Below are 55,555 nucleotides of genomic sequence, written 5' to 3'. Positions count from 1 at the left end.
AATTACTTTAATTAAAAAAGATAAAATCAATGAAGTAATTATATGAAATATAAAATGAATGAATCATAAATAAAGTTCAGGAATGAACTCAATATTTCACTGAGAGGTGTCAAATGAACAGCACACTTTTTCTTACAGGCTTCGGCGTGTACGTATTATTTTTAATTTGGTTAGGCTGGTTTGTCTCGCGTAATCAAAAATCTGGCGAAGATTTCTTATTAGGTGGCCGTGGCCTACCTATGTTCTTAGTACTTGGTACAACAGTAGCGACGATGGTCGGTACGGGTTCAAGTATGGGTGCGGTTGGCTTCGGCTACGCAAATGGCTGGGCAGGTGCTCTGTACGGCATTGGTGGTGCGATAGGCATCCTATTACTTGCACTTTGGTTTGCTCCGGTTCGTAAATTGAACTTCATGACCATGAGTGAAGAGCTGGCTTATTATGTTGGCGCTAACCGCATCGTGAAAAACGTTGTAGGTGTACTGATCTTTGTTGCTTCAATTGGTTGGTTAGGCGCCCACATTCTAGGTGGCGGCATGTACTTAGCGTGGATTGCAGACATCGATCTCAACCTAGCGAAAATCATTATTGCTGCAGCATTCACTATTTACGTGGTGATCGGTGGTTACACTGCGGTTGTGTGGACCGATACCATTCAAGCTATCATCCTTTTTGCTGGCTTCATCTTGATGGCGGTAATGTCAGTTGATTACATCGGCGGCATGGATAACCTTTACGCTGCGATGGACCCTGCTGCTACAAGCTTTTTAGCAATCGATAAACTGGGTCTTCTGCCTGCTGTTTCTCTGGCTGTGGTTATTGGTGTAGGTGTACTGGCGACGCCTTCATTCCGTCAACGTATCTACTCGGGTAAAGACGTATCAACGGTTCGCCGCTCATTTGTTGCATCGGGTGTGTTGTACCTTTTCTTCTCAATCATCCCTGCAATCATCGGTATGGCAGCACATGCCATTGACCCATCATTGGATAACGCGAACTACTCGTTCCCTTATGTTGCTGCAACGGTTCTTCCGGTTGGCGTTGGCATGATTGTTCTTATCGCGGGTCTTTCTGCAACCATGTCGAGCGCAAGTTCAGATGCGATAGCTGGTGTTTCTATCCTACTGCGTGATGTTTACGTGATGTTTACTGGCCGCGTACCAAACAAAGAGTCAATGGTGAACTATTCTCGCTTGGCACTGATTGTGGTGATTGGTTTTGCACTGTTGTTCGCACTAACGTCAAACGACATCATTGGCTACATCACGAAAATGATTTCAACCGTAATGTCGGGCATGTTTGTGTGCGGTATGTTGGGTCGATTCTGGAAACGTTACAACTGGCAGGGTGCGCTTGCTACGCTAGCGGGTGCATCTGTGGCTTCATTTGTCGTAATGCTAAATGCAGACTATACGGCTTTCTGGGGCAACCCTGTGATTCCTTCTTGTCTAGTGGCTCTAACGGCGGGTGTGCTGGTAAGCCTATGTACTCCGGCTAATCAAGTAACACCAGAAATGGCGAAAGCAATCCTTGATGACGAGCGTGCTCTGATGGAAATGGAATTGTCAGACTCAGGTGTGCTTGAAGAAGACGCGTCTTCTCAACGTCCTGCAAATCAAACAAGCTAATCTAAAACGCTCCACAGCTAGTTAGTACAACAAATTCAGTACAACAAGTTGTGGAGTGGTTTAGCTAGCTCAGGCTCTGCTTCTCGGTAGGGCCTTCTTCCCCATTTATCTCTCTATTTTAGGATCTGCTATGCCTGCATCTTCTAACTTCAATATTGCTTTCTTTGGCGAGTGCATGGTCGAAATCAGCGGCTCTCCATTAACCAAAAAATTCGGTGGTGACACACTCAATACCGCACTTTACCTTTCTCGCTTAACTCAACATCAAAACCTCTCTGTTCATTACGCGACAGGTCTTGGCAGTGATGAGCTGTCTCAAAATATGATTGATCGCTGGCAGCTCGAAGGTATTCAAACCAATTTCGTTGAACGCATTGCGAACAAGCTGCCTGGACTCTACATGGTCGAAACCGATGAAACGGGTGAGAGACACTTTCACTACTGGCGCAACGATGCGGCAGTAAAATCTTACTTTCAAATTGATAACTTAAACAAGCAAACCGACAACCTGAATAAGCTTGAAATCGCTCTGACAGAGAAACAAGTCGACGCGGTTTATATTAGCGGTATCAGTATCGCGATTTTAGATGACGCCTCTCGTGAGCGCCTATTCAAAGCCATTAGCGTGTTCTCAAACCAAGGCGGAAAGGTGATTTTTGATAACAACTATCGCCCGCAACTTTGGAGCACCGAGCAAGCTCAACACTGGTACGCCAAGTTACTGCCGCTGGTGGACATTGCCTTGATTACCGAAGACGACGATCTGCTTGTATGGGGTAACTCAGAGAGCGTTCAACAACGCTGCCTGCGTTTGGGGTGCCAAGAGGTCGTCATCAAACGTGGCTGTGAGCCATGCAAGATTGTTCAAGTTGAACAGGGCAACATTGTTGAGAATTATGTCTTAGCGACTCGTGTTTCTAACGTGGTCGACACCTGCGCGGCGGGCGATTCATTCGCCGCGGGTTATTTAGCTGCGCGTCTTACTGGCGAGAGCGCCACCGACGCAGCCGAACTTGGCCACCAACTGGCTTCCATCGTTATTCAATACTCTGGCGCGATCATCCCCGTGAGCGCTATGAGCCAACTGATTAAAAAATAAAATAAAAAGCGGAATTATTATGTCTCAAGAAATGATCAACAAACTTAAGCAATTCAAAGTTATCCCTGTTATCCAAATCAACAAGGTTGAACACGCGATTCCACTGGCAAAAGTGTTGGTAGAAAACGGCCTACCAGTTGCTGAAGTAACATTCCGAACTGAAGCGGCAGCAGACGCGATTCGTGCGATGCGCGATGCGTATCCAGAGATGTGTATCGGTGCCGGCACAGTATTGACGCCAGCGCAGATTGACCTAGCGAAAGAGTCGGGCAGCGAATTCATCGTGGCTCCGGGCCTGAATCCAAACACCGTAAAACGCTGCCAAGAGATCGGCATGCCAATCGTTCCGGGCGTAAACAACCCAAGCCAAGTAGAGCAAGCGCTAGAGCTTGGCCTTAACTTCTTGAAGTTCTTCCCTGCAGAAGCGTCTGGCGGCATCAACATGGTGAAGTCTCTGCTAGCGCCATACGTTGATGTGTCTTTAATGCCAACGGGCGGTATCGGTAAACACAACGTCAATGACTACCTAGCAGTCGATCGCGTGGTGTGCTGTGGTGGTACTTGGATGGTGTCGCCAAAAATGATCGAGAACGAGCAATGGGATGAGATTGCAGTATTGGTTCGTGAAGCGGTCGCTCTTGTTAACGAGCAATAAGCTTTTGAACTAGCGATAACAAGCTTTCGAATCAGAGATAACGAGCAACAGCAGTGGCTGATGGTTCTGTTTTGTGAATCGCCTCCGATAAACAAAACAGAACCATATTTATATAGGAAAACTAATAATGAAAAAAACTATATTATCCCTATTGATTTCAGGTTCAGTAGTGTCCCCAATGGCGTTAGCAATGGCTCCAAATACCGATCTAAATTTAATGCCGTACCCACAAACGGTCGAGCTGCAAGCTGGGCAAGTTAAGGTCGACGGTAACTTCAAGGTTTACATCAAAGGCTTTAATTCTGATCGCGTTGAGTACACGGCGAAACGCTTTATTGATCGCCTTGAGCGTCAGACGGGTGTACCGGTTCTAAATTGGCAGGCGAATAGTGCAGACGAAGCGAACCTGATCATTGATATCGATGCGGCGCCAAAGTCTGAAGTACAGAACATCGACTCTGTAGAGTCCTACAAAATTACCACTCAGGGTGAACAAATCACGCTGAGCTCTCCAAGCCCATACGGCACAATTCACGGCATCGAAACCCTTTTACAGCTCGTTGAAACCACAGCGACTGGCTACCATATTCCTGCCGTCACGATTGTCGATGAGCCTCGTTTCCGCTGGCGTGGTGTTTCTTACGATACTTCACGTCACTTCATTGAATTCGATGTGCTGATTCGTCAGTTAGATGCGATGGCGTCGGCGAAGATGAACGTATTCCATTGGCACTTCTGGGACGACCAAGGTATCCGCATTCAAACCGAATCTTGGCCGCGTTTATGGTCTGAAACCGCTGATGGTAATTACTACACCAAAGACCAAGTTCGCTACTTAGTTGAATACGCGCGTAATCTTGGTATTCGTGTGATTCCTGAGGTCTCTCTTCCGGGTCACTCTTCTGCGGTTGCTCACGCTTACCCGCGTTTGATGTCGGGCGGTGAAGGGCAAAACTACGAGCAAGAAAGAGGGTGGGGCGTGTTTGAACCACTGATGGATCCACTTAACCCTGAAGTCTATGAGATGCTTGGTGATGTGTTTGATGAAGTGACCGAGCTGTTCCCTGATGAGTACTTCCACATTGGTGGCGATGAGCCGAATTATGCACAGTGGAAAAACAGCGAAAAGCACCAACAGTTCATTGAAGAAAACAATATCGATGGCGAGCGTGGTCTGCAGTCTTACCTCAATGTAAAAGTTGAGAAGATGCTCGAAGAGCGCGGTAAGAAGATGACCGGTTGGGATGAGATTTGGCATAAAGATCTGCCAACTTCTATCGTGATTCAAAGCTGGCAAGGGCACGACAGTATTGGTCGTGCGGCGAAAGAGGGCTACCCAGGTATTCTTTCTACGGGTTATTACCTAGATCAACCTCAGCCGACTAGCTACCACTATCGCAATGACCCAATGCCAAGTGGCATCACAGTTGACGATAAGCTGCACAGTGGCGAAAAGTTCGTGACGTATCAATGGGATAAGCCACGTTCAAAAGGCGGCCCACGTAAGGGAACACTGACTATCATTGAAGCGAAAGACGGGACTTTCCGCGCATTCAGTGATTACAACGGCAAGTCTCGCGAAGAGATCTTCATCCTTGACTATGTGCCGGGCAAAACCTTTGTTGGCCACTTCGATAACTTCATGTCGTACACCGAATTCAACCTAAACCTGAATCCAAAGGGTTTTGCTGAAGGCAGCTACCAACTGGTCGGCAATGTACGTTGGCCAACCACAGGTGAAGTGATTGCGAGCAGTGATGTTGAAGGCAGCGTGATTCCTGAACCAGATGGTGGTTACCCTGCAGAATTAACCGACAAAGAAAAAGAGCTGATCTTAGGTGGTGAGATCACCATGTGGCTAGAGAACAAAGATAGCCTCACAGTAGAAAACTACCTATGGCCGCGTAGTTATGCCATTGCAGAGCGTTTCTGGTCTGATGCGGAATTGACGGACGAACGCAGCATGTACAAGCGTATGAAAGCGATGGATACATGGTCTGAAGTGTCGGTTGGACTTCGTCATCATGCGGACGCTGACATGTTGTTGAAGCGTATTGCAAAAGGCCAAGATATCCACGACCTACGCGTGCTTGCCAAGTACACCGAGCCAGCACAGTACTACGCGCGCAACTGGGAGAAGTGGAATTCTACTGAACCTAAGGGCACTTTATACAGCCAATACGAGCGTCTAAATCGCTTTGTTGATGCACTGCCAGTGGAAAGCTACGCTGTGTATGAGATGCAAGATTTGGTCAACGACGTTTCGACGGGTAATCAACAAGCGCTTGAGCAACTCGCTCAGCATTATCAGCAGGCAAAAGCGGCTGCACTCGCGGCTAAAACTGTCTTCGCAGGTAATGTGTCTTCGGTAGAGACTGTGGTAGTCGCAGAGAAAACGGCGGAAGTCGCAGACTTGGCGTTGACCTTGATTGCTAAAGCACAAGCGGGCGAAAAAGTTCGAGCATCAGATGCGAACGCCTACCAAGCGATACTGTTTGAATCAGCGAAGATCTACGACGAATCGATCATCGCGATTGTTCGCCCGACAGAGCTCTTGTTGAAGCAGTTAGCTGAGTAAGCCGTTAACGGATTAGCGAACAAGTTACACGCCAATCAGTGAATAAAAACCGCCCTCTGTGGGCGGTTTTTTAGTTTTAGCTTCTCAATAGAGTGTGAATTCTAAACTCTATGTAAGCGACTGCTTACTATCAATATTCTGTAGCGTTAACGTGAATGTCAGGTAGAAGCTTCCAAGACCAAACGTTTGGTGTCGTCAGTTGGTTCGTGGACAAATAACGACGAGTTAAGCTTTGCAGTAAACGCGTGCTTCTCGTGGTGTATAAATACCAAAAGTTACGGCTGCTAGTAAACCATTCACGAATGTCTCTTGAACTTCAACTTTAGCAACGTTGTCGATACCGTTACATACTTTAGCTGCATCAATTTGCTTTTTCTGCGCTAGACCGTTAATGAAAAAGTGGTGTGACTTTTCAGTTGTTGGTGCTGTTGCTTCGCTCTCTTGAGGGGCCATTACGAAAGTTTGTTGAGCGCAACCTGTTGCTACAAGTGATAGTGCCGCGATGATCATTAATTTTTTCATGTGTATCTCCAGAGATAAAATTCAGCTCACGTTAGTAAGGGTGAACGAGTGTTGTTTGTTTTGAAGGGGGATATCTAGCCTCCTTCGGTTGATGTTGAACATTATTCCAGAGATGATTGGTCGTTACTGTATGGGTTTGTCAGTCGAATCGTTACACAGTGGAAAGGCTATAGTGAATACGGCGCCCTTTAAAGTATTGCTTTGTGCGACTTGTACTGTTGCACCGTGTTGAACACAGATCTTCTTGACGATAGAAAGCCCTAGACCATGGCCACTCTTGGCTTTGTTACGCGCTTTATCTCCAACATAAAAAGGTTCGAATAGGCGAGAACGGTGCTCTTTTGCTACGCCGTCACCGTCGTCATGCACGGCGATTTGTAGCATATCGTGGTGCACGCTTGCTTCTATCGAAATTTGTGAGCGTGCGAATTTCATCGCGTTACGTACTAGGTTATCTAACGCGCGATTGAGCAGCGTATCATCTGCTAATATCAAATGAGGTTGTTCTGGTAGTGATAGATCAATGTTAAACTCAGTCTCTTTGTTCCAACGGCTCATTGCATGATCGAGAAAGTCTCTTATCTCTAATGGCTGTTGCAAGTTCTCTAGATCACAACTGTCGAGTTTTGCGTAATATAGTAACTCATCGACCATTTTTTCCATCTCTTCTGTGTCTTCAACAATGCTCTCGATAGTATCTTGCTGCCCCTCGTTGAGTGGCGTGTCTTTGAGCATTTCAGCCTGCCATTGAATTCTAAATATTGGAGTTCGCAGTTCATGAGCTACCGCATTGGTAAGTGAACGATTACTCTCGATTAAGCTATGGATTCGGTCGGCCATCAGATTAAAGGATTTATTCAGAGTTCCAATTGCACTGCCGCCTGATGTTTCAGCTCGCGAAGAGAGGTCGCCTTCAGAGAAGCGTAATGTGGCATTTTCAAGCTTCTTAACTCTGCGGAAAATAATCAACAGATGACCCAGGCCATATACGATGAAGCTCGCGATAAAGAATACCCAAATGAGGTCATCTTCGAGCTCTATTTTTTGTCGAACGAGCGTGTCGTCGTTGGGCAGGTAATGATAGATGTTTTTACTGTTAGCTAAGCGAAACCATAACTCCCGATAGTCGTCGTGAAAAATAAATACGTTGGGGTTAGCAGTAAAGAACTCAGAAACTGGAGTCGGTACTTCATCATTCGATTTGAATGTGACGAGGGTATAGCGGGAGGTGTCAACAAACTGATTTATGGCTTGATGAGCGGCTTCGAGGCCCTGATTATTCGCTATGTTTTCTAGGAGATGTTGGTGGGCCGTTGCTTCGTAATCTTGCAATATATATTCATAGTCGGTATTGAGCTGATAGACACAAATTTCGTAGGCGAGAAGACCAACAATAAAGCAAGTTAACAGCCCTAGTAGGGACTCCAAATAGATACGTCGCATAATCGCTCTCTTTCATTGCGCCCGTACTGAGCGCGGTTAATGCCAGGCGGTCGAAACAAATAAGTAACCTTTTCCGCGAATGGTTTGAATTTTCTCTGCTGGTGCTTTGTCGTCACCAAGTATTTTTCGCAAACGTACTACTTTGTTGTCAATCGTCCGGTCGATCCCGTCGTACTCGATCCCACGCAGCGTTTGAGTTAAGTAATCACGTGACAGCGGGGTATCAGGGTTGGATGCTAACAGCCAAAGTAAATCAAACTCACTGTCTGTCAGTGATAAAACCGCGCCTGAAAGCTCACACTTTTTATAGGTGTTTTTCAGAATGAGTTGATCAAATTGAAGGGTGCCTGAGTCATCGACTGATGACGTATTGGTTTCCTGTCGGCGCAATAGTGACCGGACTCTTGCTAGCAGAACTCGTGGTTTTATTGGCTTAGTGACATAATCATCGGCCCCTGTCTCTAAACCAGCAACGTGATCAAAATCGTCATCGCTGGCGGTGAGCATTAAGATTCTACCTTTGAAGTGTGTACGTGTCTGTCGGCAGATTGTAAGCCCATCGGTTACAGGAAGCATTAAATCCAACAGCACGATATCAGGTTGGTCGTCAAGGATGGTTTGCACTGCATCACTGCCATCGTCTAACGCGGTGACCTCAAAGTCTTGTGCTACAAAGTAATCCTTTAGCATTTGCTGAAGTTTTAAATCGTCTTCAACGATGATCATTTTAGGTTTTGTCATTCCGTTATCAGCCTTGTTGTGCGTTTAATTTTTTGAAATTACGTGAGTGCGTTTAATTTTGGCGGCTCCTGCTGTTGCATATTAATCACAAATGCGTCAAGAAGAAATTCCTGATGCGAATGATTAAACACTTTCCATGCTAGTTCAATGCCGATTTGTAATTTTTGCAGGGTTTTTCAGCAGGTTAAAAGTGGTGTTTTAGTCTGTTGGCGAAGAAGGCCGGAAATGAGAGCTCTTAATGTCGAGTTTTTAGTTTAATAACAGAAGAGGCAGCCATGAAGCATCTTTTTAAAGAGGTTTCATGGCTGGTTGGAACTTAATTGGATTTTAAGTCAAAAATTAAGGCCTACGGTTTGAACCTAAGCATGCGTATTTATGAGTTCCGAGTTATGATTTTTGGCAAACAGAACAAAATCGTCTAGTGGCATTGGTTTTGCGAAATAGAAGCCTTGTACTTCGTGACACCCTGCGTGGCCTAAAAATTCAAGTTGCTCTTTTTCTTCAATGCCTTCAGCAAGTACATTGAGTGAGAGTTCGGTTGCTAGCTTACAAATCATGCTCAAGATAGCTTGGTCATCGGTGTTGTTAAGTAAGTCCTTTACAAACTCTCGATCTATTTTCAGTCGATCTATAGGGAGTAGCTTCAAATAGCTAAGAGATGAATAACCAGTACCGAAATCATCTAACGCTATTTCAATGTTTAACTTCTTTAAGTCATTCAATACAGCCACGACCTTCGACACATCACCCAACATGGCACTTTCTGTTACTTCTAATTCCAGTAAACTCGGAGAAAGGCCAGTTTTTTCTAAGGTTAGTTGTGTCAGATCTAAAATGTTCTGTTCCGAAAACTGAATGCTCGAAATATTAACGGCAACCTTTACACCTGCAAGCGCTTTATGATTCTGCCACTGTTGGCAATCAGTGGTAGCTTGTTCGAAAATATGAGCCCCCATTGGAATGATTAAATGGGATTGCTCTGCCAGTTCTATAAAAAGGTCAGGCCTTACGAGGTCTCCATTTGGTTTTTTCCAACGCATGAGCGCTTCGGCACCAATGATACGATTGGTCTTTAAGCAAAATTGAGGTTGGTAATAAGGAATAAATTCTCTGTTTTCAATCGCATTGTTTATCTCTTTGATTAACGTTATACGTCTCAACGCAGCATTCGACAGTTCAGGTTGATGCTTAACCGTAATGTCATCGCCTTTTTCCTTGGATACATATAGAGCGATGTTCGCTTGAATGAGCATTTCAGAACTGCTTTGTGCGCCATTTGAACTGCAGGTTGCACCAAGGTTAGCCACTAGTTTTATCTTGTTCTCATCAATGATAATTTCATTTGAAACCACATCAATCAACATAGCAAAAAAAGCATCCGAACCTTGATCGCCATTGTGTTCTTTCGCAGGCACTGCGATACAGAACTTATTTTCATCCAATCGAGCTAGGTTAAAATCAACCATGGTTGTGCATGCGGATAAGCTGTTGGCTAGATGAAGCAAGATTGTGTCCCCAGCTTTATAGCCGAGTGTATTGTTGATATCTCTAAAACGTTTAATATCAATGATTAACACGGTGATGCGTTCATTTTTTTCTTTGTGTTTATTAAGCAACTCATCAAGCGAACGCAAAAACCCAAGACGGTTCGGCAACTTAGTGAGCGAATCATAGTAAGCCAGTGTTTCGATTTCTTTTGTTAATGCTCTGCGTTGCTGCTCTTTATCATAAAGGCTAGAAAAAGCACTTTGTAGTTCCGTTATCTCGTAATATTTTGCTGGTGGTAAAGACGCACTTTCTTCTTTGCCTTGTGCCAATAAACTAAGAGAGCGAGTGATGTTTTTTAACGGAGTCGATACTCGACGAGCGATGGCAAAGTTAATAAACATCACCGTCATAAAGCTGATTATGCTAATAGACATCAAAGATTGATTGATCATCTTTCCATATGTTAGCCATTCATCTACAACTGTATTTACCTCGAGAATCCCTCGTACATCGTTGAGTTCCCAATCGTGTTTAGGCGAGTCGGGGTGGCTATTGTGGCAGTTTACACAAGTTTGGTCATTGAGGCGGTCTGCCCGAGCGACGCGTACTCGGGTTCTGTCTTGCTCTTGTACAAACTCGACGTAGAACTCATCTGGTTTCTTGTTAATCGCTACCCACGCCCGTTGTTGAAATTCGTCAAAAAGCCTACCTTGACGGTTTTTAAAAGGATAAGGGCTGGTAAACGAGGTCGTGATGGTGAGATCTTTATCAGATTTATCAAGCATTTCGATTAAGAAGGTAGCAGGAACCGGAATAGTGTTCTCTAAGGATTGGTGCTGGGTTGTTGCCACGAGTTCTTGACTATCAACAACTTTCTGTATGACATTTGATGAGTAATAGTTACGAATACTATGAAATGTAGTCACGTAGTTCTTTGCATTTTCAACCGACACTTTTTGAACGAAATCTTCAAGGATAACGGTCGATATTAAAGAGAATAGTAAAATACAAGCAAGTGCTATTCCTATGATTGGATAAATAATGGTCCAAGATAGTGAACGCTTCATTGTCTACCTTTATTGATATTTTTAATTGCCTGACACTACGAAGTGGCTTTCCATGTGGCTTGTTGATGATTTGTTAGCATTATATATAATTTTAGAGTGGCTGAATGTAAGCTCGTGTAACTGGTCTTATGAGTTGGTTTGCACTCTGAAGTGAGTGTTTTTAGCAAGGAAAGGGGGCGAGGATATAGATGAAATACATTCCATTACATAGTTACGACAGATAATTTAATTGTTAACCAATAGAATTTCTCCAATCAAAATTTTGGGGAATAATGGTATGAAGTACTATCGAAATACGTTGCTAGCGTTACCTTTGGCTCTCTTGGCTGGCTGTAATTCAAGTTCAAACACGGGACAATCAACCACCATTTCGCAAAAGGAACCGAAGGCTGACTACGTATTTTCTTCAGCTAAACTTGGTGAGTTGTATCAAGAGAGGCAAGAGCTCCAAGAAGAGGCTATGAAGCTCTCTTACGATGGTATTTTGTATGAAAAAATTCAGTTTGCTGAAGACATTAGTGATAAGCAAAAAGTGATTAGGCTTTTGGATGGCTTAGGTCAAAGTGTTGATCTGTACTTTCCTGAAGCTGGGTTTGATAGTTGTGGTATTTATACAGAGAGCAAGGGCTTGGATCTATTTGATTGTGATGCAGCACAACGCTTTACTTCTAGTGATACTACGTCAATAAAAGCAATGACGAAGGATAAAAAAGTCTCCGTTAATCTTGAATACCAAAACGAGTTGTCGCAATACGTGACGAGCCTAGGTTCGACGATTCTGAGTAAATCCAAAAATGGTAATAAAGTCACCATTACCACATCGTTTGCCTTCAACGCTTTTTACCGCGATGTGCTCAACGAGACTGGCGCTGTTGAACGGATTACTTCCACTCTAGGCGCATCAACCTATTCTCAGCTTTTTGATATCGTGAAGTTATACCGAGGCAGTGAGATGACGTTGAAGTTCACTAACCATATCGGTGGCAGTGCTGATGATGAAATCAACATGTACACCGGGCGCATGATCAATAACAACAAGATGACGACGGTTGTGACTCCAACGGGTTCGGTTTTCTCGGGTGGTACGGATCTATTCGCTGCTGGCAACCCACGTATTTTGCAACGCGCTGATACTACTAAGGCCATTGAGCTGAATAAGCAGGTGGGTGTGCATAGTTGGGCTGAAGGGGATAAAACGGCCAAAGAATTCCCATACACCGACGTGGGTCATCGTAGACAAGCGACCTATTTTCAAAAGGTGATGGGAGAGAAAGGGATCGATTTCTATATCTTCACTTTAGATTCTGCACCTGCTGCTGGTGAGCACTGGATGACCAAAGCAGACTCTGATAAGTACGGTTTCATTACACGTATTGAGTAGTCAAAGAAAGTAGCAATAACGACTCCGCAAAGGTTGATGATGGCTCTGTCATTATCGGCCTTTTTTTGTGCCTATTGTTTCTGCATTGGCTCCGGGTTGTTAGGCTAGTGGTTCCATCGCTCGAATTGGACTTTTTGCTATCGGTAGAATTCATTGGTTAGGTTGCCACATCGGAATGGTGAATAAATTCTTCATTTAACACTCATGTAACAATTAATTCCCGCAGATCGCGTGATAAGAATGTGTAATCACGGCACTTTTTTGTCGATAGAATTTATTATCCGCAGCCTTACTCGCCGATAGGTTTCTATAATCTAACGATGTAAGGAGCATGTGAATGACTAATAAGGACGATCATTTATGCAGTTACTGGCAGGCACTCTGACACACTACGCTAACCCTCAAGCACGCCCTGAATTGGAATACTCGAGTGAGCAGCGTGACATTTTAAGTGTCGCGAACTCTCAACAAGCGATTAAAGATATTTCTCAATGGCCTGGCTACTCTGTTACTCCTTTGCATGAGCTGAATGCAATCTCTGCTGAGATCGGCGTAAACAAGTTTTGGTACAAAGATGAATCGCAGCGTTTTGGCCTGAAGAGTTTTAAAGCACTGGGTGGCGCTTATGCTGTTGCTCGTCAGCTTCAGATTGAGATTGCCAATCGCTATGGGAAGAACCCGACCATCAGTGAGTTGCTCAACGGGGAGTGGAAATCAGAAGTGGCTGAAATCGTTGTCAGCTGTGCGACAGACGGAAACCATGGTCGCTCCGTCGCATGGGGTGCACAAATGTTTGGTTGTGGTTGTGTTATTTACATTCACCGTGACGTATCGGAAGTCCGCAAGCAAGCGATGGAAGCGTTCGGTGCAGAAGTGGTACGCATTACCGGTAACTACGATGAATCTGTTCGTTTGGCCGACTCAGAAGCTAAAGCGCAAAATCGCGTGATTGTTTCGGACACCTCTTACGAAGGTTATATGGAAATCCCTAAAGACGTTGCTTTGGGCTACACCGTGATGTTGGCTGAAATTGTCGAGCAACTTGATGGTGAAATCCCAACCCATGTCTTTGTACAAGGGGGAGTGGGTGGTCTAGCTTCAGCTGTTTGCGGCTACTTCTGGGATCTGTGGGGCGCCGATCGCCCACGCTTTGTAATTGTCGAACCTGAGCAGGCTAACTGCTTACAGAAGAGTGCTCAAGCGGGAAAACCTATCGTGGTTACGGGCGACCTAGAGACGCTGATGGCCGGTTTGGCATGTGGTGAAGTTTCAAGCTTAGCGTGGACGATTCTACAAAATGGCGCTGATGACTTTATGACGTTGAGTGAAGAAGCTATTCCGCAATCGATGCGCATGTTGGCGAGTGGTGAAAAAACGGAAGTAGCGATAGAGGGCGGGGAATCTGCAGTCCCAGGTTTTGCCGCAGCGATCATCGCCAAGCAAGCTCCGAACTTCGCTGAAAAATTGAATTTGACTCAAGACAGTCGAGTGTTGGTTATTGGTACTGAAGGGGCAACCGACCCGGATCTCTACCAACAGATCATCGACAATAAAATCTAATAGCGAAAAGTAAATAGCTAATAGCTAATAGCTAATCGCGAACAACGAATAATAAAGTAAGCCCCAAGGTTGGCGGTATGTAAGGTTTCTTCATACCGTCTTTTTTTCCTCTCTTTTTTGACTTCATTTCACGACACGCCTTGCTTTCTAATCGCACTGGTCATCAATCGATCTGGTTAATCAATCGCGCTGCTCATCAATTGGAATCGTCAGCCCCACCTTGACGTTATCCATCACCACATTGGTTTGAAAGCTCTTGATATTGGCATTGTCGAAGAAGGCTTCACGAGTAAAGTTGTCGTAACCTTCCATATCCGCTGCAGTAACAATCATGATGAAATCTGAACTGCCGGTTACGTAATAGCATTGCTGTACTGAGCGGTTCGAACTCATCTCTTTTTTGAAGTTGTGCATCAAATCCACACGTTCACGCTCTAGCGTTACCTGAACGATAAACGTCATTCCATGGCCGACTGCTTTTGGGTTGATCACGGAGACATCAGCTTGAATGACACCTTGCGCTCTCATGCGTTTTAAACGGCGCTGAACAGCAGCAGGAGAGAGCCCGACCTTTTCTGCAATCTTGTCAGAGGTAGCTCTGTTTGAGTCTTGTACGATGTTGAGGATCTTCTTGTCGAAACTGTCGACCACCAATGCAGGTTGCTGTGTCATACCCATACTTCCCAATATCTGTTTGTAAATTAATTGTTTCTTTTGAACCAGTGTGTGATCGAGTTAAAGGTATTTAGCCTTAACATTTAGACCTCAATGAGCGAGAACAAAAAACCACTATAACGCAGAAAAAATGCGGAATTTCTGCACAACAAGGTCATCATTTAATGATAATCCTTAAAGTTATCGGTGCATTATTAATCTTGTGAACGAAATGTAAAGATCAAATCGACAGAGTTTGAAAATTATATGAAACATGTTGTTAACATCCTTTGGGCGATGTTAACTCTCGCTCAAGGAGTTGGAAAGTATGAAATCTGCAACCGCTACTTTACAGTTTGAATTAGAAAAATTGGCACCAGCAGGACGCGTCGGTGTGATTGCGTTAGCGACAGATTTCAATATTGAGCGTGATTTAAACGCGTTGTATCCAAACGATGTGCAATCGTTCACCAGCCGCCTGAGAAACTACAATCCATTGACGATAGAGAACCTGCGTAAGATGGAGCCGGGAATCGCTGCTTGCGCCGATACCATCTTACCGGGTACTGAATTAGATGTGGTGATCTACGCTTGTACCTCTGGCACTGTAGCGATTGGCAGCGAACGCATTACGCAGCTTATTCATCAGTCTCGCCCAAACGCTGCGGTAACGAATCCGGTGACCGCTGCCTTAGCGGCTTTCGACAGCTTTAAAGCGAAGCGTATCTCGGTACTAACGCCTTATACCGAAGCCGTAAATAAAGACGTGGCGGCATTTTTTGAATCACAAGGCATTGAGGTGTTGAGCATCGCAGGCTTTGGTTTTGAAGATGACACCGCGATGACGTTCATTTCTCCAATGGACATCAAACACGCCGCACTACAAGTCTGTGACCCTGATGCTGACCTTCTGTTTATCTCTTGCACTGCGTTGCGAGCTGCATCCGTTGTTGAATCCATTGAAGCGCAACTAGATAAGCCCGTCGTGAGCAGTAATCAGGTATTGGCTTGGCACTCGCTTCAGTTGATGAACTACCCCATACCCATTAAAGGCTTTGGTGCACTGCTAGCGCACCATCTCCAGCCATCCTCAGATAATTGCCAAAGGTCGCAGTCGTTGTAACGACCTTTGATTGAGGCTGCTCGCTTTGCGTCTACATTCAGCAGCCAAGCTAACTCCATATTTAACGTTAATACAAAGAATGACACTTTGGGAACACTACTATGCCGTCTACTTTTTCGATAAAACCAGACCAACTGTCTTCACAGCTTATCCAGAACATGACGGAATGGCGTCAACATTTACACCGCTTTCCTGAGTGTGGCTTTGACGTGAATCTGACCTCTGATTTCATCGCCAGTAAGCTTGAGATCTTTGGTATTGAAGTGGTACGTAACATCGGTAAAACAGGATTAGTAGGGATACTTCGTTCTGGATCAAGTGACGCGAGTATTGGCCTAAGAGCTGACATGGATGCTTTACATATTCATGAACAAAACAGCTTTTCGCATTGCTCACAACACGATGGAAAGATGCACGCCTGTGGACACGATGGACACTCTGCAATGTTGCTTGGCGCAGCAAGCTATTTGGCCGAAAACTTATTGTCAGGGAACTCAACCTTCGATGGCACGGTGTATTTCATTTTTCAACCCGATGAGGAGCATGGTTGTGGCGCGCAAGCGATGATTGATGATGGCTTGTTTGAGCGATTCTCGATTGATGAAGTATACGGCGTTCACAACTTCCCCGGTCTAGCGGAAGGTGAATTGATGGTTCGCCCCGGATCATTAATGGCCAGTGAGAGTAGCTTTGAGATCACCATCAATGGTGTGGGTGGACATGCTGCTCTGCCGCATCAAGGGGTCGATCCTCTCGTCGTTGGCTCGCAAGTCATTCTTGGTCTGCAAACCATCGTGTCTCGTAATCTCAGTGCGATTCACGACACGGCTGTAGTCTCTGCCACCGAATTTATTACCGATGGCACGGTCAACGTCATCCCGACTCAAGTAGTCATTAAAGGCGATTGTCGCTGCTTCACTGAATCTTCCCTCGATCGAATCAAGCAAAGCATGGAGCGAATCGTGGCGGGCATTTGTCAGGCAGCAGGCGCGACTTACGACTTCGAGTTTATCAATACCTTCTACCCAACCATCAACAGCGAGCAACAAACCCAATATTCGGTTGCCGCCGCGCAGAAGGTGCTTGGTGTAGAGAACGTTAATGAGGCCTGTGACCCACTGACAATTTCGGAAGATTTCTCAAGCATGTTGCGCGTTAAACCGGGCTGCTATGTGCTGTTGGGTAATGGCACGGAATCGGTCGGTGGTTGCGCACTGCATAACCCGAAATACGACTTTAATGACGGCATCTTAAATCTCGGTGCGAGTTACTGGATTCAGTTGGTGAACGATCGTTTAGCAAGGTCAATTTAGAAATTCTTATTTAGAAACAATGAATTAGAAGTAAATCAATGAGAAGTAACAACTCAATTAGAAGCAATAAGTCAATTTGAAGTAACAAGTATAGAAACAGATTCAGCAGTGACGTATTTGGCACTGCAAGATGGCTGACTTTAAACGGAGTTTATTGTCGACACAGCCAAAACTGAAGCGCGTGAAGTGACCAAGGTCATCAGCGTGTAATTAGGATAATAAAAGGAAAGACAGGATGAAACGATTAGGCGTAGCACTGCTAAGTTTGAGCATGGTTTTTGGCGTTCATGCCGAAACATGGAAGTTTGCTTCAGAAGAGGACAAAACAGACGTTCAAGACATCTATGCGCAAAAATTTGCGGAAGTAATCAAGAAGGAATCTGATGGCGACATCCGTGTTCGCATCTATTACTACGGCCAACTGGGTACAGAAAACGACATCGTAGAGCTGGCTGCTAAGGGCACGATTCAATTTGTGTCGGTAGGCGCGGGTCACTTAGGGTCTTACGTACCTGAAGTTCAAGCGGTGAGCTTACCGTATGTTCTTGGTACTAACGAAGCGATCACGCATAAGGTCTTAACGGAAAGTCCAACCATCTACAACAAGCTGGCACCTAAGTTTGAGAGCGTAAACTTAAAGCTGTTGTCGATGATGTCTGAAGGTGAAATGGTTTGGGGCGGCAATAAACCTATCCGTACACCTGAAGATTTTGCGAACCAGAAAATCCGAACTTTCACTTCAACCATTCCTGTTGAAACCTACAAAGCGTTTGGTGCAACACCTACTCCTCTTTCTTGGGGTGAAGTGTACGGTTCATTACAACTTAAGACCATCGATAGCATGGTTAACCCGATTTACTTCATCTACAACGCGAAGTGGCATGAGGTTCAAGACTACCTAATGTTCCCAGGTCAGCAACCCTATGTGAGCACGGTTTCGACCAATAGCAAGTGGTACAACGGCCTGTCGAAAGAGAAGCAAGCGATGGTCGACAAAGCAATTACAGCGGCAGACCAAGCGGCTTACGACTATCAGGTACGCATCAACAAAGAGAACATGGACAAGATCTTAAAAGAGCGTCCAGACATGCAAGTGGTTGTGTTAACTGAGGAAGAGCGTGAACGCTTCAAGGTCCTCAGTCAAAAGCTGCACACGACTTACTATGACGTGGTAGCAAATGCCTACCCTGCCGGTGAGCAAAGTGAAGCGCGTGAGGGTGCGAAAACCATTCTCGAAGAAATCCTAGATGAAGTGAAGGCTGCTTCAGCGACGCAATAGAAAGCGTTGTCAGGATGAATGCTATCCGCTGTTTATTGGCAGCGGTTAGCTTATCCCCACCTTCTCCAAATTGTGGCAATGGACCCCTGTCACTGAACGAAGTATGGAGCACTGCCTGTTATGAAAGAACTGCTACATAAAATAAGCGTCGCGACAGAAAAGCTAGAACGCTTTTTGATCACAGCCGCTATTCTCGCGATGATGATCAACTCCACCGCCAATGCGATTGGGCGATATGCCTTCAATAAAAGCCTGTTCTTCTCAGAAGAGCTTAACCAATTTCTTATTGTCTCAGTGACCTTTATTGGCTTCGCCTATGCCGTCCGCCAAGGTCGAAATATCCGCATGACTGCGGTGTACGATTCACTGAGTTTCAAAGCCCAGAAGGTGCTCACCACCGTGATTGCATTGTTGACTGGGATGTTGATGTTTTACCTCGCTTATCACGCCTTCCTGTATGTCCAAGAGTTGAAGTCAATCAACCGACTTAGCCCAGCGCTGCAGTTTCCGGTGTATTGGGTCTACTCCATTATTCCAATCGGCTTTGCCATAGCAGGGCTGCAATACAGCATGAGTTTTTTGATGAACTTGCTGCATAAAGAAATCTACGTGTCATTCGATGTCATAGAGAATAAACATAACAACGTGGGTGAATTCGAATGAGTGATATTGCACAATTTTTCTCGGACATTATTGCCGGCGAATTAGATATTTATGTCATCACATTTACTCTTGTTTCTGTGATGGTGATTTTGCTGTTTTTGAGCTTCCCAATGATCGTTCCGTTAGCGGTTGGAGCTTTAATTGGCTTGATTCATTTCTCTCAGGTAGAGCCGGGAGTACTGATTCAGCAGATGGTTACGGGCATCTCGCCTAACGCATTGATTGCGGTACCCATGTTTATCTTGGCGGCTGATATCATGACGCGTGGACACACGGCCTATAACTTACTTGGTTTAATCCAAGCGTTTGTCGGGCATCTGCGTGGTGGGTTACCGATTACGACGTGTATCAGCTGTACTTTATTTGGTTCTGTTTCCGGTTCGACCCAAGCGACCGTGGTGTCGGTTGGCCAAATCATGCGTCCGAAACTACTCCAAGCAGGCTACAAAGACAGCTTTGTGATGGCGCTGATCATCAATGCCAGTGATATCGCGTTTCTTATCCCACCGAGTATCGGTTTGATTCTTTACGGAACCTTAGCCAACGCCAGTGTAGGGGAGTTGTTTATTGCTGGTATTGGCCCAGGTTTAGTACTCGCGAGCCTGTTCTCTTTGTACAGCTATGCCTACAGCGTGAAACACAGCGACACCATCACTTTGGTTGAAAAAGCCAACACAGCAGAACGTATTGAAGCGATTAAGAAAGCGATTCTTCCTCTTGGTTTCCCTGCTTTGATTATCGGTGGTATATATTCGGGCATTGTCACGCCAACCGAAGCGGCTTCATTCGCTGTGTTGTATGCGATCATCGTTGAGTGCATTTTCTATCGCAAACTTGGCGTAAAAGACATCTGCGATGCGGCGTTAAATACCGGCTTGATTACCGCGGTTGTCTTTGTGCTGGTGGGTGTTGGTCAGGCGTTCTCTTGGTACATCTCGTTTGAACAAATCCCTCAAGAGTTGTTGGCTCCTCTCAATCTAGAAGATGCTTCTCCCGAGTTCATCCTGTTTGTTATCGCACTGACTTTCTTTGTTGGTTGCATGTTCGTAGATTCATTGGTGGTGCTGCTTATCTTGACGCCCATCTTCATGCCGATTGTTGATGCAGCAGGCATCGATCCAATCTTGGTCGGAGTGATGGTCACGCTACAAATGGCGATTGGGTCGGCAACGCCTCCATTCGGTTGTGACATCTTTACCGCAATTGCGATTTTCGAGCGTCCTTATATGGAAGTCATCCGCGGAACATTGCCGTTTTTCCTCATCTTGATATTGATGTCTGCTTTGTTGATTTTCTTCCCAAGCATCGCTCTGTTGCCAAGAGACATCTTATTCAATTAATCCGTCGAGTTACCCTTATTCAATCAAGGATAGAGATATGAGTATATTGCCGTTAACACCTCCGCAGAGAGGGTTTGTATCAGCAGAACTAGAACCGCGTACTGTAGAGTTGCAACAACGTTTGCGTGCGCAAAACATCGATGCTGCGTTTTTCACGACCGAGCCTGAATTCCGCTATTTCAGCGGTTTTAAATCGCAGTTTTGGGAAAGCCCAACTCGACCTTGGTTTTTGGTGGTGCCAGCGGTTGGTAAGCCGATCGCTGTTGTACCAGAGATCGGTGTGGCTGGTTTTGACGATACATGGATTGAAGATGTGCGCAGTTGGCCGTCACCAAGACCAGAAGACGATGGCGTCTCTTTATTAGTATCTACATTATCTGAGGTCTCCAAGGGTTCTCGCAGAATCGGTTCGATGATTGGGCCGGAAACACATCTGCGCATGCCTGCCACTAACTATGCGTTGTTACAGCAGAAGCTGAGCCAACACAGTGTGGTTGATGTGTCGCTGATGGTTCGCGATTTGCGTAGTGTTAAATCTCAAGCGGAGATCGATAAAGTACGCTTCGCTTGCCAAGTCACGGCTGCGGGCTTTGAGTATCTTCGTCATCATCTCGCGATAGGGATGACAGAGCGACAGGCGTGCAAAGCCATGCATTTGGAGATGTTGCGTTTGGGTGCCGATGCGTGTCCTTATCTGATTTCGGCATCCGGCCAAGGTGGCTATGACAATATCATCATGGGGCCAACGGATCGTGTGCTCTCTGAAGGAGATGTACTGATCATCGACACGGGGGCTAACTTTGATGGCTACTTCAGCGACTTTGACCGCAATTATGCGTTTGGGCATGCGCAGCCAGATACCATAGCGGCTTATGACGCCGTTTATCAATCGACAGAAGCTGGGCTCGCGATTGCAGAGCCGGGCCGAACAACCGGAGACGTGTGGCAAGCCATGTGGTCGGTGCTCGAAAAGAACGGTGCACTCGGCAACGATGTGGGTCGCATGGGGCATGGTCTGGGTATGCAGCTGACTGAGTGGCCATCACATGTCCCTAACGGTGATGTGATCTTAAAACCCGGTATGGTGTTAACGCTTGAGCCGGGTATGGCATTTGCGAAGAACCGCATGATGGTGCACGAGGAAAACATCGTTATCACAGAGTCTGGCTGCGAGATGCTTCATCAAAGAGCATGGCAATCTATGCCGATTATTGGCTAGTCAATCATTGAACCTAGTTTCTAGATCTAGTCCTAGCTTTATTATCTGGCTCTGAAATTGAGCCGTCACCAAGTAGAGCATCCATTCGTTACAAGATGCTCTGCTTTTCATTCTATGTTCCCCATTCTGCTACTCCGATTATTACGTTTAAGTTTTCTCAAATGACGTTTGACTCTTCTTATGCGATTCTCTTCCTTTGTTTAAATCTTGTGCTTATTGACTAAAAACTTTTGACCCGTAACCATCACACCTCAAATCTTTAATGATTTCATTTAGCGGTCTAAATGATATTTAACTGATTGTTTTAAAATAATTTATTGTACTTTGAATGCTGTATTGTTACGAGTTTGTTTTAAATAATCATTTGAACCCTAATCAAATTTCTGTCATTTTATACTTAACTGAACGTTCAATATAAAATAGAAGGACTAAGAAATGCCCAAGGTTGGGATGCCTGACATACGTAAACCACAGCTTGTCCAAGCCACCATGACGGTGATTGATAGAGTAGGTTTACATGCCGCGAGTATTGCGTTGATCAGCAAAGAAGCGGGAGTCTCCACTGGCATTATTAATCACTATTTTGGTGGAAAACATGGGCTGCTCGAAGAGACCATGCGAGAAATACTGCGTCAACTTTCGAATACCGTAACAACAGAATTAAAAGCGCTCCCTGCTGATGCTCACCAGCAAAGGATCAACGCTATCATCAACGGTAATTTCGAAGGCTATCAAGCGGAAAATAAAGTGTCGAAAACATGGCTCGCATTCTGGTCTTATTCGATGCATGACGCTCAACTCAAGCGTCTTCAGCGCGTGAATGAAAAGCGTTTGATTTCTCACTTACTTATTGAATTAAAATCAATTTTTCAACCTGATCAAGCGGAATTGATCGCACACGGCATCGCATCATTAATTGATGGCATCTGGCTGAGAGGGACGCTCAATCCTGAAGGCATTAACGCTGATAAAGCTCGTGCAATCATCAATGACTACTTAGACAAGCAGCTTACGTTTTACTCGTGTCAGCGCGATTAATGATTCATCAAAAATTCTAGTGAGTGAGCTCAAAAGGCTCGCTCTCAACAACGATATGCATTCACAAATACATAGACCGATAGAGTCTAACAACAATAATTAAGTCAGAAGATCAAATGGAAATGAACTCGTTATACATCGATGGTAAAGCGGTTGACGCTACCTCAGGCGAAACTTTCGTCAGCATCAACCCTGCAAACGGCGAACCTATCGCAACGCTTGGCCAAGCTTCTTCAGCTGACGTTGAAAATGCGATTGAATCGGCGAAGCGCGGGTTTGCGGTATGGTCAGCAATGACAGCCGTAGAACGCAGCCGCATTCTTTTAAAGGCGGTAGAGATACTTAGAGCTCGAAATAATGACCTTGCGAACCTTGAGGTTGTCGATACGGGCAAGCCGTTACAAGAAGCGATCGAAGTCGATGTGGCTTCTGGCGCCGACGTTATTGAGTATTTCGCAGGGCTAGCACCTACGCTGCAAGGCGATCAACAACCTCTTAGTGAATCTCAATTTTTCTACACTCGCCGCGAACCACTAGGTATCTGTGCGGGTATTGGCGCGTGGAACTACCCTATCCAAATCGCAATGTGGAAATCGGCTCCGGCATTGGCCGCTGGTAACGCGATGATTTTCAAGCCTTCAGAAGAAACGCCGCTAACGGCACTTAAGCTTGCTGAAATCTTCACAGAAGCTGGCCTTCCTGATGGCGTGTTTAACGTAGTTCAGGGCGATTACCGTGTCGGCCAAATGCTCACGGCTCACCCCGACATCGCTAAAGTGTCTTTCACAGGTGAAACTGGTACGGGTAAAGCGGTAATGTCAGACAGTGCTAAAACACTCAAGTCTGTAACGATGGAGCTCGGCGGTAAATCACCAATGATCATCTTTGATGATGCGAAATTGGACGATGCGGTGTCGGCTTCAATGGTCGCTAATTTCTACACCCAAGGCGAAGTGTGTACTAACGGTACTCGCGTTTACGTTCATGAAAGTATCTATAATGATTTCATCGATCAACTTAAAACACGCACTGAAAAGCTCATCATTGGTAACCCGATGGATATGGAGACTCAGATCGGCGCGTTGATTTCTAAAGAACACCTTTCAAAAGTCCTTGAAGCAATTGAACTGGCTAAACAGTCTGGCGCTACATTGCTGACTGGCGGTTATCAAGTGACGGACAACGGCTTAGCAAACGGCAACTTTGTTATTCCTACGGTATTCACAGATTGCCATGACGACATGCCTCACGTTCAACAAGAGATCTTCGGCCCTGTAATGTCAGTGTTGAAGTTTACGGACGAAGACGATGTGATTCGTCGTGCTAACGATACTCAATACGGCCTCGCTGCTGGCGTATTCACGCAAAACCTTTCTCGCGCTCACCGGGTTATTCACCAAATGCAGGCGGGCATTTGTTGGGTTAATACGTGGGGTGACTCACCAGCAGAAATGCCTGTTGGTGGCTACAAACTTTCAGGGGTTGGCCGCGAAAACGGGCCAGAGACTCTACTCCACTATACGCAGACTAAGAGCATTCTTATTGAACTTGGCGACTACGCCAGCCCTTATGCCTAACACGTAACACTCAATTTTATGGGTTAGCTTAACAGAGCTAGCCCTACTGACTCATCTCAGGGAAATCAAAACATGGAACAACGCTACGATTATATTATCGTCGGCGCGGGTTCGGCCGGCTGTGTGTTAGCGGATAGGCTAACGGAAAGCGGTGAACATAGCGTTTTATTATTGGAAGCGGGTGGTACGGATAAGAGTATTTTTATCCAAATGCCGACTGCGCTTTCTTACCCGATGAATACTGAAAAGTACGCTTGGCAATTTGAGACCCAGCAAGAACCGGGCCTTGATGGACGTGAACTGCATTGTCCACGTGGCAAGGTGTTAGGTGGCAGCTCATCGATCAACGGCATGGTTTACGTTCGTGGCCACGCTTGTGACTTTGACCAATGGGAAGAAGAAGGCGCTGCTGGTTGGAATTACCAAGCTTGCTTGCCTTACTTCCGCCGTGCTGAATCATGGAATAAAGGTGGTGACGAATATCGTGGCGACAATGGCCCAGTCGGCACTTGTAACGGTAACGATATGGAGCTCAACCCACTTTACCAAGCATTCATTGATGCAGGTAAAGATGCCGGTTACCCAGAAACTCAAGACTACAACGGCTACCAGCAGGAAGGCTTCGGCACCATGCACATGACGGTAGATAAGGGTGTTAGAGCCTCAACCTCTAATGCTTATCTACGTCGTGCATTGAAGCGTTCAAACCTTACCTTGAAAAAAGGCATCGTGGCACGTCGTTTCTTACTTGAAGCACAAAACTCAACAGGCCAATCAGGCTTGAAAGCCGTTGGTGTCGAGTTTGAAAAGTCAGGTAATACCCAAGTGGCTGTGGCGAACAAAGAAGTGATCTCTTCTGCGGGCTCTATCGGTTCTGTTCAACTGCTTCAGCTTTCTGGTATCGGCCCGAAAGCCGTGCTTGAAAAGGCCGGTGTTGAGCTTAAACACGAACTCAGTGGCGTCGGTGAAAATCTTCAAGATCACCTAGAAGTGTACTTCCAATATCACTGTAACGAACCTATCACGCTCAACAGCAAGTTGGGCTTAGTCAGCAAAGGCATGATTGGCGCGGAATGGATTCTGACTCGCAAAGGTTTGGGTGCTACTAACCACTTTGAATCGTGTGCGTTTATTCGCTCTCGCAAAGGATTGAAGTGGCCAAACATTCAATACCACTTCCTGCCAGCAGCGATGCGTTACGACGGACAAGCGGCCTTTGATAGTCACGGTTTCCAAGTTCATGTTGGGCCTAATAAGCCAGAAAGTCGTGGTACGGTAGCGATCACTTCTGCTGACCCACATGCCAAGCCAGAGATCATTTTCAACTACATCTCGACCGAACAAGATCGCCAAGATTGGCGCGATTGTATTCGTCTGACGCGTGAGATTTTGTCGCAACCTGCGATGGATGTTTACCGTGGTGAAGAGATTCAGCCGGGTCTAAGCATTACCTCCGATGAAGCAATTGACGAATGGGTTAAGCAGAACGTTGAAAGTGCTTATCACCCTTCTTGTGGCTGCAAAATGGGCGCTGATGATGACCCAATGGCGGTACTTGATGAAGAGTGTCGTGTTCGCGGCATTGATAGTCTGCGTGTTGTCGACTCGTCTGTTTTCCCTGTTATTCCAAACGGCAACCTTAACGCACCCACTATTATGGTGGCTGAGCGCGCCTCGGATCTGATTCTGGGCAAGCCCGTTCTAAAAGAGCAAAACGTTCCGGTATGGATAGCCCCAGAATGGGAAGAGACACAAAGAATCAATAAGCCAGTACGAGAAGCGTAAGTCTCTGTTATTGGACAAAAAATAGGAAAAGCAGCAAAGAATAAAAACAACAAGTAACAAGCAAAAAATAACAAAACTAATTAGTCAAAAGTCAGAAGAACTGCTCTCTATCAGTGTTGATATCGAGCAGCAAAAGGAAAGATAAAAAGGAACCATTATGACGACTCTAAATATTCAGAAAGTGACAACAAAAACGTTAACAGCACTAGCCATCAGTTCATTTGCATTTGGTGCTAACGCTTCTATCGAACCACAACAATGTGAAAACGTACGCTTCGCTGATGTTGGTTGGACAGACATTACTGCGACAACGGCTGTTACTTCTGAGCTACTGAAAGGCCTAGGCTACAAAACCAAAACTGACCTACTTTCAGTACCGGTTACTTACTCTTCAATGGCGAACGGCGATATTGACGTATTCCTAGGTAACTGGATGCCAACAATGGAAGGCGATATCGCGAAGTACCGCGAAGCAGGAACGGTTGACACTGTGCGTGCCAACCTTGAAGGCGCAAAATACACGCTTGCTGTTCCTAAATACGTCTATGACGCAGGCGTAAAAACCTTCGCTGACCTTGCAAAAAATGCCGACAAATTTAAAGACCGCATCTACGGTATTGAGCCGGGCAACGATGGCAACCGTCTAATCCAGTCAATGATCGACTCAGACGCTTTTGGCTTGAAAGATTTCAGCTTAGTTGAATCAAGTGAAGCGGGCATGGTATCGCAAGTATCTCGCGCTGCTCGTCGTAGCCAGTGGATTGTTTACCTTGGTTGGGCTCCGCACCCAATGAACAGCAATGTTGAGATGGAATACCTATCAGGTGGTGACGACTTCTTCGGCCCTAACTACGGCGGCGCGAATGTTTACACCAACGTTCGTTCAAACTACCTGTCTGAGTGTGCAAACGTCGGTCAACTTCTACAAAACCTAGAATTCACTCTTGAGATGGAAAACCAGTTGATGGAAGAGATTCTTAACCAAAAAGTGAAGCCAGAAAAAGCAGCTCAACAATGGTTGAACAAGAACCCTCAACAAGTTGAAGCTTGGTTAGACAACGTAAAAACGCATAAAGGTGAATCAGCGACTCAAGCCGTTACTGAATACCTAAAGCAAGTTAAAGCTTAGTTCTACCTATCTCAACAGCTACATAAATAATAAAGGTGGGCTTGCCAATTTATCGATTGGTTTGAAGTAGCCCACCCATAATAAAAGGCAATATTGTGAATTTTATTACGGAAAACAAAATCCCTGTTGGTCAATGGATGGAAGCGGGTGTTGATTGGCTAACAATCAATGCAGCAGGATTCTTTGACGCTATTTCGATTTTTCTAGAAACCGTCATTATGTTTTTAGTCGATGTATTTAAGTGGATGCCACCGGCTTTACCAATCGTGATGACTGCGGCGATTGCATGGTATTTACACCGTAAACCCTCGCTTGTGATTTTCGTGGTTGCAGCTTTGCTGACTATTTTAAACCTTGGCTACTGGCAAGAAATGCTGGAAACCTTTGTCCTCGTGTTTGCAGCGACAACGATTTCCGTATTAATTGGCGTTCCAGTTGGCATTATGGCCGCGCATCGCCCTTGGTTGTATACGGTGCTTAGACCCATTCTTGATTTAATGCAGACGGTTCCGACGTTTGTGTATCTGATTCCGACTTTGGTTTTATTCGGCTTGGGCATCGTTCCTGGCTTAATCTCGACCATTATCTTCGCCATTGCCGCGCCAATTCGTTTGACCTATTTAGGCGTCACCAAAGTGCCTGAAGAGTTGATTGAAGCGGGTAAAGCGTTTGGTGCAAGCCGCATGAAATTGCTGATGAAAGTGGAATTACCGGCTGCCTTACCAAGCATTATGGCGGGTGTAACTCAATGTATTATGTTGTCGCTTTCGATGGTGGTTATCGCTGCTCTTGTCGGTGCTGACGGGCTTGGTAAACCTGTTGTTCGCGCATTGAACACAGTGAACATCTCACAAGGTTTTGAAGCCGGGCTGGCGATTGTGTTAGTCGCTATCATTCTTGATCGCTTGTGCAAAACACCAAACCAGAAGGAAGCTTAATCATGTCTAACTCTCAGGAAAAAAAGACAATGGACGCGATTACCATTAAGAACCTCGATGTTGTGTTTGGTGATAAGCCGAAGCAAGCGCTTGAGCTGCTCGATCAAGGTAAAACTCGCCAAGAGATCATTGATGAAACTGGCCAAGTCGTTGGCGTAGATAATGTGTCGCTGACCGTTGAAGAAGGCGAGATTTGTGTGCTGATGGGTTTGTCTGGTTCTGGTAAATCATCTTTGCTTCGCGCAGTTAATGGCTTGAATGAGATCAGCCGTGGCTCATTGGCGATCAAAGATGGAGACAAGCTGGTTGATTTAGGTGAACAGTGCGACGAAGCGACTCTGCGCCACCTTCGTACTCACCGCGTTTCTATGGTGTTCCAAAAGTTTGCCCTAATGCCTTGGTTAAACGTGTTAGATAACGTGGCGTTTGGTCTTGAAATGCAAGGTGTAGCTAAAGATGTTCGTCGTGCTAAAGCGCGTGAACAACTTGAAATGGTGGGTTTGGCAGAGTGGGAAACCAAGTATCCGCATGAACTATCGGGCGGTATGCAGCAACGTGTTGGCCTAGCGCGTGCCTTTGCGATGGATACCGACATTCTTCTTATGGATGAACCGTTTTCAGCGCTTGATCCGCTGATTCGTGCACAGTTGCAAGATGAGCTAATTCTATTGCAAAACAAGCTTAACAAAACGATTCTGTTCGTGAGTCATGATTTAGACGAAGCGCTGAAGATTGGTAATAACATTGCGATCATGGAGTCAGGTAAATTGATTCAACATGGTAAGCCTGAAGAGATCGTACTCACACCAAAAACGGAATATGTGAAAGATTTTGTCGCACACACTAACCCGTTGAACGTATTGAAAGGTCGTTCGTTGATGCAGCCACTGGATTCTTTGAAACAAGAAGATGAAAGTTGGAAGATCTGTGACTCTAAAGACTTATGGATTGAGCAGAGTGAAGGTACTTTGTCTGTAAAAGGTGAATCGACTTTAGCGCTTGTTGAGTGGAACGAATCCGACGATTTAACGGCAATCAGCGCGTCGAGTGTTGTAGTGGCAAGTCCAGAGATTGGCATGCGCGATGCGATTAAACTGAAACAGCTAAGTAATCACCCGATTTTGCTAGTGGAAGACAATAAACTGGTCGGTATTTTGGATAACAGTGAATTTTATAATGCGCTTACTGGTAACTTTCAGATGAATACCGCTGCGTAAAATTTCGTTTTTCAGCTTAGCTATTGAGGCTGGTTTTTTATTGGGTGGAGAGGGTTAAATCTCTCTACCTCTATGATTATTAAAATATATTATTCTTTGAGTTTATATTCTCTGACTCATTATTTTTGTCTTCATTGAAGCTTTGATTCCCCCTTCATTAAGCAAAACTGCCGTACCACGCAAGTTTAGTGGTATAGAAAAGATTGAGAATAGTATTAACATCAGTACAATGCGGAAAAATCAATGAAGTAAATTATCAATTTACAGTGTAATTCGAGCGATCCTAAGCTGTTCCGTTTGGAAAATCTCATCGCCGCGACACTGTAAAGTCACTCACAGTATATTAGTACAAAGGTCTGCATCTTGGATAAACATGACGAAATCTTGGTCGCTATTCGCCAAATTATTCGCGCTATCGATTTACACTCGAAAAAGCTGAGTAAAGAGTATGGTTTGACGGGCCCTCAATTGATTTTAATGCGCGCAATCCAAGAGATGGGTAATGTGACGATCAAAGAATTGTCTAATCAAACTAATGTGAGTCAAGCGACGACAACGACGATCATCGATCGCTTGGAATTGAACGGCTACGTACAACGTGTTCGCAGCTCGTCAGATCGCCGCAAAGTACACGCAAATCTGACTGAAAAAGGTCAAGAGCTACTTAACAATGCGCCACCACCGCTACAAGATAACTTTGTTAAAAAATTCCAAAATTTAGAAGCATGGGAGCAAAGCCTACTGCTTTCTTCGATGCAACGTGTGTCTGCAATGATGAACGCCGAAGACATCGACGCAGCCCCAGTTCTACAGCTTGAAGGCATTGCAAACGTAGTCAAGAGCTAACGTAGTTTTAAATTGTCTAGCTAAGAAAAAGTTTAAAGAGTTATAAAATGGTCGCATCAAGCGGCCATTTTTTGATCTTGGCCTCCCAATTTTTCTGACTTTACTAATAAAAATCATCTTTTAGTTTTAGCCTATCGATATAAGCTAAGGTTTTCGAAAGACTAAGTATCAAGCGAAGGTATCTATATAGGCTATGGCATCAAGTTTATGCTGACATATGATGATCTTCTCGTTGTGTCTAATCTCCCCCCACTTCTAAGCGACTAAACTTTTTTCAAGATAAGCGCATGCCATAAAACGAAAACAACAACCTTAAATGGCTCGTTTGGCGCCTTAAAATGGCCAAATTAGGGTATTTTAAGTTGCTGTTTTTGTTGGTTTTTAATTTGATGTTTTCTTAAGATCACAATGGTAGTCTTAGCTTGATTTCTTTAGGGGGCTAAATGGACACCAATAACAGCACTTATCATCAGCACAGTTTTGCTCAGCAAGATCTATCAGAGCTTACATTTACGGCCTGTACGTTTATCCGTTGTGATTTCAGACGTTCGAACTTACGTGATGCAACGTTTATTAACTGTAAGTTTATTGAACAAGGCGATATTGAGGGATGCCACTTTGATATTGCCGATTTACGAGACGCAAGTTTCCAGAATTGCCAGTTGGCGATGGCGAACTTTAGTAATGCGAATTGCTATGGGATTGAGCTGCGTGAATGCGATTTAAAAGGAGCGAATTTTACTCGTGCTAACTTTGCCAATCAAGTAAGTAATAGGATGTACTTTTGCTCTGCGTATATTACGGGCTGTAACCTGTCATACGCCAACTTGGAGCAGGCCTGCTTGGAAAAGTGTGAGTTGTTTGAAAACCGCTGGATAGGGACTTACCTTGGCGGTGCGTCACTGAAAGAGTCTGATCTCAGCCGAGGCGTGTTCTCCGAAGATGTATGGGGGCAATTCAGTATGCAGGGGGCTAACTTGTGTCATGCGGAATTAGAAGGGTTAGACCCTCGCAAAGTGGATACGACAGGGATTAAAATTGTCGCTTGGCAACAAGAGCAGTTGCTTGAAACCATGGGTATTGTTGTGATGCCTGATTGATTTTCCAATTCTGCATATCACGCTGTAAAACTCGGTTGTCGTATCACTCGGTCGTAATTAACCACAGTAGTTAGAAGAAAAGCCCAAAGTTAATAACTTTGGGCTTTTCCGTATTTGGAGTCCGTAACCTGAAATTTATCAAAGCGACTCCTCAAACTGAGAGCGAAGTAATCTTGTGAGTCTTTCGGTTTGATATACTCAGTGTTTATTCGATTAAGATGATGGAGATGATATGTCGAAAACCGCGAAGATCATTAATGAAGATAAATTGCTCAAGAAAGCTCTGGAAGTCGGTTCTAAAATGGCAAAGTTACAAGGCTTTGATTTGCCACTCTCATCTCAACCTATAAAAGTTAAGGCTGTGTACTTGTTTCTTGTTGGAGTTAATCAGATCACGCCTTTACCTGAAAGTAAGCTTGATGGCGCGAATATTAAGAAGCGTTTAGCATTATGGATACACAAGGCTCTGCCTGATAATGATCCCCTGAAGTAATTCGCGATTAACTCAAGTGATTCGAATTTGTTTCTTTTGATTTATAGCCAATTTATGTTTACTTGAAAAACCTAGCTATCTCACGCTAGGTTTTTTGTTTTAGGTATCTGCGTTTCAATATTAGAGCCTAAGCCATCTCTTTTTAGAGCGTCACTGTTTACCTTATTCAGTATTGGAGTCGTCGATATTTTTGCTGATTCCTATCCTTCCTATTCAGGCACTTGAACGCTGTATTTTATGAATTGCACTAACGATTTCCTTTCGTCTATTCCCTTCAAGACACTCAATTTTATACCGACCTAATAAATACATTAGAACTCAAAGTATTGTTTAATACATGCAATACTTGCATAAGTGTGATATGCGTCGCTAAAATTTGATTTTTAGCGCTAATGTGTTGATCTTTGTGTATGGGAAATGCTCATAATTAAAAGGAATTTAATTAGAGTTCAAAGGAAATGTCTCGGTATGATTACGTCAGCGCCTTGGATATTGTATCCAGAGGTTGTAGAAAAGATGATTGAAAAATGGAATTTCCGTGAGCCAGAAGTTTCGGATGGCAACAACATTTATCAATTAATTTCAGAGTGCCCCCCATTAGATACTAACTCTTCATATTGCAATTTCTTGCAGTCTACTCACTTTAGTAAAACTTGTATTTTAGTGGAGCATGAAGGTGACCTTGCTGGCTTTATTTCTAGTTACCAAAAACCCAGTGAGCCCAATGTTCTCTTTATTTGGCAAGTGGCGGTGGCGCCTAAGTTTAGAGGCAATGCTTTAGCCTACAAGATGCTGAACACCTTACTTAAACGAGAGGGCCTAAAGAGCATTGAAGCGATAGAAACGACTATCACTGAATCAAACCAAGCGTCTTGGGCATTGTTCAAAAAGCTGGACGAAAAAAACGGTAACACCGGGAAAGTGACTACTTTCTTAGATGAAAATCTTCACTTTAACGGGCAGCACGATACCGAATACCTCTATCGAATCCTCCTTAAATAATCAAACACTTATAGGAATTAAATAACGGCATTATCATGGATATTTTTAAAAAGCAGGAATCTAACGTACGTTCATACTCGAATAGTTTTCCAGTTACTTTTAGTAAATCAAAAGGTTGCTGGCTTGAAACGAAACAAGGTGATCGTTACATCGATTTTCTTGCTGGAGCAGGATCTCTCAATTACGGTCACAACAATCCAATACTTAAGCAAGCCTTGCTTGATTACATTGAAATGGATGGGATTACGCACGGTTTAGATATGCATTCAGAAGCCAAAGCTGAATTCTTAGAAGCGCTTACTCGCTTAATTCTAGAACCAAGAGATCTCAATTATAAAGTTCAATTTACAGGCCCAACAGGAACCAATGCCGTTGAAGCCGCGATTAAATTGGCTAAAAAAGTGAAAGGCCGAAGCAGCATTGTAGCGTTTACCAATGGTTTTCATGGTTGTACTGCAGGTGCACTGGCTGCTACGGGTAACCAACATCATAGACAAGGCGCGGGTTCAAACCTAAACAACGTTACGCGTTTGCCATTTGAGGGTTACGCTGGCATTGATGGATTAAAATTGTTCGAAACGATGTTAGCTGATAATTCTGCCGGTATGGATAAGCCAGCAGCCGTCTTATTGGAAACGGTTCAAGGTGAAGGTGGATTGAATGTCGCTTCAAATGAGTGGCTACAGCGTTTGAATAAAATTTGTAAAGCTCACGATATCTTAGTCATTGTCGATGATATCCAAGCGGGTTGTGGTCGAACGGGTACGTTCTTTAGCTTTGAACCATCAGGTATCAAGCCAGATATAGTCACGCTGTCTAAGTCGATAAGTGGTTATGGCTTACCGATGGCCGTCGTTTTATTAAAGCCTGAATTAGACAAATGGCAGCCGGGAGAACACAACGGCACCTTCCGTGGTAATAACCATGCGTTCGTTACCGCTACGAAAGCGTTAGAAATGTATTGGTCAAATGATGATTTTGAAAATCATATTCAACGTAGCTCAAGCATGGTCGATGATGTCATTCAACGCAATATCAAGCGTTTCCCAGAGCTATTCGTTCAACGCAAGGGACGTGGAATGATGATTGGCATTGAATGTAAAGATGGAAACACGGCTGACGAAATTGCCAAAACGTGTTTTGAAAACGGTATGGTCATTGAAACAGCTGGCCCTAACGATGAAATAGTTAAGTTCTTTTGCCCACTGACGATATCTGAATCGGAACTGATGCAAGGTTTAACCATCTTCGAAGATTCAGTAGAAATTGTAGCAACTAAGTATTTCAAAAAAGTATCGTAATAGGGACAGCAAAATGATTGTTAGAACACTTGATGAATGTCGCAATAGCGAAAGACGTATTGTTTCGGATAATTGGGAAAGTACTCGCATGTTGTTGAAAGATGACAACATGGGTTTTTCATTTCATATCACGACAATTTATGAAGCGACGGAAACACATATTCATTATCAAAACCATTTAGAATCAGTATATTGCATGAGTGGTGAAGGCGAAATTGAAGTGGTTGGTGGTGAGACTTATCCCATCAAACCTGGGACGCTTTATATCCTTGATAAGCACGATGAACACTATTTACGTGCGTATAAAAACAAAGAAATGGTTATGGCGTGTGTATTCAATCCGCCAATTACTGGCGCTGAAGTTCACGATGAAAACGGCGTTTATCCTCTGGTTGATTAACCGACTTTGTCTGGGGTGAAATCTCACCCCAATTTCCATTTATCTAGTCTTTATTGCTTCTCTATAACTAAGGTCTTTTATGACATTTACCGTAGAAAAAATCGGCGGTACATCCATGACAGCATTTGATGCTGTGCTCGACAATATTATTCTCCGCCCGAAAAATCCGTACAATCGAATTTTTGTTGTGTCTGCTTATAGCGGGATGACAGATGCACTTTTGGAGTGCAAAAAAACAGGCAAGCCAGGTGTTTATCAATTGATCGCAATGCGTGATGATTCTTGGGAAGAAGCGTTATCTTACATTGAAAGCCGTATGTTGTTGATCAATGAGCATATTTTTGCAGATCCGATGAATCGTGCACGTGCTGATAAGTTCATCCGTTCGCGTATTTCAGAAGCGAAGAACTGTATTACAAATATCCTTGAAACGTGTCAATACGGTCAGTTTTCATTGAGGCATTACTTGCCTCAGATCCGCGAGTTTCTTTCTTCAATTGGCGAGTCACATAGTGCGTATAATACGGCTCTTAAATTGAAAAATATTGGTATTAATTCAACCTTTGTTGACCTTTCGGGTTGGGATAACAAGACTCCTCAGAGTTTGGACGATACCATCAGAGACGCTTTTTCAGATATAAATGTGGCTGAAGAGCTACCTATAGTGACGGGTTATGCCTATTGCAAAGAAGGTTTGATGCATACTTATGACCGTGGTTACAGTGAGATGACGTTTAGCCGTGTCGCGACTATGACTAAGGCATCACTGGCTATTATTCATAAGGAGTATCACTTTAGTTCGGCCGATCCAAAAGTGGTTGGGGTTAGCTCAGTTAAACCAATTGGAGCGACTAATTATGATGTTGCCGATCAGTTAGCAAACCTTGGTATGGAAGCTATTCATTCTAATGCCGCAGCAGGGTTGCGCGAGAGTGGAATCGAACTACAAATAAAGAACACTTTTGAGCCAGAGCATGAAGGTACACTGATTTCTTCAGATTACCGCCCAGACACCAATCAGATAGAGATTATTGCCGGAAAACAGAAAGTATATGCGTTGCATGTATTTGATCAGGGGATGGTCGGTAAGGCTGATAACGTCAGTTATGAACTAATGGAAATTATCGCGGATGCGAGAGTTAATCTTATCGGAAAAGAGATGAATGCTAACTCTATTACGTATTATCTAGGCGGTAGTTCAGAAAGTTTAAATAAGGTGTTTTATAAGGCAGAGAAGCGATATCCGAAAGCATCTATTTCGGGACGTATGGTCGCTATCATTTCGGCGATCGGCTCTCAAATTGACACCAATAAAACGCTAGCGAATGGCGTATTGGCTTTGATGAGCAATAGTGTTACGCCTATTGCGTTACATTCGTCGATGAGAAACGTGAATGTACAATTTGTTGTGAGCGACGATAAGTATCAAGAGGCCATTTGTGCATTACATGAAGAGTTTTTTGAACAAAAGCAAAAGGTCACATCATCAGTGAATGCTGCTTAAATCTAGAGCGGTGAGCTTATCCCATCAACTAACTGAACGTTTGATCTGTAGGGTGAGGCTGCAAAAAATTCTGTGTAACGGCCATTTTTATGATGGCCTTTTTCGTACCTGCTCGATGGCATATTGTGATTTCACTCCTCATTTTGTAAAACAAGGTTATGAACTTTAAGGTGCGGCATTTAATGTCGGTGTTGTTGTTATTTCACACGAATAATTCAGGAGCAAGGTATGAGTTCTCATCAAATAAAAAATGTGGTGTTTGACGTCGGCAATGTGATTGTACGTTGGTCGCCGCTAGAAATTACTCGCCTGACTTTCGGGGAACTTGATGATCTGGAAACCCAAGCGCGTTCAATTTTCCAAAGTACGATTTGGTTGGATTTGAACAAAGGGTTCTTAACCGAAAATGAAGCCAAACTTCGCTACCAACAAGAGTTAGATTTATCTTCATTAGAGTGCGATCGCCTGTTCTATTACGTTAAGCAAACGCAAATATTGCTGTACGGTTCTGTTGACCTCATCAAGCAAGTAAAACGAGCAGGCTATGCCGTGTATGCGTTAACCGATAACGTGGTTGAGATTGTTGAGTACCTAAAAGCCACCTACGAGTTTTGGCCACTGTTTGATGGTGCAACGGTATCGGCAGAGTTGGGTATGCTCAAGCCTCAAGCTGAAATTTACCAAGCGCTGCTGTCTAATAATGGTCTTGAAGCTTCAGAAACTGTCTTCATTGATGATATGCCTTACAACGTTGAAGGGGCAAAGGCTGTAGGTATGGCCGGTATCCAGTTTAGTGATGCTGTGCAATGCGAGAACGCACTACGTGCTTTTGGCGTCGAATTGACGTGATCATGTAGCGAAGTGCTCAAATTATCTATATTTAGTCAGGTTTCTCTATGCAGATAGTCTAAGTAGAAAAGCTAAGTAGAAAATGACGGATAGAAAAGATTGATAAAAGCGAAAATGAATCGGTTAAAAAGAGGTGATGTTTCATATGAACATCGCCTCTTTTCTATTTGTTGTTCTAAGTGGCTTCATTCTACTGATACGTTTTATTCTTCTATTTAGCTTTATTGTTCGGTATTCAGATGTCGAATCAACTTCGCTGGTGTACCGCCGTATAAGCAGTCTGGTGGTACATCGCTGTTGACCACAGAGTTAGCTGCAATCACTGAACGAGCCCCAATAGTCACGCCTTGGTTGATCACTGAGTTACCGCCAACCCACACATCATCTTCGATTGTTATTGGTAAACAGAAGGTTTCCCATTTACGGCGGCTACGATAATCAAGGGAGTGTGATGGCGTATAGAATTGGGCACTTGGTCCAATTAAAACATTGTTACCGATCTTGATGTTTGCACCATCTAGCATTACTGCGTTCATATTAATGAAGGTGTCGTCGCCAATCTCTATGGTTTTGCCAAACTCACAATGAAAAGGGGGCTGGATTAAGCTGCTATTACCAACCTTACCAAATAGCTGCTCTTGCAATGTGTGTTGCTGGGCTGGATCTTGGTAGTTGTTGAAAGCCATTAGCGACTTTCTGGCATTGGCACGCATGGTATCAATTTCTTGATCTGCACCATCATACACTTGTCCAGATAGCATTTTTTCTAGTTCAGTTTTATTGTTTTTATTACTCATGCTTATCCACTTTACGAGAGTCTCGGTTTAATACTAATCGTAGTAAATAACTGGTCATCCTAGCTGGTTAAAACGCTCAATAACTGCGTTAGAAATTTTGATTGTAGAATAACTACTTATCGAAAATTTCTGCCTTGTTCTTAAGCCTTTTTCCTGCGCTATTTATGATCACTTACTTACTGTGATTGGTATAAATGACGAATACTGCAAGATTAGCGACTTTTAGACATAAAAAAAGAGAAAAGCGTCAGCCTTTCTCTTCCTGTTTTGTGCTTTAAGCACTAATGCTAAGTGAGCCCTGCTATTCAGCAAAAGGCGCGCTTTGCCAAATTAGATTTGCTCAACGAAACCCATTAGGTGTTGTTTCACTTCGTCTGAAGCGAAAGCGCTCTCTACAGAGTATTTGTAGATTTCTACGTAGTCTTCTTTTGTTAGGCCGAATGTTTCACACACGCGCTTCACTTCGTTGGTCATGGTTGTGTTCGACACAGTACGGTTGTCTGTGTTGATCGTCACAACGATGCCGTCTTTCTTGAATTCAGCAATTGGGTGGTCGCTGAATTTGTGAATACATTTAGTTTGAACGTTACTTGTTGGGCAAGTTTCAAGCGCAACTTGCTTCTCTTTAACGATGTTGTACGCGTCTTCGTTACCTTGGATGTGAACACCGTGGCCGATGCGTTCAGCGTCAAGCATTGTCACTGCATCGTAAACGTTTTGACCATGCCATTGCTCGCCAGCGTGCACGGTAATGCGGTAGCCTTTTTCAAGAGCGTATTGCGTGTATTCAGGGAATTCAGCACAGAAGCCTGGCTTTTCGCCGCCTGCGATATCAAACGCCACAACACCTTTACCTAGGTAGGGTTGGCCTGCGTCGATTACGTCTTTGATCGAATCTTTAGGGAACATACGAAGCACAGACATGATGTAGTTGCCTCTGATGTCGTATTTCTCTTCAGCACGCTTCATGCCTTTTACTGCACTTGCAATGATCGTATCAAGAGACAGGCCTTTGTTTACGTGCAGGATTGGTGCGAAGCGAACTTCTAGGTATTTAACGTTCTCTAGTGCAGCGTCTTCGTAAAGCTCAAAAGAGATACGTTCAATTGCTTCTTCAGTCTGCATTACTTGTAGTGGCAGGCTGAAACAAGCCAGGTACTCATCTAGGTTTTTGCAATCTTCTGGCACAGTTAGAGATTGAACAACCGCGTCGCGATCTTCAGGTAGTTCGATATTGTACTGTTTTGCTAGGTCAATAATCGTATCTGGGCGAACACTTCCGTCTAGGTGGCAGTGTAAATCAATCTTTGGTAGTGCTAGAAAATCCATGAGTATTCCTTAATTCTATTATTCTTTGAGTGTTTTAACTCACATGCGCTAAATTTACCAAGACAATGATATGATTTAAAGTGACAATTAATCATCATTAACCTGAATTTAGGGAATATCATGGTAGATGTTAAAAGCTTACTTAAATGCGATATGAATTTGCTGCTTTGCTTGCACGTTCTGATTGAAGAACGAAGTGTGAGCAAAGCGGCTGATCGACTCTTTTTGAGCCAGTCTGCGGTAAGTAAACAGCTCACTAAGCTCAGAGCTTTGTTTGATGATCCGCTGTTTGAGCGTGAATCAAAGGGTCTATTCCCAACACCCAAAGCACTCGCGTTAGCGCCTAAGATCCACCAAATTCTACTGCAGATCGAAAAGCTGACCGTTCCCGAAGTTTTCGATCCTAAAGACAGTGAGCGTACTTTCACTATAGACCTTGTTGAAACCGCCTACACAGCGATCTATCCGCACTTTATGCCGACAGCACTTGCCGATGCGCCGCACATTACCATCAACAGTTCAACGTGGAGCAGCGACAGCTTCAAGCGTTTACTCAAACGTGAGGTGGATTTTGGCATTGGTATTTTCGAGTTGGATGAACGCGCCTCTACCCACGTGCAATGTATTCCTGATGAGCTGGATTATGTGGAGCTGTGCTTGGATTACTCGGTGTGTTTGATGCGAAATGACCACCCAGCCTTGCTGGAAGAGTGGAACCTCGACACTTTCTTGAAGTATCGACACATACAGTTGGTGACGGGTGGAGCGGGTGACTGGTTATTGATGGAAGTGCTTAACTCAAAGCAGCTTGAAATCAACAAAGCCGCTAATGTTTCAGACATCACCAGTGCCATTAAGCTGTGTAAGCAGAGTGATTTACTTATGTGTTACCCATACAACTCGGTACGCGATTACATTGATAGCGGAGAGTTGGTGATGAAGCCTGTCCCGGTTGATTTGGTGCCGGGAGGCTTGTTCCTGTTGTGGCATAAATACTTCGATTCAGAACCTAGCCACAAATGGTTGCGCGACCTGATCATCGAGCAGACTCGATAGTTGAGATATATAATTTATTCAAGATATTGAAAAATAAGACAAACGTAGTTATTTGATAAATAATCCAGTTTTATTTCGTCTTTTGGAATTAAGCTTCGTCTTATTCTGGGTGCTATTTTTATTTGGAAGATGAGAGATGACAATTCCACGGTTACCACAACAAATTATTGAAGACGCGTGTGAGTGGGCGATCATGCACGGTGTTGCGTTTCGCCAGTCAGATAATACCGCTAGGCATTGTCCTTTCAGCATTGCTCCTATGACTATGGAGCGCGAGGTTTTTGAACACTTGTTGAAGGTAACACCGCTGATCACCAAGTTAATCAGCAATGTTTCCGAAGATCATGATTTCTTGCAGTCATCACTGAGTTATATGGCCAAAGCTGATCCGTTTTTTGGCCGCTTGATGGAACTGCATCAACAAGCGCATGGCGAGGTGTCTCATCGACTTTATCCTGCTCGCCAACCGTTGTTATTAATGCGTACTGACTTCATGGACGATCGCCAACATGGCGCGAAAGTGATCGAGTTCAACGGTATTGCTGCAGGTATGGCTCCATTCGGACAAAAGGCCACAGAGTTCCATGATTACATGCACAATCAATGGCCTGAGACTTACCAGAGCTGGCTTGAAGATAAATCTGCGACACCTGCCGAAAACCAAGGCTTAACGCAGTTGGCTTATGGTATTGCGACTTCAGCAAGAAAAGTGCGAGCTGACTTTAATGATTCAGATAAGCCAACATTCTTGATGGTAGTGCAAAAGAATGAAGACAATGTTTACGACCAACACCTACTCGAAATTGAACTGCAAAAGCAGGGTGTACGTACGGTTCGTCGTACCTTTGAGCAATTGAGCTGTCAGCTTTCATCGGGTGATAACCAACGTTTGTTACTGCAAGATGTCGGCGCTGTCGATGTGGTGTATTTAAGAGCTGGCTATCAGTATTCAGACTACTGGGCTCCAGAACTCAACGAATCGGTTTGTTGTCATACACTAAGCCAAACGCGCGTGTTTATGGAACAACACCATGTCGCAATGAACGCGACCATCAATCAACAATTAGCGACCAGTAAAACCATGCAAATGCTGCTGACCATGATGCCAGCATCTGAATACGCACGTTGGGGTTTAACGCTAGAAGAAGCGGAATTGGTGAAGAGTGTTTTAGCAGATATGAAGCCAATCACCAGTGAATCGATTGATTGGTTTAACACACAAGCTGATAAGCAAGAGTGGGTGCTAAAAAACCAAGGTGAGGGCGGTGGCCATTGTGTCTTTGGTGACGACATTAGCGAACAACTGAGCCAACTTAAGCCAGAAGAGTACGACGCATGGGCATTGATGCAGCGCTTGTATCCACACGAACGCGACGTACCAACCATTGCAGTGCGTGACACTCAACAAACGCTAGTGACAGACTTAGTCAGCGAAGTGGGTTTGTTCACCGCCTATTACCAAGGTAAGCCAGTCACTCAACTTGATGGTTATGCGGGATACTTGATCCGCAGTAAACCTGCTAGCGAAAACGAAGGTGGAATCCACAGCGGTAAAGGGATTTTGGATTCGTTGGTGTTGATTGATTAGTTACAAATGGTTGATCCATAATTGGTCGAGATCGCACCAACCGAAACCATTCACTTGCGCGCTGTGTATCTTTTCAGAAACCTCTAAGTTGAACGCCTCTTGCTTGAGTTCAACCACAACCCCAGAGTTATTCAACCAATGCTTGAGTGCTAACAGTGCATTCATCGCTAACTCAAAGTTTGGCTGGCTTCTTATTGAGGCTAAGCCTTGTTCGACTTTCTCTAGCATCTCAGCAGGCAGCGCTAAGTCCTCAAACGGGAAGCGAGTGAAAAAGCTTAACCACGCAATGAAGGTGTCGTTCTCATCAATAATGCTGCATAGCGCGACGCCTTTGGTAGTTAGGTAGTGGCCATATTCCACGTTGGTTTTGCTGTCGCCGGATACTGATAATTGATCGAAAAGGGTTTGGCATTCAGAGGTGTCTTCAACGGTGAATTCACGCTCTGTTTTCGACAACGCTGGGTTTTGAATCTTAAAGAAGGTTGAGCCGAATTCCGGTTTGGAATAATGGTCGTCGCCACGCACGGTGGTCGTCTTCTCGGGCAGTTTCACGCACACCTGATTTTGAGCGCAAGCTTTACTCTGTGCCCATTCTGGGTAGACCCACAACTCGACCCGATTGAGAATGGGCGTGCTGTGTGAATAGGCGCTATTGCGGCTCAATCTCAACATATTGCTTGAGAAGATGTCTAATGAGAACGCGCCAGATCCAATCAGCCTATCAGTCGGTGATGAGTGTTCGAATACGGAGGCTTCAGCCCTAGCAAGTAGGCGCGGTAAATGCCAATCAGGTTGATTCAATTTCACGACAACCACATTGCCTGCCGAGACAGAGACCTCATCAATATGCTGATAACAACGACGCCAAATTTTGCTTTGGCAGAGCGAGTTAAGGTTGCGCGCTATGTCTTGAGGTTCGAGTGTTCGACCGTTATGAAAGTGAATACCATTACGAATCTGAAAGTGCCACTGTGTTGCATCTTGATTAGCCTGCCAATGATAAGCCAGATCGCCGCTGAGTTTGCCGTGCTGAACGGTGGTAAGGCGTTGGCAAACTTGCATCACTAAGAAGCGTTCGGTACGCCTAAGTACACGTTGAGGGTGAAGCGCTTCGAGTTCTCGGTGAAAGGGGATATACGCGATATTCTGCGCCGATGGATTGGTATTGCTTAGAAAGGCTTGTAACTCAGCGCCAGCATTGCGGCCGTTGAAGCTTAAGGTGCTAAACACCTGTTCTATGTTGCCTGCGTCAGCTTGGGTTTGTGCATATTGGTAACACGCCTCTATGGGCTCAACCAGACACGTCAGCTGTGCTTTCTTACTTCGGCCTGAACTGGCTTGCCACTCAATCCAGCCTTGCGCTGTCATCGCTTTGAGTAAGGTCTGAACATGACGTTCACTTACGTGCAGCAGTGTGGCCAGTTGGTTGACCTGACAATGTGATACTCCAGGCCCAAAAGCCTGAAATATCTTTTCATACAGTTCAAGCTTGCGCTTAAGGTTGCCCAATTTGCTTTTCCTAACGACGAGGTTGAGTTAAATGTGGATAGCCAGAGTCAATCAGTGCTTTTTCCATCGTATCGAGAACTCGAGAGGTTATCTCTGAGCTTAGGATATCCGACTCAGTTTTACCTTGAAGCACCAAACCTGAAAAATGGTCGATTTCAAATTCGAACCCATTGCCCGTTACTCGTTTGTTGATGGTCGACTTCTGCCCTTGATGTTCAATCTCAATAAAGACCGGATTCCACCATTTTTCGTGAATGGTGATCTTAGTATCAGGCCCAGTCAAGTGCGCTGATCGGGGAAGGTTTTGCACTGTTGATGCCGATATCTTACCGCTCATATCGCCAGAGAATGTAAAGCACGCATCGGTATCGACATTCGCGCCCTCATACAGACACGACATCTCTACCTGAGGTTTTGAAGGGTTTATACCCAGTGTTCGACACATATCGTAGAAGAACCAAAGCCCATAGACCCCAACATCGAGCGTTGCTCCGCCTGACAAATCCGGATTGAAGATAAACAAATCGGGCTCATAGTCGTGCTGGTTGCCAAAGCTGGCTTCGATTGAATCTATCTGAATGTTGTTGTCGACCAAGAATGATTGGAGCTCACGATACGCAGGGAACACCACGGTTTTCATCGCTTCTAACAGCATCACGCCATTTTGTTTCGCGAGAGCTTTCATCTCAAGCCAGTCACCAAGGTTGGTAAAAGCCGGCTTCTCGACCAATACGTGCTTGTTATTCTTCAGAAACAGTTCAGCAAGTGGCTGGTGGTATGGGTGAACCGTAGCGATGTAAACCGCTTCTACACTTGGGTCATTCGCCATCTCTTCATAAGAGCCATAAGCCTTGTCGCAACCAAACTTGTTGGCGAACGTGGCTGCGCGTGAGTGATCTCTTGCGGCAACGGCATACAGCTCACCATGCAAACAGTGCTCGGTTACAGCTGTTGCGAATCGATTAGCGATATTGCCTAGCCCTGCGATGCCCCATTTAATTTTTCGTTGCGTGTCGCTCATCAGTTACTCCAAATCGTTGTTTTGTATCAGTGTACTCAGAGACGCCACATACAAATAGAGAACAGATTTCTCAACCTGTTCTCTATTTATTTTATTCTAGTTGAAGCTCTAGATCAGCTCTGTGTGGAGCGTTTCCAATCGGCTAGGGCTTGAATGTGTTTTGGTCCAATACCGCAGCAACCACCGATAATATTCGCTCCCAGCGCGTGCCAGCGTTTTGCGTAAACTAAATAACCTTGTCCATCGAGTTCGCGTATCTCTTGAAGCATATCATTAGCTTCATGTTCGCTACTGATCGGTGCAAAGTTATTGGCGTAGACACCAATTTCTAAATCACTACCTAGCTCACCAATCACTTTCTTAGCATCGATAATGGCTTGATCCATCACTTCAGGCACGGAGCAGTTAAACATTATGCCAGTCGCGTTTGATTGGCAGGCAAGTTTGATCGCGTTTGTTACGCTTTCACCAGAACGAATATTGGCAGCGTCGCCCTTGGTGTCTTCCAAACTGAATGCGTAGTAACACGGCTTATCTGACTGCTTAAGTACCGAATGGATGGAATCGAATTCTTGCAGGCTACAGATGGTTTCCGCTATCCAAAGGTCGATGTTTGGGTCTTGAGCATCGTAAAGCGTTTGAATGATTGGTGCGGCCTCTTCGACCTTAAATAAGTCTGGTCGGTAGCTGCCAAATGGCGGTGGAATCGCGCCCGCCACTTTCATTGTGTGAGAAGCATTGTCAGCAACTGCTTTAGCCAGTTCGCCAGATAGCGCAGCGAGTTCAAAACCTCTTTGCTCGAACAGCTCTTCACCTAAGTGAAAAGGTACACAGGCGTAGCTATTGGTGATCAGGGTTTCAGCACCTGCATCGACAAAGTTTTGATGCGCTTGGCTAACAAATTCGGGTGCTTCAATCAGCGCTTGAGCGCTCCAAAGCGGTTGAGAAAATGGCGCGCCAATTTCTTTGAGTTCTCGGCCCATGCCGCCATCAAGTATGGTTAGTGTTTTCATATTCAATACTATCTAAACAATTGCTGAAGTTCTGCCGCCACCATATCAGACAACCTTGTCAGACAGAAGCTATCAAGACTGTGTGTTATCGAGAAAAGGTGTTGGACAGTTTTGGAGATAGTCACGGCATAATTTAAATCATTCTTTCCCAATAATTTGCCCACCACACGCACTAATACCTATACGCATGAGTGGCATATTTGCTATTTTAGTCAGTACTTTAAAGCGGGTTACTGCCTTGTGAAGTATGCCTCTACCATTTTGGTCTACGGCATGAAGACTGAAGTGGTTTTTAGCTAGGTCGATACCGCAGAAATAAGAATAATCAGACATGGTGCCTCCGATGCATTTAAGTACCACATCAGTGTGGCAGAGCCTCGGTAGGGGGAATCCGTGTCATTCGTTATATTTTTTAAGGTTATTTATGGCAAGAGTAGAAAGTTTAGATTTTAGTGTGGTGGAATCTATTTGCCGATTACTTGGTGATACTTCTAGTGGTTTTACTGGAACAGAAATAGGAAAGTTACTTTACGAATCTGGTATTGAAGATATTGATTCAGCTAATACCAAATGGAAAAGGTTGAACTCAGCATTAGCAAATAAACAAATGATTGACGGGTGCGCTAACAATGTTTTGGCTTTTATCCAAAATGCGATTAATCCGGCTCGTCATTACAATAATTTAGAATGGTTTAATGATACTCGGTTCCAATTAAACCAGATTCTCAGTTTTGCTGGTTTCAATATTGGCGAAAATGGAAAGTTAGGCACAGTAACTAAATCGAATACGATCAGTGAAGCTGCCGCAAGGGCTTATAAATTAAAGGATCATTTAGTTTCTCGTAATGTCCATCCCGATGTTCTGAAATACTGTAAAGAAGAATTAGTTGTAGATAATTACTTTCATGCTGTATTCGAGGCGACTAAAAGTGTAGCTGATAAAATCAGAAATAAAACAGGTTTAACTTCTGATGGTTCAGCGTTGGTTGATGAGGCTTTTTCTTTTAAGCAAGTACCGCATTTAGCATTAAACTCTTTAGTTAGTGAAAGCGAGAAAAGTGAACAAAAAGGCTTTATGAATTTACTAAAAGGGCTATTTGGTACATTTCGTAATACTACAGCCCATGCACCAAAAATCACTTGGACTATAGAGGAAATTGATGCATTAGATATCCTTTCTATGGTCTCTTTGGTCCATCGCCGATTAGACAAAGCTGTCCAGGCTAAAATGATGTACGAATCAAAAATATAACAAATGCGTACGACTACTTTTACGTCGTAAACTGAAGTTGATTAATAGCTTAGGTAACTGATATGGCATTCTCTGAAATCGAACAAAAACGATATGAAAAAGCAGTTGAGATCTATCTGGACTCTCGTCGACCACCTGTAGAAATTAGGGACCAGTTAGATTTAGGATATCGAGTGAATGGGCAAGCAATAGAAATATTCGAAGTTCGCCCGAAATGGAACGACCCAAGTGAAAAAATGGAAAGTCCTATAGCCAAAGTGAAGTACTACAAATCACGTAATGAGTGGGCAATCTATTGGATGAAATCTGATTTAAAATGGCACATTTACGAACCGACAGCAGAGGTGAAGAGCCTTGAGGCGTTTTTTGAGGTTCTAAATGCGGATGTGTACGGAAGTTTTTGGGGATAACTAGCCCTATCTATAATCAACCATCCCAGAACGCTAAATATTAGGTCACCACAATCTGTAGAGGAAAGTGCTTTGAAGTTAACCAATAAACTCGTACGTTACCCGCACATTGATGTTGATCGTGCGTTTGAAAAAGAAGATGAGTTATTGCAGCAAATACAGGCCGGTGAGATTGGACAAGCCTTAATGCTCTGGCAAGCAAAAACACCGACACTCGTTTTGCCCGCAGGTAAAAAGTGGCCAGTGACGTTAGAGTCTAGAAAGCAACTTGCGGCACAAGGCTGGCAACTCACCTCGCGAAAAACAGGCGGCGCTCCCGTTCCTCAACTACCGGGGATCATTAACCTATCGCACATTTATCATTGGCCTCGTGATGAAGCCTACAACATCCAAAAAGCGTATCGACATTTATGTGATGTATTAACCCTGTTTTTTAAAGAACTGGGTATTGATGTGGATGTACACGCAACCCCCGGTTCTTATTGTGATGGTGACTACAACCTCAATATCAATAAACAAAAAATAGTGGGTACTGCGCAGCGTGTATTGCTTAAACAAGGGGGCGGCCAAATTGTACTTTCGCAAGCTTGTATCTTGTTAGATGCCGACTTAGAGAACATCGTTGCGCCTGTGAATTTTTATAATCAAATTTGCGATAACCCGACCGTGGTGGATGCGCAGGTTCATACTCCCTTGTCCGCGCATTTGACGAGCCTTCCCAACGTAGACTCACTCTTTCAGCGGTTAAGCCAAGCTTTCATCAAGTATGCGTAATGTCTTCCTTTCGCTAACGCACAGCTCGCTCTTGGTTTAGGACGAGCAATTTCTCGCTTATCCTTTCTCTTTATAGATCGCAGGCTTGATATCCAACAGTGGTGTGTTGTTCAAGCAGTCCAAGCCTCTCACGGTCACTGTGCCATTCTCTATTTTTTCAATCGGTAGCACGGCAGTACCAATTGGGTTTGGCCTGTGTGGTGAACGCAGTGCAAAGGTGCCATTGGTCGGCGTTTCTTCATTCCAGCTTTGGATCAATTCATCTCGTTTGGCGCCTTCTAACCAATACAAGATCAATATGTAGTCGCCACGGTTTAAGCCGAGCAAGCCTTGCTGGTAAACGTCATCTAAGATGATTTCACAGATTGGGCCGTTGTCCGGTTGGATGTTATTCGGACACTCTGAAATCGAGTGGTACGGCGTAGTAATTCGGCCAATAAATTTCAGTTCTTCAGACATGTTTAGCTCCTATTTAATTCTTTAATTAGTCATCATTTTTCATAGTCACTAAGGTGTAGATGAAGATCGTAATCAAGATCACCACACCACCAATAATACTGGTCGTTGGCGGGATCTCGGTGAAGAAGATAAACGCCCAAACTGGCGCTAACACGGTTTCTAACATCAGAGTCATTGATACCTCTGGCGCGGTAATGTGGCGTGTTGCGACCATAGATAACACTCGTCCAACAGGGGCTGTAAACAAGCCCATCATGCCCATGATTAACCACGTTTCAGCGCTATAGCTTGATGGTGTTGCGAAGAAAAACATCACAACTGCGAGTAACAAGCCACCTAAGCCAACACTCGCCAATCGGCTGACGTCTTGATATTTACGCAGCAAGGTAAACATCATCGATAGGCAGATAACTGCGAACACGGCCAACGCATCACCCATCCAGTTGCCTGAAGAAAATGACCCTGAAACGACTATCGTAATACCAATCATCACAGCGACAATGGCAATTAAGGTCGAACGGCTGGTGGCTTCTTTCAATATTAACCAGCTGAAAATGGCGGCAACCGCAGGGGCTGCACTGAGGATCACAAAGGTATTAGCGATTGAAGTCATTTTGATGCTGAAAACCAAACCTGATGCGCTGCCGAGCATAAGAATACCCGCCGCCAACAATGGCCAACCGCTTTGTGCTACTGCCTTTCGTATTCCGCGTTTGTCGTTGAATTTAAGCAAAATAGGCATCGAAATTGCGCTGAATAAGCCGAACAAGAAGGCCGTATCAAACCCGCTGACACCCGCATAACGAATAAAGATGGGGTCAATACTCATTAATACAGCACCTGCGATCGCAAGGGTAAAGCCAAGGGTTCGAGTGTTTCTTACTTCAGTTTTAGGGAGGTTCATTGTTGTCATTTCTCTATCCAAATATTCATTACCAATAAATCATACCATCGAGTATGATTTTAAAAATTGGTTGAGTCAACACAAATCATACTTTAAAGTATGATCTCTGTTTTGGGGTGGATGAAGTAATGAGCAAGATTGAGCAGAATAAAGAGAAGAAACGACAGGCTATTTTGAAAGCGGCTAAAGCTGTTTTTTTAGCTGAAGGTTTTACGCTCGCGAGCATGGATGTGATCGCAAGCGAAGCCCAGATGACTAAACAAACGCTCTATCGATATTTCTCATCAAAAGGTGTGTTGTTCAAAGCGACATTGCAGCAAATGGGGGCTCAGTTTGATGAGCTTTCTGTCGAGCAGTTAAAAATCTCTGATAATTATCAGGCATTGTATGGGTTCGCTACGGCCTTTTTGGCGTTTCATTTGTCGGACGAACATATCGCTACGTTGAAGCTATTGATTGCAGAAAACGGTAAGTCTCCCGCTATCTTGGAAAGCTTTATGTCGGTAGGTGAAAACGAAACCGATATTGCACTCGCTCAGTTTTTCAAGGATAGGTTTGATACCGAAGATGTCGCCACTAAGGTTACTCTTTGGACGGGAATGCTATTAAGCTTGAGAAGCGGCGTGTTGATGGGGATGGCAAAACCAAACCTACAAGATATTGAGCAACATGCTAGCGCAAGTACGGAGTTTTTGTTGGCTGCGCTAAGCGCAGAATAGCTGTACTAGGTTTTGAGCTTGAGAATGCTTCTAACAGTGAAGCACTCATAGCTCGTTTCGCAATCTGGTTTGGCAAATAAGACTATATAAAAAAAAGGGGGAGGGGGGATTAAATAGAGTCTATTTGGTCTTATGGCTTTATCGCCAATAGCATCTGAATATTAGGTTAATAACACTAAACCTTGGTGAATTTGAGTATTTTTAATTTGGACTTAATTGAACCATCTGGAGGTCTGAATATACGGTGGAAGAGTAACCTTTTATACTTTTCCCTTGTGCGAGCCTACTTGCTTCTTTTGCCGCTTTGAAATAAGACGGTAGATGATGAGGGAGTAGTTCTTTGATTTCTCCAACATTAGGATCGTAAAAGTCGACCGTTGTACCATTTGATTTAATGGCAGTCGCATGACTTCCACTTGATACATAATAATAATGATTTTTCGTTAGAGCTTTACTGAGTGACTTATACGGGTATTGGAAGTTTTTTACCTTTCCCGTTAGTGTGCAAGTGCCAGTTAGTGCTTTTTGTAAATCCTTTTGCATCAAATGTGATTTAACGATGTCTTGGCCGAATGTTGTTTTGTCTTTCGAACCAAGTACGGTATAAATCTCCATACGATGCTTATCTAAGCTCTCAATAAAATCTATATTTTGAACATCATATTCTATCCATTTAATAGCTAAACCTGCACAAATACCATCCCCTAGAGCTTGGTAATCACCATCTTTCAGCGCCCATATAAATGAGTGTTGAGCTAAATTCCTAGTTTTACCTTGAGTTTTGTGTGATAGCTTTGCAAATTCAATTTTATATCGATTTACTGCTTCGATTAGAATTTTTTTAGATATTGGCATTTAATCTATCCTCGTTTTGAAAAATACAAAACTAAATATTGTCTGTTAGGTTGAAAGCCTAAGTTATTCTCACTTAACTTAGTTTGATTTCGAATTATTTGGTAACTGTTGCTCTTTCTGATGAGCATTATGGTTCTAATCTCTATCATATATCCCTCTCTATTAAATTACCAAAAGGGATATTACAGAACGCAGTCGTATTGGAATTGAAACGTAAACGGCCCAATGTATTAGATGACATAGCAAGAAAGCCCCGACCAAAAGGTAAGGGCTTGTTGTGTGTTCTTTATAGAACGTTTTTCTAGCTAACTGGTGTCGTTTTTATCTATTTAGTGTATCGGGCGTTTAATGCGCGTGCTCGTGTGAATCTTGGTACAACTCAGCGTCGACTTCTTCGCCTTTGTTTGGGCGAGGAACAATCTCAAAAGAGGTATCAGCTTCAGTCAATGAAGACAGCAGTTTGTTCAACGATGTTTTGTCTCCTTTCACGCCCGCTTGGCCGTCTTCCAATAATTGGTTGAGTGTCGTTTTTTTCAGTACGATGTCTGATACATCTGATTTGTTGATGATCAGTGTGGTATCGGCATCTTGAAGTTCAGCTACTTGAATGTTGTTGAGGTTGCCGTTCGACATCTCTACGTAATAGAACTCTTTCACGTCAGGTAATTGGATATTCATGGTAAACGGCGTGTCTTGCGCCTTCAATGAGTCCACTTTTACCGCTAAGTAATCCAGCAAGTTTTCGATGGTCATGTTCGCCAATACATCCGGAGAAGCCGTTTTTGGTGCGCCCGGTTGTGTGCCGATACGCAGTTCTTGAGCACCTGTTAGATAGATGTTTCTCCACCCAGCACCTTCTGATTGGTAGCCTAGCTGTTCATAAGTATCGGCCAGTAAACCACGCGCTTTTTTGTTCTCTGGTTCCGCTTGTACAACCTTGTTAAGTGCCGTTGCAACGAAGCGATATTCGCCTTCTTGGAAATCTTGCTGCGCTTTCTCAATCACAGCGTCGCTGCCACCCATGTATTCAACAAATTTAACCGACTCTGGGTGAATTGGTAGCGGGTTCAGATTGGCTGGGTTCATGTCGAAGTAGCCAAGGTACATGTTGTACACCGCACGAGCATTGTGAGAGTAAGTACCGTGGTAACCATTGGTGTGCCAAGACTGTTGAATGCTGTCTGGCATGACTTTGTATATCTCGTCGCCAATGTCTTGCAAAACGACACCATTGTTCGCTAGGCGAAGTGTTTGGTTATGAGTAAAACCGTAAGCGTCACGTTGCATTTTTAGGTAGTCAGATATTTCTTGTTCGCCCCAAATTGGCGATGAGTGAGAGGCAAACAATACCTCGGTATCTTCACCCCAAGTGACCAACATCTCGTTGATCTTCTTAGACCACTTCAAGCCATCACGTACTTTTGCACCACGCAATGTGTAGAGGTTGTGCATGCCTTGATACGTTAGCTCACCAGTCCAAAGTGCCTTCATGCTCGGAATGTAGGTCACCATTTCTGATGCCGCTTCAGTGCCTGATGCATCCATGAATTGCATCTCTAGGCCATCGATAACCAGCGTTTCAATTTCTTCGCTATGGTTAAGTTCGTAATCCGGCAATACGTAAGTGATGGTGCCTGTCGACAAGCCTTTCGCGAGTGCCGCATCCACGATACCGTGCTCATGACGATTCAGTGTTGCGCCATATTGATAAGCGGTACGTCGAGACATCGCATTACCCGCCAATACGTTTTCGTCGACGATTTCTTTAGTAATGTTTTTAGAACCGTACACTTTTACGTCTGGGTAAGCTTCTTTGATTGCTCGTGCACCGCCAAAGTGATCGGCATGTGAGTGTGAGTAAATCATCGCTACGACAGGTAAGTCACCACCATCAGGCACGTTGTTCTTGAAGAACTTTAATGACTTAGCCGCGGATTCTTTTGTGAGAAGAACGTCGTAAGCAATCCAACCATTGTCACTGCGGATGAAAGAAATAGACGCCAGATCAGCACCACGAACTTGATACACTTTACCTGGGACAACTTCGTACAAACCTTCAGCAGCTTGGTTTAGCACGGCTTGACGCCAAAGCGAAGGGTTTACTGAATCGGGTGCTTGATCGGCATTGTTCACGCTAGGGTCGATGAAGTTGAAGCTGTTGCGAATAATATCGCCAGTTTCTTGATCGAAGCTCGCGATCAACCCTTTGTTGTTATTGTCGAACGCGCGAGTGTCTTCGAAGTTCAGCGTTTTCGCGAATTCTTGGTTTGCTTTCGTCGTCATCTCAGTCGCGTCTTTGCCACCTTGATCGCCTATATCGCTAAAGTGTGCGTGGTCATGGTTAGCTGCAATAGCAGGAAACGCAAGAGAGATTGCTAGGAACAGTGATGCATTTTTGAAAGTGCGTGATGGAGTCATAGGTGCCTCTTCAATTCGGGATTTCGTTTCGTTGAGGAAATTATATGTCTAAGACATATAGCAAAAAATAAAGTAAGCTTTAGTTAACACATCACGATTAGCTATGTATTGAGTCGTGCAATGGTTAGGGAACGAAGATAAAACCTGACCTATGATTGATTAAGAGCACATTGACAGGGAGAGTAACGGTGAGCGACATGGAAAAGTTGGATTTAAATCTACTGAGCGTGTTCTTAGAAGTGTATCGATTAAAGTCGATCACGCTTGCATCAGAATCGCTTGGTATGACTCAACCTGGAGTCAGTGGCGCTTTGAAACGGCTGCAAGCACAATTGGGTACAGACCTTTTTATTCGAGAGGGTAGAGGTATAACACCGACCAATGCAGCGATGCAGTTGGCGTTACGTGTAGAGCCCGCATTGGACGGGATAACCAGCGCTGTCAGTACCTTAAAGCAGTTTGATAACCAGCAACATCATGTGTTTCGAATTCTGGTCAACGAGATCGGTTTAACCAAGCTTCAGCCCCTTGTAGAAAAGGATGATACGCTTGGTAATATCTCAATTGAATTCAATATGGTGCCAAGTAATGAAGAAGATCTGTTGCAGAGTTTGAGCATGCAGCAAGCCGACTTAGCGATCGATATTCACTATCCACAAGTGAATGGTTATATGAACCAGCAAGTGATTGAAGATGAGCTCGTGCTGATCGCCAAGAAAGGGCATCCAAGGATTGATGGCTCGGTAACGGAAGCGCAGTATTACCATGAGAAACACATCACCTTCAGAATGCGTCGCTCTCACCTTTACACCGCGGATTACTTTACAAAAAATCCGATACAGCAGCGAAAAGTCAGTTCCGAATGTGATTCATTGATGACGATGTGTGTGTTGGTCTCTGGCTCCGACTGTGTTGGTAGCACATCTAGAGGTTTTGCTAATCAATTTGCGGAGCGATTCCAACTGCAAGTTCTCGAGCAGCCTTTTGAGGTCTTGCCGATGAAACAGTATATGATTTGGCATAAACGAACAGACTTAAACCCCGCACATCAATGGTTAAGAACCAAGATTCAACAATACATGACGAGCTCTCAAAGCTGTTAACGACTCAATGAAAAACGGCTTCCATTTGGAGGCCGTTTTTGTCTCTGTTACTTGAGGGTTTTAATTAGGTTTTTTGGATTCAATCAACTTATTGTGCGCGTTTCTGACGAGCGGCTTTGAGCATTTTCATTGGCGACATTCCTGTCACCAACATGGTGCCGGTGATAACCAGAATTGAACCAACAATCGTATTGATGCCAATTGCTTCATCTAAGAACAAGTTACCCCAGAGAATACCAAATACCGGAATGATGAAGGTCACGGACAGGGCTGAAGGTGCGCCGAGTTCAGAGACGAGATTGAAGTAAAGTAGATACGCTAACCCAGTACATACCGCGCCTAATAAGATAACTGACGTAGTGATCGTAACGTCGGGTGTTTCTCTCATCGGAATAAAGAATACAAATGGCAAAACCAGCAACACCGCAGCCCACATGCTGCCATGAGCATTGTTGAATGCCTCAACTTTAGGGGCTTGTTTGGTATAGTTTGACGCTATTCCGTAGCTAAAGGCCGCCATCACTGCTGCAAAGATAGGAAGCATAGCCTCACGGCCAATGTTCATCGCATCCCAACCGACTAACACGCCAACTCCCGTTACCCCAATCCCAAGTCCCAATAGAACTTTCGCCTCGAGTGCTGTTTTAGTCCATATCGCACCAATGATTGCCGCCCATATTGGCGCGGTAGAGTTCAAGATGGCGAGTGTCGAGGCGTTAAGTGTCTGCGCGGCATAAGCGAAAAGCAAAAAAGGAAGTGTGGTGTTAAACAGCCCGAGAATGAAGAAGTGTTTAGCGTGATCATGAAAAGAGAGCTTCTTTTTTAAATAGAAAGAAACTAAAAGCAGAGTAAGTGCTGCAAAAAGAACTCGCGCTTCAATTAAGACTGCGGGCCCTAATGGATTAGCCGCCATTCTCATGAAAAGAAACGAGCCTCCCCATATAGCCGCAAGTAGTATCAGTTTTAAAAAGCTCACAGTTTGAATCTCAGATTGTGTAAAACCTGACTATGGAGGAAAGATAACTATTACACAAACATAGATACCAATACTGTGCAGTTATGGACATCAGTTTGAGTCATTAAACAGGAACAGCTTCGATGAATTTCGTTCTGTTTATTGGTCCTTATTTGATGAGTAATCTAGCGTTAGACATCAAACTTAGGCAAACAAAATGAAGATTGAACACATCGCAATTTGGACCAAACAACTCGAAGTACTGAAGCGATTTTATGAAGATTATTTCAGCGCGACATCGAAATCAAAATATCACAACCCAACTAGGGTTTTCTTCATACTTCCTCTCGTTTGAAACGGGAAGTCGTTTAGAGATCATGGAAATGGATTCTGTGCCTGAATCGAAAGATGACATTTATGAGCAGTTCACAGGCTTCATTCACATGGCTATTTCATTAGGG

General features: G+C 44.3%; 48 protein-coding genes and 2 pseudogenes. 34 read left to right on the top strand and 16 right to left on the bottom strand.

Annotation, left to right across the window (positions count from 1 at the left end):
- The first annotated feature begins 113 nt into the window (after positions 1–113).
- From AB4232_RS10835 to AB4232_RS10820, 4 genes are all read left to right on the top strand, one after another.
- Positions 114–1,628, top strand: coding sequence for a sodium:solute symporter family protein (locus AB4232_RS10835; protein WP_102447303.1), 1,515 nt, complete (start codon positions 114–116; stop codon positions 1,626–1,628).
- A gap of 130 nt (positions 1,629–1,758) precedes the next feature.
- A complete protein-coding gene (locus tag AB4232_RS10830; protein WP_372087104.1) occupies positions 1,759–2,727 on the top strand; it encodes a sugar kinase in 969 nt (322 codons plus the stop codon).
- A gap of 19 nt (positions 2,728–2,746) precedes the next feature.
- Entirely contained in the window at positions 2,747–3,382 is a 636-nt protein-coding gene (locus AB4232_RS10825) for a bifunctional 4-hydroxy-2-oxoglutarate aldolase/2-dehydro-3-deoxy-phosphogluconate aldolase (RefSeq protein WP_017084927.1), read from the top strand.
- 127 nt (positions 3,383–3,509) lie between these two features.
- Positions 3,510–5,960 carry a family 20 glycosylhydrolase gene (locus tag AB4232_RS10820; RefSeq protein WP_372087103.1) on the top strand — a complete coding sequence of 817 codons (2,451 nt, stop codon included), beginning with the start codon at positions 3,510–3,512 and terminating at the stop codon, positions 5,958–5,960.
- Between the two features lie 225 nt (positions 5,961–6,185).
- Here AB4232_RS10820 and AB4232_RS10815 read toward each other — a convergent pair whose 3' ends face one another.
- From AB4232_RS10815 to AB4232_RS10800, 4 genes are all read right to left on the bottom strand, one after another.
- The gene (locus AB4232_RS10815) at positions 6,186–6,482 is read right to left on the bottom strand and encodes a Bor family protein (RefSeq protein ID WP_017097222.1); all 297 of its coding nucleotides are present in this window, start codon (positions 6,480–6,482) and stop codon (positions 6,186–6,188) included.
- Between the two features lie 123 nt (positions 6,483–6,605).
- Complete coding sequence (locus AB4232_RS10810; RefSeq protein ID WP_372087102.1) at positions 6,606–7,925, bottom strand: ATP-binding protein; 1,320 nt, start codon at positions 7,923–7,925, stop codon at positions 6,606–6,608.
- Between the two features lie 36 nt (positions 7,926–7,961).
- Positions 7,962–8,666, bottom strand: coding sequence for a response regulator (locus tag AB4232_RS10805; RefSeq protein WP_372087101.1), 705 nt, complete (start codon positions 8,664–8,666; stop codon positions 7,962–7,964).
- A gap of 359 nt (positions 8,667–9,025) precedes the next feature.
- Entirely contained in the window at positions 9,026–11,221 is a 2,196-nt protein-coding gene (locus AB4232_RS10800) for an EAL domain-containing protein (protein ID WP_372087100.1), read from the bottom strand.
- Positions 11,222–11,498: 277 nt separating this feature from the next.
- On the opposite strand from AB4232_RS10800, the gene AB4232_RS10795 reads away from it, so the two are divergent.
- Both AB4232_RS10795 and AB4232_RS10790 read left to right on the top strand, forming a co-directional pair.
- A complete protein-coding gene (locus tag AB4232_RS10795) occupies positions 11,499–12,602 on the top strand; it encodes an alpha/beta hydrolase (protein WP_372087099.1) in 1,104 nt (367 codons plus the stop codon).
- A 360-nt stretch (positions 12,603–12,962) separates the two neighbouring features.
- Positions 12,963–14,162 (top strand): diaminopropionate ammonia-lyase, encoded by a 1,200-nt coding sequence (locus AB4232_RS10790; RefSeq protein WP_372087098.1) that lies wholly within the window; start codon positions 12,963–12,965, stop codon positions 14,160–14,162.
- Positions 14,163–14,342: 180 nt separating this feature from the next.
- Here AB4232_RS10790 and AB4232_RS10785 read toward each other — a convergent pair whose 3' ends face one another.
- Positions 14,343–14,834: an Lrp/AsnC family transcriptional regulator gene (locus AB4232_RS10785; RefSeq protein WP_004732456.1), complete on the bottom strand. Its 492-nt coding sequence runs from the start codon at positions 14,832–14,834 to the stop codon at positions 14,343–14,345.
- Between the two features lie 310 nt (positions 14,835–15,144).
- Between AB4232_RS10785 and AB4232_RS10780 the strand changes: the two genes are divergently transcribed.
- From AB4232_RS10780 to AB4232_RS10685, 20 genes are all read left to right on the top strand, one after another.
- A complete protein-coding gene (locus AB4232_RS10780; RefSeq protein WP_372087097.1) occupies positions 15,145–15,939 on the top strand; it encodes an Asp/Glu racemase in 795 nt (264 codons plus the stop codon).
- A 101-nt stretch (positions 15,940–16,040) separates the two neighbouring features.
- The gene (locus tag AB4232_RS10775; protein WP_372087096.1) at positions 16,041–17,252 is read left to right on the top strand and encodes a M20 aminoacylase family protein; all 1,212 of its coding nucleotides are present in this window, start codon (positions 16,041–16,043) and stop codon (positions 17,250–17,252) included.
- Positions 17,253–17,487: 235 nt separating this feature from the next.
- A complete protein-coding gene (dctP, locus tag AB4232_RS10770; protein ID WP_004732448.1) occupies positions 17,488–18,531 on the top strand; it encodes a TRAP transporter substrate-binding protein DctP in 1,044 nt (347 codons plus the stop codon).
- A gap of 120 nt (positions 18,532–18,651) precedes the next feature.
- The gene (locus tag AB4232_RS10765) at positions 18,652–19,194 is read left to right on the top strand and encodes a TRAP transporter small permease (protein WP_102502661.1); all 543 of its coding nucleotides are present in this window, start codon (positions 18,652–18,654) and stop codon (positions 19,192–19,194) included.
- On the top strand, positions 19,191–20,534 hold the full coding sequence (locus AB4232_RS10760) for a TRAP transporter large permease (RefSeq protein WP_372087095.1): 1,344 nt from the start codon (positions 19,191–19,193) through the stop codon (positions 20,532–20,534). Before AB4232_RS10765 ends, AB4232_RS10760 begins: the two co-directional genes overlap by 4 nt.
- A 37-nt stretch (positions 20,535–20,571) precedes the next feature.
- Positions 20,572–21,753, top strand: a complete 1,182-nt coding sequence (locus tag AB4232_RS10755) for a M24 family metallopeptidase (RefSeq protein WP_372087094.1) — start codon at positions 20,572–20,574, stop codon at positions 21,751–21,753.
- Between the two features lie 435 nt (positions 21,754–22,188).
- Positions 22,189–22,791 (top strand): transcriptional regulator BetI, encoded by a 603-nt coding sequence (gene betI / locus AB4232_RS10750; protein WP_012600068.1) that lies wholly within the window; start codon positions 22,189–22,191, stop codon positions 22,789–22,791.
- 116 nt (positions 22,792–22,907) lie between these two features.
- Positions 22,908–24,368: a betaine-aldehyde dehydrogenase gene (gene betB, locus AB4232_RS10745; protein WP_372087093.1), complete on the top strand. Its 1,461-nt coding sequence runs from the start codon at positions 22,908–22,910 to the stop codon at positions 24,366–24,368.
- A 72-nt stretch (positions 24,369–24,440) separates the two neighbouring features.
- On the top strand, positions 24,441–26,153 hold the full coding sequence (gene betA / locus AB4232_RS10740) for a choline dehydrogenase (protein ID WP_372087092.1): 1,713 nt from the start codon (positions 24,441–24,443) through the stop codon (positions 26,151–26,153).
- A 157-nt stretch (positions 26,154–26,310) separates the two neighbouring features.
- The gene (locus AB4232_RS10735; RefSeq protein WP_372087091.1) at positions 26,311–27,282 is read left to right on the top strand and encodes a choline ABC transporter substrate-binding protein; all 972 of its coding nucleotides are present in this window, start codon (positions 26,311–26,313) and stop codon (positions 27,280–27,282) included.
- Between the two features lie 95 nt (positions 27,283–27,377).
- On the top strand, positions 27,378–28,220 hold the full coding sequence (gene choW / locus AB4232_RS10730) for a choline ABC transporter permease subunit (protein WP_009845976.1): 843 nt from the start codon (positions 27,378–27,380) through the stop codon (positions 28,218–28,220).
- Positions 28,221–28,222: 2 nt separating this feature from the next.
- Positions 28,223–29,437: a choline ABC transporter ATP-binding protein gene (gene choV, locus AB4232_RS10725; RefSeq protein ID WP_009845975.1), complete on the top strand. Its 1,215-nt coding sequence runs from the start codon at positions 28,223–28,225 to the stop codon at positions 29,435–29,437.
- Between the two features lie 363 nt (positions 29,438–29,800).
- A complete protein-coding gene (locus tag AB4232_RS10720) occupies positions 29,801–30,283 on the top strand; it encodes a MarR family winged helix-turn-helix transcriptional regulator (RefSeq protein WP_009845974.1) in 483 nt (160 codons plus the stop codon).
- 443 nt (positions 30,284–30,726) lie between these two features.
- Positions 30,727–31,383: a Qnr family pentapeptide repeat protein gene (locus tag AB4232_RS10715; protein WP_012600074.1), complete on the top strand. Its 657-nt coding sequence runs from the start codon at positions 30,727–30,729 to the stop codon at positions 31,381–31,383.
- Between the two features lie 232 nt (positions 31,384–31,615).
- Positions 31,616–31,876 carry a DUF5062 family protein gene (locus AB4232_RS10710; RefSeq protein WP_372087090.1) on the top strand — a complete coding sequence of 87 codons (261 nt, stop codon included), beginning with the start codon at positions 31,616–31,618 and terminating at the stop codon, positions 31,874–31,876.
- A gap of 468 nt (positions 31,877–32,344) precedes the next feature.
- Positions 32,345–32,878 (top strand): diaminobutyrate acetyltransferase, encoded by a 534-nt coding sequence (ectA, locus tag AB4232_RS10705; protein WP_009845971.1) that lies wholly within the window; start codon positions 32,345–32,347, stop codon positions 32,876–32,878.
- A 35-nt stretch (positions 32,879–32,913) separates the two neighbouring features.
- The gene (ectB, locus tag AB4232_RS10700; RefSeq protein ID WP_372087089.1) at positions 32,914–34,179 is read left to right on the top strand and encodes a diaminobutyrate--2-oxoglutarate transaminase; all 1,266 of its coding nucleotides are present in this window, start codon (positions 32,914–32,916) and stop codon (positions 34,177–34,179) included.
- A gap of 13 nt (positions 34,180–34,192) precedes the next feature.
- A complete protein-coding gene (locus tag AB4232_RS10695; protein ID WP_009845969.1) occupies positions 34,193–34,579 on the top strand; it encodes an ectoine synthase in 387 nt (128 codons plus the stop codon).
- Between the two features lie 79 nt (positions 34,580–34,658).
- Positions 34,659–36,083, top strand: a complete 1,425-nt coding sequence (locus AB4232_RS10690; protein WP_102582569.1) for an aspartate kinase — start codon at positions 34,659–34,661, stop codon at positions 36,081–36,083.
- A 228-nt stretch (positions 36,084–36,311) separates the two neighbouring features.
- A complete protein-coding gene (locus tag AB4232_RS10685) occupies positions 36,312–36,932 on the top strand; it encodes an HAD family hydrolase (RefSeq protein WP_372087088.1) in 621 nt (206 codons plus the stop codon).
- 221 nt (positions 36,933–37,153) lie between these two features.
- Here AB4232_RS10685 and AB4232_RS10680 read toward each other — a convergent pair whose 3' ends face one another.
- Entirely contained in the window at positions 37,154–37,729 is a 576-nt protein-coding gene (locus tag AB4232_RS10680; protein WP_372087087.1) for a sugar O-acetyltransferase, read from the bottom strand.
- Between the two features lie 330 nt (positions 37,730–38,059).
- Positions 38,060–39,058: an adenosine deaminase gene (add, locus tag AB4232_RS10675; RefSeq protein ID WP_372047631.1), complete on the bottom strand. Its 999-nt coding sequence runs from the start codon at positions 39,056–39,058 to the stop codon at positions 38,060–38,062.
- Between the two features lie 120 nt (positions 39,059–39,178).
- Here add and AB4232_RS10670 point away from each other — a divergent pair, with 120 nt between their 5' ends.
- Together AB4232_RS10670 and AB4232_RS10665 are read left to right on the top strand one after the other, a co-directional pair.
- Positions 39,179–40,114, top strand: coding sequence for a LysR substrate-binding domain-containing protein (locus tag AB4232_RS10670; protein ID WP_102556068.1), 936 nt, complete (start codon positions 39,179–39,181; stop codon positions 40,112–40,114).
- Between the two features lie 136 nt (positions 40,115–40,250).
- Positions 40,251–41,702, top strand: coding sequence for a glutathione synthase (locus AB4232_RS10665; RefSeq protein WP_372087086.1), 1,452 nt, complete (start codon positions 40,251–40,253; stop codon positions 41,700–41,702).
- Here AB4232_RS10665 and AB4232_RS10660 read toward each other — a convergent pair whose 3' ends face one another.
- The 4 genes and pseudogenes from AB4232_RS10660 to AB4232_RS10645 all read right to left on the bottom strand — a co-directional run.
- Positions 41,703–43,211 (bottom strand): SgrR family transcriptional regulator, encoded by a 1,509-nt coding sequence (locus AB4232_RS10660; RefSeq protein ID WP_372087085.1) that lies wholly within the window; start codon positions 43,209–43,211, stop codon positions 41,703–41,705.
- Between the two features lie 10 nt (positions 43,212–43,221).
- On the bottom strand, positions 43,222–44,232 hold the full coding sequence (locus AB4232_RS10655) for a Gfo/Idh/MocA family protein (protein ID WP_372087084.1): 1,011 nt from the start codon (positions 44,230–44,232) through the stop codon (positions 43,222–43,224).
- 113 nt (positions 44,233–44,345) lie between these two features.
- A complete protein-coding gene (locus AB4232_RS10650; RefSeq protein WP_372087083.1) occupies positions 44,346–45,245 on the bottom strand; it encodes a homocysteine S-methyltransferase family protein in 900 nt (299 codons plus the stop codon).
- A 136-nt stretch (positions 45,246–45,381) separates the two neighbouring features.
- Positions 45,382–45,578 (bottom strand): annotated as a pseudogene (locus tag AB4232_RS10645) (IS110 family transposase); the annotation flags it as partial.
- A gap of 91 nt (positions 45,579–45,669) precedes the next feature.
- Here AB4232_RS10645 and AB4232_RS10640 point away from each other — a divergent pair.
- The 3 genes from AB4232_RS10640 (at position 45,670) to AB4232_RS10630 (ending at position 47,681) form a co-directional block, all read left to right on the top strand.
- Positions 45,670–46,497, top strand: a complete 828-nt coding sequence (locus AB4232_RS10640) for a TIGR02391 family protein (RefSeq protein ID WP_108192308.1) — start codon at positions 45,670–45,672, stop codon at positions 46,495–46,497.
- Between the two features lie 62 nt (positions 46,498–46,559).
- Positions 46,560–46,907 (top strand): DUF3024 domain-containing protein, encoded by a 348-nt coding sequence (locus AB4232_RS10635; protein ID WP_061020931.1) that lies wholly within the window; start codon positions 46,560–46,562, stop codon positions 46,905–46,907.
- Positions 46,908–46,979: 72 nt separating this feature from the next.
- On the top strand, positions 46,980–47,681 hold the full coding sequence (locus tag AB4232_RS10630) for a biotin/lipoate A/B protein ligase family protein (protein WP_372087082.1): 702 nt from the start codon (positions 46,980–46,982) through the stop codon (positions 47,679–47,681).
- A gap of 57 nt (positions 47,682–47,738) precedes the next feature.
- Here AB4232_RS10630 and AB4232_RS10625 read toward each other — a convergent pair whose 3' ends face one another.
- Positions 47,739–48,140 (bottom strand): SAM-dependent methyltransferase, encoded by a 402-nt coding sequence (locus AB4232_RS10625; protein ID WP_122046107.1) that lies wholly within the window; start codon positions 48,138–48,140, stop codon positions 47,739–47,741.
- Between the two features lie 25 nt (positions 48,141–48,165).
- On the bottom strand, positions 48,166–49,053 hold the full coding sequence (locus AB4232_RS10620; protein WP_372087081.1) for a DMT family transporter: 888 nt from the start codon (positions 49,051–49,053) through the stop codon (positions 48,166–48,168).
- A 119-nt stretch (positions 49,054–49,172) separates the two neighbouring features.
- Here AB4232_RS10620 and AB4232_RS10615 point away from each other — a divergent pair, with 119 nt between their 5' ends.
- Positions 49,173–49,763, top strand: coding sequence for a TetR/AcrR family transcriptional regulator (locus AB4232_RS10615; protein WP_372087080.1), 591 nt, complete (start codon positions 49,173–49,175; stop codon positions 49,761–49,763).
- Positions 49,764–49,964: 201 nt separating this feature from the next.
- Here the strand turns inward: AB4232_RS10615 and AB4232_RS10610 are convergent, their stop codons facing one another.
- Entirely contained in the window at positions 49,965–50,618 is a 654-nt protein-coding gene (locus AB4232_RS10610) for a YopT-type cysteine protease domain-containing protein (protein WP_135383568.1), read from the bottom strand.
- A 345-nt stretch (positions 50,619–50,963) separates the two neighbouring features.
- Positions 50,964–53,036, bottom strand: coding sequence for an alkyl/aryl-sulfatase (locus AB4232_RS10605; RefSeq protein ID WP_372087079.1), 2,073 nt, complete (start codon positions 53,034–53,036; stop codon positions 50,964–50,966).
- Between the two features lie 188 nt (positions 53,037–53,224).
- Here AB4232_RS10605 and AB4232_RS10600 point away from each other — a divergent pair, with 188 nt between their 5' ends.
- The gene (locus AB4232_RS10600; RefSeq protein ID WP_017099821.1) at positions 53,225–54,139 is read left to right on the top strand and encodes a LysR family transcriptional regulator; all 915 of its coding nucleotides are present in this window, start codon (positions 53,225–53,227) and stop codon (positions 54,137–54,139) included.
- Between the two features lie 88 nt (positions 54,140–54,227).
- On the opposite strand, the gene AB4232_RS10595 is transcribed toward AB4232_RS10600, so the two are convergent.
- Positions 54,228–55,115 (bottom strand): DMT family transporter, encoded by an 888-nt coding sequence (locus tag AB4232_RS10595; RefSeq protein WP_080518041.1) that lies wholly within the window; start codon positions 55,113–55,115, stop codon positions 54,228–54,230.
- Positions 55,116–55,311: 196 nt separating this feature from the next.
- On the opposite strand from AB4232_RS10595, the pseudogene AB4232_RS10590 reads away from it, so the two are divergent.
- Positions 55,312–55,555 (top strand): annotated as a pseudogene (locus tag AB4232_RS10590) (VOC family protein); the annotation flags it as partial.

It is taken from the genome of Vibrio sp. 10N.286.46.A8 (assembly GCF_041470165.1).
Taxonomy (GTDB): Bacteria; Pseudomonadota; Gammaproteobacteria; order Enterobacterales; family Vibrionaceae; genus Vibrio; species Vibrio tasmaniensis_A.
The sequence above is the reverse complement of the archived record's forward strand: the minus strand, read 5'-3'. Positions and strand labels throughout refer to the sequence as shown.

Coding starts and splice junctions, on each gene's coding strand:
- AB4232_RS10790 (WP_372087098.1), top strand. CDS start 12,963: ATGCAGTTACTGGCAGGCACTCTGACACACTACGCTAACCCTCAAGCA.
- ectA (WP_009845971.1), top strand. CDS start 32,345: ATGATTACGTCAGCGCCTTGGATATTGTATCCAGAGGTTGTAGAAAAG.
- AB4232_RS10765 (WP_102502661.1), top strand. CDS start 18,652: ATGAAAGAACTGCTACATAAAATAAGCGTCGCGACAGAAAAGCTAGAA.
- AB4232_RS10820 (WP_372087103.1), top strand. CDS start 3,510: ATGAAAAAAACTATATTATCCCTATTGATTTCAGGTTCAGTAGTGTCC.
- betA (WP_372087092.1), top strand. CDS start 24,441: ATGGAACAACGCTACGATTATATTATCGTCGGCGCGGGTTCGGCCGGC.
- AB4232_RS10605 (WP_372087079.1), bottom strand. CDS start 53,036: ATGACTCCATCACGCACTTTCAAAAATGCATCACTGTTCCTAGCAATC.
- AB4232_RS10650 (WP_372087083.1), bottom strand. CDS start 45,245: ATGAAAACACTAACCATACTTGATGGCGGCATGGGCCGAGAACTCAAA.
- add (WP_372047631.1), bottom strand. CDS start 39,058: ATGGATTTTCTAGCACTACCAAAGATTGATTTACACTGCCACCTAGAC.
- dctP (WP_004732448.1), top strand. CDS start 17,488: ATGAAACGATTAGGCGTAGCACTGCTAAGTTTGAGCATGGTTTTTGGC.
- AB4232_RS10680 (WP_372087087.1), bottom strand. CDS start 37,729: ATGAGTAATAAAAACAATAAAACTGAACTAGAAAAAATGCTATCTGGA.
- AB4232_RS10710 (WP_372087090.1), top strand. CDS start 31,616: ATGTCGAAAACCGCGAAGATCATTAATGAAGATAAATTGCTCAAGAAA.
- AB4232_RS10665 (WP_372087086.1), top strand. CDS start 40,251: ATGACAATTCCACGGTTACCACAACAAATTATTGAAGACGCGTGTGAG.
- AB4232_RS10825 (WP_017084927.1), top strand. CDS start 2,747: ATGTCTCAAGAAATGATCAACAAACTTAAGCAATTCAAAGTTATCCCT.
- choV (WP_009845975.1), top strand. CDS start 28,223: ATGTCTAACTCTCAGGAAAAAAAGACAATGGACGCGATTACCATTAAG.
- AB4232_RS10810 (WP_372087102.1), bottom strand. CDS start 7,925: ATGCGACGTATCTATTTGGAGTCCCTACTAGGGCTGTTAACTTGCTTT.
- AB4232_RS10640 (WP_108192308.1), top strand. CDS start 45,670: ATGGCAAGAGTAGAAAGTTTAGATTTTAGTGTGGTGGAATCTATTTGC.
- AB4232_RS10685 (WP_372087088.1), top strand. CDS start 36,312: ATGAGTTCTCATCAAATAAAAAATGTGGTGTTTGACGTCGGCAATGTG.
- AB4232_RS10690 (WP_102582569.1), top strand. CDS start 34,659: ATGACATTTACCGTAGAAAAAATCGGCGGTACATCCATGACAGCATTT.
- AB4232_RS10670 (WP_102556068.1), top strand. CDS start 39,179: ATGGTAGATGTTAAAAGCTTACTTAAATGCGATATGAATTTGCTGCTT.
- AB4232_RS10635 (WP_061020931.1), top strand. CDS start 46,560: ATGGCATTCTCTGAAATCGAACAAAAACGATATGAAAAAGCAGTTGAG.
- AB4232_RS10755 (WP_372087094.1), top strand. CDS start 20,572: ATGAGTATATTGCCGTTAACACCTCCGCAGAGAGGGTTTGTATCAGCA.
- AB4232_RS10625 (WP_122046107.1), bottom strand. CDS start 48,140: ATGTCTGAAGAACTGAAATTTATTGGCCGAATTACTACGCCGTACCAC.
- AB4232_RS10715 (WP_012600074.1), top strand. CDS start 30,727: ATGGACACCAATAACAGCACTTATCATCAGCACAGTTTTGCTCAGCAA.
- AB4232_RS10760 (WP_372087095.1), top strand. CDS start 19,191: ATGAGTGATATTGCACAATTTTTCTCGGACATTATTGCCGGCGAATTA.
- AB4232_RS10780 (WP_372087097.1), top strand. CDS start 15,145: ATGAAATCTGCAACCGCTACTTTACAGTTTGAATTAGAAAAATTGGCA.
- AB4232_RS10835 (WP_102447303.1), top strand. CDS start 114: ATGAACAGCACACTTTTTCTTACAGGCTTCGGCGTGTACGTATTATTT.
- AB4232_RS10785 (WP_004732456.1), bottom strand. CDS start 14,834: ATGACACAGCAACCTGCATTGGTGGTCGACAGTTTCGACAAGAAGATC.
- betI (WP_012600068.1), top strand. CDS start 22,189: ATGCCCAAGGTTGGGATGCCTGACATACGTAAACCACAGCTTGTCCAA.
- AB4232_RS10620 (WP_372087081.1), bottom strand. CDS start 49,053: ATGACAACAATGAACCTCCCTAAAACTGAAGTAAGAAACACTCGAACC.
- AB4232_RS10830 (WP_372087104.1), top strand. CDS start 1,759: ATGCCTGCATCTTCTAACTTCAATATTGCTTTCTTTGGCGAGTGCATG.
- AB4232_RS10735 (WP_372087091.1), top strand. CDS start 26,311: ATGACGACTCTAAATATTCAGAAAGTGACAACAAAAACGTTAACAGCA.
- AB4232_RS10805 (WP_372087101.1), bottom strand. CDS start 8,666: ATGACAAAACCTAAAATGATCATCGTTGAAGACGATTTAAAACTTCAG.
- AB4232_RS10815 (WP_017097222.1), bottom strand. CDS start 6,482: ATGAAAAAATTAATGATCATCGCGGCACTATCACTTGTAGCAACAGGT.
- AB4232_RS10800 (WP_372087100.1), bottom strand. CDS start 11,221: ATGAAGCGTTCACTATCTTGGACCATTATTTATCCAATCATAGGAATA.
- ectB (WP_372087089.1), top strand. CDS start 32,914: ATGGATATTTTTAAAAAGCAGGAATCTAACGTACGTTCATACTCGAAT.
- AB4232_RS10655 (WP_372087084.1), bottom strand. CDS start 44,232: ATGAGCGACACGCAACGAAAAATTAAATGGGGCATCGCAGGGCTAGGC.
- AB4232_RS10615 (WP_372087080.1), top strand. CDS start 49,173: ATGAGCAAGATTGAGCAGAATAAAGAGAAGAAACGACAGGCTATTTTG.
- AB4232_RS10695 (WP_009845969.1), top strand. CDS start 34,193: ATGATTGTTAGAACACTTGATGAATGTCGCAATAGCGAAAGACGTATT.
- AB4232_RS10775 (WP_372087096.1), top strand. CDS start 16,041: ATGCCGTCTACTTTTTCGATAAAACCAGACCAACTGTCTTCACAGCTT.
- AB4232_RS10795 (WP_372087099.1), top strand. CDS start 11,499: ATGAAGTACTATCGAAATACGTTGCTAGCGTTACCTTTGGCTCTCTTG.
- AB4232_RS10610 (WP_135383568.1), bottom strand. CDS start 50,618: ATGCCAATATCTAAAAAAATTCTAATCGAAGCAGTAAATCGATATAAA.
- betB (WP_372087093.1), top strand. CDS start 22,908: ATGGAAATGAACTCGTTATACATCGATGGTAAAGCGGTTGACGCTACC.